At 67.7% G+C, this 41,087-nt stretch carries 40 protein-coding genes; all 40 read left to right on the top strand.

Features of this window, described 5'->3' with window-relative positions; genetic code table 11:
• A partial coding sequence (locus AC5P8Z_RS19525; RefSeq protein WP_495229798.1) for a flagellin occupies positions 1-1,081 on the top strand: 1,081 nt, incomplete at its 5' end.
• Between the two features lie 441 nt (positions 1,082-1,522).
• On the top strand, positions 1,523-2,941 hold the full coding sequence (gene fliD / locus AC5P8Z_RS19520; RefSeq protein WP_286071899.1) for a flagellar filament capping protein FliD: 1,419 nt from the start codon (positions 1,523-1,525) through the stop codon (positions 2,939-2,941).
• Between the two features lie 128 nt (positions 2,942-3,069).
• Positions 3,070-3,486, top strand: coding sequence for a flagellar export chaperone FliS (fliS, locus tag AC5P8Z_RS19515; protein WP_019336597.1), 417 nt, complete (start codon positions 3,070-3,072; stop codon positions 3,484-3,486).
• Positions 3,483-3,776, top strand: a complete 294-nt coding sequence (locus AC5P8Z_RS19510; RefSeq protein ID WP_019336598.1) for a hypothetical protein — start codon at positions 3,483-3,485, stop codon at positions 3,774-3,776. The genes fliS and AC5P8Z_RS19510 overlap by 4 nt, the downstream gene beginning before the upstream one ends.
• On the top strand, positions 3,773-4,351 hold the full coding sequence (locus AC5P8Z_RS19505; RefSeq protein ID WP_286071897.1) for a PilZ domain-containing protein: 579 nt from the start codon (positions 3,773-3,775) through the stop codon (positions 4,349-4,351). Before AC5P8Z_RS19510 ends, AC5P8Z_RS19505 begins: the two co-directional genes overlap by 4 nt.
• Before the next feature lie 92 nt (positions 4,352-4,443).
• Positions 4,444-5,076, top strand: a complete 633-nt coding sequence (locus AC5P8Z_RS19500) for a response regulator (RefSeq protein ID WP_010485918.1) — start codon at positions 4,444-4,446, stop codon at positions 5,074-5,076.
• 402 nt (positions 5,077-5,478) lie between these two features.
• Positions 5,479-6,888, top strand: coding sequence for an RNA polymerase factor sigma-54 (rpoN, locus tag AC5P8Z_RS19495; RefSeq protein WP_495229797.1), 1,410 nt, complete (start codon positions 5,479-5,481; stop codon positions 6,886-6,888).
• 14 nt (positions 6,889-6,902) lie between these two features.
• A complete protein-coding gene (locus tag AC5P8Z_RS19490) occupies positions 6,903-7,280 on the top strand; it encodes a response regulator (RefSeq protein WP_005409556.1) in 378 nt (125 codons plus the stop codon).
• On the top strand, positions 7,277-8,782 hold the full coding sequence (locus tag AC5P8Z_RS19485) for a sigma-54 dependent transcriptional regulator (protein ID WP_286071895.1): 1,506 nt from the start codon (positions 7,277-7,279) through the stop codon (positions 8,780-8,782). The genes AC5P8Z_RS19490 and AC5P8Z_RS19485 overlap by 4 nt, the downstream gene beginning before the upstream one ends.
• Positions 8,783-9,487: 705 nt before the next feature.
• Positions 9,488-9,853: a flagellar hook-basal body complex protein FliE gene (fliE, locus tag AC5P8Z_RS19480; protein ID WP_005409552.1), complete on the top strand. Its 366-nt coding sequence runs from the start codon at positions 9,488-9,490 to the stop codon at positions 9,851-9,853.
• A gap of 13 nt (positions 9,854-9,866) precedes the next feature.
• The gene (fliF, locus tag AC5P8Z_RS19475) at positions 9,867-11,513 is read left to right on the top strand and encodes a flagellar basal-body MS-ring/collar protein FliF (RefSeq protein WP_286071892.1); all 1,647 of its coding nucleotides are present in this window, start codon (positions 9,867-9,869) and stop codon (positions 11,511-11,513) included.
• A gap of 7 nt (positions 11,514-11,520) precedes the next feature.
• Positions 11,521-12,507, top strand: coding sequence for a flagellar motor switch protein FliG (gene fliG / locus AC5P8Z_RS19470; protein WP_024958226.1), 987 nt, complete (start codon positions 11,521-11,523; stop codon positions 12,505-12,507).
• Positions 12,504-13,145, top strand: coding sequence for a FliH/SctL family protein (locus tag AC5P8Z_RS19465; RefSeq protein WP_286071891.1), 642 nt, complete (start codon positions 12,504-12,506; stop codon positions 13,143-13,145). Before fliG ends, AC5P8Z_RS19465 begins: the two co-directional genes overlap by 4 nt.
• Positions 13,142-14,527, top strand: coding sequence for a FliI/YscN family ATPase (locus AC5P8Z_RS19460; RefSeq protein ID WP_197592137.1), 1,386 nt, complete (start codon positions 13,142-13,144; stop codon positions 14,525-14,527). Before AC5P8Z_RS19465 ends, AC5P8Z_RS19460 begins: the two co-directional genes overlap by 4 nt.
• 3 nt (positions 14,528-14,530) lie before the next feature.
• Complete coding sequence (gene fliJ / locus AC5P8Z_RS19455) at positions 14,531-14,998, top strand: flagellar export protein FliJ (protein WP_065198660.1); 468 nt, start codon at positions 14,531-14,533, stop codon at positions 14,996-14,998.
• Positions 14,998-16,149: a flagellar hook-length control protein FliK gene (locus tag AC5P8Z_RS19450; RefSeq protein ID WP_495229796.1), complete on the top strand. Its 1,152-nt coding sequence runs from the start codon at positions 14,998-15,000 to the stop codon at positions 16,147-16,149. Before fliJ ends, AC5P8Z_RS19450 begins: the two co-directional genes overlap by 1 nt.
• 216 nt (positions 16,150-16,365) lie before the next feature.
• Entirely contained in the window at positions 16,366-16,881 is a 516-nt protein-coding gene (locus AC5P8Z_RS19445; RefSeq protein WP_495229795.1) for a flagellar basal body-associated FliL family protein, read from the top strand.
• A gap of 10 nt (positions 16,882-16,891) precedes the next feature.
• On the top strand, positions 16,892-17,896 hold the full coding sequence (gene fliM, locus AC5P8Z_RS19440) for a flagellar motor switch protein FliM (protein WP_049431106.1): 1,005 nt from the start codon (positions 16,892-16,894) through the stop codon (positions 17,894-17,896).
• Complete coding sequence (fliN, locus tag AC5P8Z_RS19435; RefSeq protein ID WP_005409543.1) at positions 17,893-18,228, top strand: flagellar motor switch protein FliN; 336 nt, start codon at positions 17,893-17,895, stop codon at positions 18,226-18,228. The genes fliM and fliN overlap by 4 nt, the downstream gene beginning before the upstream one ends.
• Positions 18,229-18,245: 17 nt before the next feature.
• Positions 18,246-18,644 carry a flagellar biosynthetic protein FliO gene (gene fliO, locus AC5P8Z_RS19430; protein WP_495229799.1) on the top strand — a complete coding sequence of 133 codons (399 nt, stop codon included), beginning with the start codon at positions 18,246-18,248 and terminating at the stop codon, positions 18,642-18,644.
• Between the two features lies 1 nt (position 18,645).
• A complete protein-coding gene (gene fliP, locus AC5P8Z_RS19425; protein ID WP_286071889.1) occupies positions 18,646-19,425 on the top strand; it encodes a flagellar type III secretion system pore protein FliP in 780 nt (259 codons plus the stop codon).
• A gap of 84 nt (positions 19,426-19,509) precedes the next feature.
• Positions 19,510-19,779 (top strand): flagellar biosynthetic protein FliQ, encoded by a 270-nt coding sequence (locus AC5P8Z_RS19420; RefSeq protein ID WP_005413254.1) that lies wholly within the window; start codon positions 19,510-19,512, stop codon positions 19,777-19,779.
• Between the two features lie 13 nt (positions 19,780-19,792).
• A complete protein-coding gene (fliR, locus tag AC5P8Z_RS19415; protein WP_286071888.1) occupies positions 19,793-20,584 on the top strand; it encodes a flagellar biosynthetic protein FliR in 792 nt (263 codons plus the stop codon).
• A 279-nt stretch (positions 20,585-20,863) separates the two neighbouring features.
• Positions 20,864-22,996 carry a putative bifunctional diguanylate cyclase/phosphodiesterase gene (locus AC5P8Z_RS19410; RefSeq protein WP_295569226.1) on the top strand — a complete coding sequence of 711 codons (2,133 nt, stop codon included), beginning with the start codon at positions 20,864-20,866 and terminating at the stop codon, positions 22,994-22,996.
• Positions 22,997-23,203: 207 nt separating this feature from the next.
• Positions 23,204-24,334, top strand: coding sequence for a flagellar biosynthesis protein FlhB (flhB, locus tag AC5P8Z_RS19405; protein WP_286071886.1), 1,131 nt, complete (start codon positions 23,204-23,206; stop codon positions 24,332-24,334).
• Positions 24,335-24,378: 44 nt separating this feature from the next.
• The gene (gene flhA, locus AC5P8Z_RS19400) at positions 24,379-26,439 is read left to right on the top strand and encodes a flagellar biosynthesis protein FlhA (RefSeq protein WP_172412159.1); all 2,061 of its coding nucleotides are present in this window, start codon (positions 24,379-24,381) and stop codon (positions 26,437-26,439) included.
• Between the two features lie 145 nt (positions 26,440-26,584).
• A complete protein-coding gene (gene flhF / locus AC5P8Z_RS19395) occupies positions 26,585-28,207 on the top strand; it encodes a flagellar biosynthesis GTPase FlhF (RefSeq protein WP_495229794.1) in 1,623 nt (540 codons plus the stop codon).
• Positions 28,194-29,081 carry a MinD/ParA family ATP-binding protein gene (locus AC5P8Z_RS19390; RefSeq protein WP_005409532.1) on the top strand — a complete coding sequence of 296 codons (888 nt, stop codon included), beginning with the start codon at positions 28,194-28,196 and terminating at the stop codon, positions 29,079-29,081. Before flhF ends, AC5P8Z_RS19390 begins: the two co-directional genes overlap by 14 nt.
• Complete coding sequence (locus AC5P8Z_RS19385; RefSeq protein WP_075674543.1) at positions 29,078-29,821, top strand: RNA polymerase sigma factor FliA; 744 nt, start codon at positions 29,078-29,080, stop codon at positions 29,819-29,821. Before AC5P8Z_RS19390 ends, AC5P8Z_RS19385 begins: the two co-directional genes overlap by 4 nt.
• A gap of 57 nt (positions 29,822-29,878) precedes the next feature.
• Entirely contained in the window at positions 29,879-30,271 is a 393-nt protein-coding gene (cheY, locus tag AC5P8Z_RS19380; RefSeq protein ID WP_006365466.1) for a chemotaxis response regulator CheY, read from the top strand.
• The gene (locus AC5P8Z_RS19375) at positions 30,271-30,876 is read left to right on the top strand and encodes a protein phosphatase CheZ (protein ID WP_049465790.1); all 606 of its coding nucleotides are present in this window, start codon (positions 30,271-30,273) and stop codon (positions 30,874-30,876) included. Before cheY ends, AC5P8Z_RS19375 begins: the two co-directional genes overlap by 1 nt.
• Positions 30,877-30,878: 2 nt before the next feature.
• On the top strand, positions 30,879-32,690 hold the full coding sequence (locus tag AC5P8Z_RS19370; protein ID WP_495229793.1) for a chemotaxis protein CheA: 1,812 nt from the start codon (positions 30,879-30,881) through the stop codon (positions 32,688-32,690).
• 113 nt (positions 32,691-32,803) lie between these two features.
• Positions 32,804-33,544: a flagellar motor protein gene (locus AC5P8Z_RS19365; protein WP_005409527.1), complete on the top strand. Its 741-nt coding sequence runs from the start codon at positions 32,804-32,806 to the stop codon at positions 33,542-33,544.
• Position 33,545: 1 nt separating this feature from the next.
• Positions 33,546-34,562 carry a flagellar motor protein MotD gene (gene motD, locus AC5P8Z_RS19360; RefSeq protein ID WP_286071883.1) on the top strand — a complete coding sequence of 339 codons (1,017 nt, stop codon included), beginning with the start codon at positions 33,546-33,548 and terminating at the stop codon, positions 34,560-34,562.
• A gap of 4 nt (positions 34,563-34,566) precedes the next feature.
• Entirely contained in the window at positions 34,567-35,349 is a 783-nt protein-coding gene (locus AC5P8Z_RS19355) for a ParA family protein (RefSeq protein ID WP_295569223.1), read from the top strand.
• On the top strand, positions 35,346-36,533 hold the full coding sequence (locus AC5P8Z_RS19350; RefSeq protein WP_495229792.1) for a chemotaxis protein CheW: 1,188 nt from the start codon (positions 35,346-35,348) through the stop codon (positions 36,531-36,533). The genes AC5P8Z_RS19355 and AC5P8Z_RS19350 overlap by 4 nt, the downstream gene beginning before the upstream one ends.
• 81 nt (positions 36,534-36,614) lie before the next feature.
• Complete coding sequence (locus tag AC5P8Z_RS19345) at positions 36,615-36,923, top strand: STAS domain-containing protein (protein ID WP_495229791.1); 309 nt, start codon at positions 36,615-36,617, stop codon at positions 36,921-36,923.
• A complete protein-coding gene (locus AC5P8Z_RS19340) occupies positions 36,920-37,285 on the top strand; it encodes a response regulator (RefSeq protein ID WP_005409521.1) in 366 nt (121 codons plus the stop codon). Before AC5P8Z_RS19345 ends, AC5P8Z_RS19340 begins: the two co-directional genes overlap by 4 nt.
• Before the next feature lie 45 nt (positions 37,286-37,330).
• Positions 37,331-39,322 carry a chemotaxis protein CheA gene (locus AC5P8Z_RS19335; protein ID WP_286071880.1) on the top strand — a complete coding sequence of 664 codons (1,992 nt, stop codon included), beginning with the start codon at positions 37,331-37,333 and terminating at the stop codon, positions 39,320-39,322.
• 331 nt (positions 39,323-39,653) lie between these two features.
• A partial coding sequence (locus AC5P8Z_RS19330) for an MCP four helix bundle domain-containing protein (protein ID WP_495229790.1) occupies positions 39,654-41,087 on the top strand: 1,434 nt, incomplete at its 3' end.

Here is a 41,087-nt window from a genome sequence, read left to right as displayed (position 1 = left end):
TGGCCTGGCGATCTCCGAGCGCTTCGGCACCCAGATCCGCGGTACCGACGTCGCCATCCGCAATGCCAACGACGGCATTTCGCTGGCCCAGGTCGCCGAAGGTTCGCTGACCGAGATCGGCAACAACCTGCAGCGTATCCGTGAGCTGGCTGTACAGTCGTCCAACGCGACCAACTCGGCAAGTGATCGCAAGGCATTGCAGTCGGAAGTGAATCAGCTGGTCAGCGAGATTGATCGTGTGGCCAAGCAGTCCGATTTCAATGGCACCAAGCTGCTGGACGGCTCGTTCTCAAGCCAGCTGTTCCAGGTTGGCGCAAATGCCGGCCAAGCAATCGCAATTGATAAGATTACCAACGCCAAGACTGATTCGCTGGGCGGTACCCTGTTCTCCTCGGCGACCACCACGGCGACCACCACTACCGTTGCAGAAACAGCCGCCGGTTCCGGCGTGTTTGCATTTGCTGCAGGCACCGTCGCCGACTTCTCGATCTCCGCAAATGGAGCGACGGTGAACTTCAGCGGTGTGAAGTTCGACGCAGGCAGCGCATCAACGCAGGCCGCAGGTGAGGCTGCCAGCGTGGTTTCCCAAGGGAACGCCATCGCAAAGGCCATTAATCAGAAGTCGGCCGACCTGGGAGTCTCTGCCGAAGTGGACTCCGCGGGTAAGGTAACTATCAGCTCCTGGAAGGAGGGGAAAGTCGGCGACCAGATCACCGCTACCGGCGTAACCCTCGCAGACGACGCAGCTCTGGTTGCCACCGATGCCAAGCATGCCATTGACCTTGACGTCACCAGTTACGGCAAATCTCAACAGGCGCTGCAGATTGTGGACAAGGCGCTGGAGGGCATCAACAGCACCCGAGCCGACCTCGGTGCGATCCAGAACCGCTTCACCTCGGTCGTTGCCAACCTGCAGACTTCGTCGGAAAACCTGTCGGCCTCGCGTAGCCGCATCAAGGATACCGATTTCGCCAAGGAAACCGCCGAACTGACCCGCACCCAGATCCTGCAGCAGGCCGGTACGGCCATGCTGGCCCAGGCCAACCAGGTGCCGCAGGGCGTGCTCAGCCTGCTGCGCTGATCCACGGCAAAAAGGCGCTGCTACCGTCGGGTCAAACCGACGGTAGCAGCAACCCGGAAGTCACGATTCACGAAGGCGCGGGCCATGCCCGGCCCGGGATCACTCCCGAACCGGCTTGGCATCGCCCGCTCCTGCGGACCTCTCTTTCAGCGCTGTACCTTTGACTGTACGTACCGGGCGGCTTCGTCTCCCCCCGATTGTCAGTAGCCTGATCCCTCCCCTGCATTGGGGGAGGGTCTTTTGCAGACTCCCAGCAGCCCGCGGTGAACCTACCCGCACCCTGCCCCAACCCTCCTGCAACCCGCGTGCCAGAACCCGCGCCGGACCATTGGCACGGCGCATGCATCAACGAAGTCCTCAAGACCCAGCGGCGCAGGCCGCTATTTTCGTTGACGACGGGCCACCGCACGGCGAGCCGGCCCGTATACCAGGAGAAACGACGTGGCAGACTTTGGATACGGTGGCATCGGCTCGGGGCTGGATATCTCCAGCATCGTCAACCAGCTGGTCGCGGCAGACCGCAAGCCGGCCGACAATGCGCTGAACCTGCAGCAGTCCAAGGCCAAGATGCAGCTGTCGTCGATCGGCACCGTCACCGCGGCCTTCGACAAGCTCAAGACCGCCCTGACCGCATTGAAGGCCACCACCGCGTTCGATACGCGCACCGTGACAGCCACCGGCAAGGCCGGCCCCACCAATGCCGACGACGTTCTGACAGCCTCGGTGGCGCTGTACGACCTCGGCACGACCAAGGCAGCCGCCTCCAACGGCACGCACCAGGTGGAGGTCACCTCCCTGGCCACCGCGCACAAGCTGATTGCCGACACCTCATTCCCGAAGACCGACACCTTCGGTGCCGGAACCTTGACACTGACCGTTGGCGTCGGTGACAAGGCCAAGACCATGAATGTGGAGGTGGAGGACGGCGATACGCTGACCACCATCCGCAACAAGATCGATGCCGCCGGTCGCAAGGAAGGCATACAGGCCACGCTGATCACCTCCGGCGACAACCAGTACCTGTCGATCGCCCAGGAGAAGACCGGTGCGGCCAACGCGATCAAGCTGGAATACGGCGGCAGCGACCCGAAGCTGGGCGCACTGGTCGGCAGCCTCAAGCAGAACACCGCTGCCGCCGATGCGGAACTGACCATCGATGGCGTCAAGGTGGTCAGCGCCAGCAACACCGTGGCCGACGCCGTGCCGGGCCTGACCCTGAACCTGAAGGTTCCAGGCAAGAGCACCGTGGTGATCAGTACCGACACCGCCGCCGCGACCAAGGTGATGCAGGAGTTCGTGACCGCGTACAACGCGGCGATCGCGGCGATCAACACCGAAACCAAGTACGACGCCAAGACCAAGGAAGCGGCCACACTGACCGGCGACGCGCAGATGCGTGGTGCTTCCAGCCAGCTGCGCTCGATGATGTCCGGCGTGCTGAAGGAGCTTTCCGCCGATGGCCTGGATCCGAAGGTGCTGGGCCTGCAGACGCGCGGCTATCCCAATGCCGACGGCAGCCTGGTGCTGGATACCACCAAGTTCGCCGCTGCACTGGCCAGCCAGCCGGAGAAGATCCGCGCGGCCATCACCGGTGATACCGGCGGTGCAGGCACGCTGTACACCATGGTTGACGGCTACGTCAGCACCACCGTCGGCAAGGAAGGCGCCTTTGTCGCCCGCACCAAGGGCCTGAACACCACGCTGGACAACATCGACAAGCGCCGCAAGGACCTCGACACGCGCATGAAGAACGTCGAGGAACGCTACAAGAAGCAGTTCCTGGCGCTGGACAGCCTGATGGGCAAGCTGCAGCAGAGCAACACCTCGCTGCAGCAGCAGCTGGCGCAGCTGAACCGCTGAGGGTCTGCGTATAACGCTCAAGTTTGGCGTGCAATGCACCGATAACGGACGCAACAGCAATCAACGCCGCACCGCCGGCCACGGTCCCCGCGACCTGGCGGCGGCACCCCGCGCAAGGAGAATCACGAATGTACGGTTCCAGCCGTCAATATGCCGAGCAGTACCGCCAGGTGGGAGTGACCAGTGCGGTCGCCGATGCCGATCCGCACAAGCTGGTGGCGATGCTGCTGGCGGGCGCGCTGGAGCGCGTGCGGCGCGCCCAGGCCAGCCTCGAGCGTGGCGACCAGGCCGGCAAGGGTAAGGCGATCGGCGAAGTCTGCGCGATCGTCGGCCACCTCAACGGCTCGCTGGACCACGAGGCCGGCGGCGAGATCGCCGGCAATCTGTCGGCACTCTACGACTACGTGCTGCAGCGCCTGACCGAGGCCAACCTGCACAACGACCGCGCCGCCCTCGATGAGTCCCTGCAGCTGCTGGGTGAGATCGACAGCGCCTGGAACGCGATTCCGCACGAACAACGCCGCCCGGCCGCGGTGGCACCATGAGCCTGCATGAACTGCACGCCCAGCTCGACGCCTTCGAGAAGGCCTTGGGCGAAGACGCCTTGGATCAGGCTGACAGCCTGCTCGATGGCCACGACAGCACCCTGCACGCCCTGCTCAGCCAGCCGCTGACCACGGCCGACCACGCGCCGCTCAGCGCACTGTTCGAACGCCAGCAGAATCTGCTCGGCCTGCTGCGCCAGCGCCGCGATGCAGTGGCCGCGCTGATGAACGATGGCCAGCGCTCTCTTCGCGCCGCCCATGCCTACCTGCAGGCAGAATCACTGGCATGACCCAGCTGCCGACCACGTCGCTGCACCACCCCGCCGAAAGCGAGCTGTTCGACGAAACGCTCAGCTGCGAGCTGGCCTTGCCGGCCGAGTTCCAGGCAGGCAGCGGCGCCGGCCGTACCAGCAGTGCCGAAGGCCTGCTGCGCAGCCTGGCCCTGGTGGAGGACAGCCGCGTTGACGAGCATGACGACCGCAATGAAGCCAGCCTTCAGCTGCAGCGTCTGGAAGCCAAGCTGGATCTGGCGATGGTGCTGCTCGGCCGGCTGGTCCGGCAGCAGGGCCAGGAACTGACCCTGCGCCCGGTGCGCTGGTCGCGTCGCGGCATCCGCCTGCAGCTGGGCCCGCGCAGCGGTGCCAGCCCCGGACAGGCCGGCCTGGTGCGCCTGCAGCCCAGCGACTGGCTGCCCGACCACATCGATCTGCCAGTGGAAGTGATCGCCGAAGCAGCGGATGGCGGCGGCGGCCACTATCTCTGGCTGCGCTTCCAGCGCCTTGGCGATGGCCTGGAAATGGCGATGGAGCGCCACCTGTTCCGCCTGCACCGTCGACAGGTGGCCGAAGCGCGCCGAGCGCGCTGAAACCTGCCACCATCACGCTTGGCGGGCAAGCCTTGGCGCGCCCGTTCAGCTAAGTTAAGGTGGACTCCCCTACACGGATCTGTTGCGTGCCTGTGCGAGTTCTCATCGTCGACGATCACACCCTCGTCCGCGCCGGCCTGGCGCGGCTTCTGCAGGGGTTTGCCGACGTGCAGCTGGTGGCCGAAGCCAGCAATGCCGAACAGGCACTGCAGCTGGCCCTGCAGCACGCACCCGACGTGGTGCTGATGGACCTGTCACTGCCGGGCCGTACCGGCCTGGAGGCCCTCAGCGACATCCGCCTGCGCGCGCCCGGCACCCGGGTGGTGATGATGACCATGCACGACGACGCCGCACACGTGCGCGATGCGCTCGATCGCGGCGCGGTCGGGTTTTTGGTCAAGGATGCGGCGCCGCAGGAGCTGGAACTGGCGCTGCGCGCAGCGCATGCCGGCCAGGTGTTCCTGAGCCCGCAGATCTCCGCCAAGATGCTGGCACCGATGCTCGGCCGCGAGAAACCCACCGGCATCGCCGCGCTGTCGCCACGACAACGCGAGATCCTGCGCCGCATCGGCAAGGGTGAGAGCAACAAGGAAATCGCCGCCGACCTCGGCATCAGCGTCAAGACGGTGGAAACCCACCGCGCACGCATGATGGAGTCGCTCGGCTGCCGCCGCGCCAACGATCTGCTGCTGCTGGCTGCGCGCCACCAGCATGAGCTGGAGTAGGCGCCCCCCCCCCCCGCGGCACGCAACGATGGCAGGGTAGAGTCGATTGTCAGTCGACTGCTCTCCCATCAGGCCCAGGAAAAGTCCCGCGCTCCGCGCGCAAGTCGACTAACAGTCGACTCTACCAACGCGCGACACCCTGCATCGGCGACGAATTCCCGTCACCCCGACACTTCCCGACAGAAATCCGTACACAGCACACGGCGGGATCGACGGAGCGAGCACCGCGAATCAATGCCTTAGCTTCACCCATCGTCAATATCCCGCACTTATGTAGGGAAAACCCCTACACCCTGTCGGGACATCCACGAAAGCCCTCAGGAACCCCCCGATTCCGCACTCGCCGGATCAAAAGCAAGATGCGTTCCATAAGGCGCCGGGGAGCGGTGCCGGGGAACCACGATGAAGGCTGCACTCTCGACCCAGCTGGGCCAACAACTTCACCTTACCCCGCAGCTGCTGCAGTCGATCCGGCTGCTGCAGCTCGATGGCCTGCACCTGGAACAGGAAATCCAGCGCCTGCTGGACGCCAACCCGCTGCTGGAGATCGAAGAGGCCGAAGCGCCCGCCGCCGATGCCACCGAGATCAGTGCCACCACGCTGGACACCGCCGCGTTCGACGAACTGCCGGAGCCCTCGATGTGGGACGTGGCCGGCGCCAGCTGGCAGGACGGCGATGACGACCGCATGGCGCGCATTGCCGCCGGTGAGTCGACCGACCCGCAGCTGCGCGTGCTGCAGCGGTTGTCGCTGGACATGGACGACCGCGAGCTTGCGGTGGCTGCCTTCTGGCTCGACCACTGCGACGAGGCCGGCTATCTGCAGGCGCCGCTGGCGCAGCTGCAGCTGCTGGCCAGCGCCCAGTTCGACATCGCTGCCGAGGGCGTCGAGGCCATCCGTCAGCAGCTGCTGCACGGCGAACCGGCCGGCATGGCCGCGCAGGACCTGCGCGAAGGCCTGCAGGCGCAGCTGCGCAGCCTGCACGGCGTGGTGCCCGCCCGCCACCTGGCCGCGCGCATCCTGGATGGCGCGCTCGAAGCGCTGGCCGCACATGATTACCCCGCCCTCGCCCGCCAGCACGACGCCGAGATCGACGACGTGCGCGAAGCCGTGCGCCTGATCCTGTCGCTGCAACCCCGCCCGGGCGACAGCCTGCTGCCGGAACGCAATGCGGTGGTGGTGCCGGACGTGGTGGCCTGGCATGCCGATGGCCAGTGGAAGGTGGCCCTGAACCCGGCTACCAGCCGCCGCGTGTCGATCAACAGCCAGTACGAACAGGCCCTGGCTGACACCAGCGAAGCGGCCCCGGCACTGCGCGAAATGCTGCAGGAAGCGCGCTGGTTCAGCCGCGGCCTGTCGATGCGCTACGATACCCTGCTGCGCACTGCGCGGGTGATCGTCGAGCGCCAGGCCGCGTTCCTGGTTCGCGGCGAAGAAGCCATGGCCCCGTTGACCCTGAAGGAAGTGGCCGAGGAAATCGGCATGCACGAGTCCACCGTCTCGCGCATCACCACCGGCAAGTTCCTGCAGACCCCGCGCGGCACCTTCGAGCTGAAGCACTTCTTCGCGGTCCGCCTGGAGGGCGCCAGTGTCTCCGGCCAGGCGGTCAAGGCCATGGTCCGCCGCCTCATCGACGCCGAACCGGCCGGCCGCCCGCTGGCCGACGAGGCCATTGCCGGGCTGCTGTCGCGCCAGGGGGTGAACATTGCTCGCCGAACCGTCGCAAAATACCGGGAACAACTGGACATCGCCCCGGCCCGAGAACGGCGCCGGCTCGGCGCCAGGCAACCGCAGCTGGCCCGGGTGGGCTGAAAAGGATGTTGGACATGAACAAGCTTACGGTCCTGCTGGTCGATGACCACGAGGGCTTCATCAATGCGGCGATGCGCCATTTCCGCAAGATCGACTGGCTGCAGATCGTCGGCAGCGCCGGCAATGGCCTGGAGGCGATCGAACGCTCGGAGACGCTGCGCCCGCAGGTGGTGCTGATGGATCTGGCCATGCCGGAAATGGGCGGCCTGCAGGCCACCCGCCTGATCAAGTCGCAGGACGACGCACCGTACATCGTGATCGCCAGCCACTTCGACGACGCCGAGCACCGCGAACACGCGCTGCGCGCCGGCGCCGACAACTTTGTCAGCAAGCTGTCCTACATCCAGGAAGTCATGCCGATCCTGGAAGGCCTCAGGGAGGAACAGTCGTGAGTGAATCGCGCATCCTGGTGCTGGACAACGACGCCGTGCGCGCCGAGCGCACCGTTGCCCTGCTGGAATTCATGGACTTCAACCCGCGCTGGGTCTCCGACGCGGCCGACTTCGACCTCGGTCGCCAGCGCCAGAACGACTGGATGGCGGTGATCGTCGGCAGCCTGGACGACACTGCCGCCAGCACCGCACTGTACAACTGGCTCGGTGGCAGCAGCCTGCCGCCGCCGGTGCTGCTGGCCGATGGCGATGCTTCGGCATTTGCGCACCAGCATGGCCTGCACGAAGCCAATATCTGGCCGCTGGAAACCCCGCTGCGCCACGCGCAGATGGAAGCCCTGCTGCGTCGCGCCAGCCTCAAGCGCCTGGATGCCGAACACCAGGCCGGTGCTGCTCAGGACCAGGGCCCGACCGGCAACGGCGCTGCGGTGACCGCACTGCGCACCATGATCGAACAGGTTGCCGCGTTCGATACCACCGTGCTGGTGCTGGGCGAATCCGGTACCGGCAAGGAAGTGGTGTCGCGCGCGATCCACCAGCGCTCGCCGCGCCGCGATGGCCCGTTCGTGGCGATCAACTGCGGCGCCATTCCGGCTGACCTGCTGGAAAGCGAACTGTTCGGCCACGAAAAGGGTGCCTTCACCGGCGCACTGACCGCCCGCAAGGGCCGTTTCGAAATGGCCGAGGGCGGCACGCTGCTGCTGGATGAAATCGGCGACATGAGCCTGCCGATGCAGGTCAAGCTGCTGCGCGTGCTGCAGGAACGCAGCTTCGAACGCGTGGGCGGCAACCAGACCATCCGCTGCAACGTGCGGGTGATTGCCGCGACCCACCGCGACCTGGAAACGCGCATCGCCGAAGGCAAGTTCCGCGAGGATCTGTTCTATCGCCTCAACGTGTTCCCGATCGACGTGCCCGCCCTGCGCGAGCGTCGCGAAGACCTGCCGGCACTGGTGGAAACCATCGCCACCCAGCTGGCCCGCACCGGCCGCGGCGAAGTGCGCTTCTCTGCCGAGGCGCTGCAGGCCCTGGCCGGCTACGAATGGCCGGGCAACGTGCGCGAACTGACCAACCTGGTCGAGCGCTTGGCCGTGCTGCACCCGGGCGGTTCGGTCCGCGTGCAGGATCTGCCGGCCCGCTACCGTGGCGATGCGGCACTGGCCGCCGTCGCTACACCGGCGCCGGCACCGCCCGCCGCCAGCGAAGAGCGACTGGACCTGCGCAGCTTCTCGTTCCACACACCCGGCAGCGGCAACCAGCCGGCGCTGGAGCACGGCATCGCCGTCAATCGCCCGGCGGCACCGGCCGCACTGCCCGACGAGGGCATGGACCTGCGCAACCACATGGCCAGCATCGAACTGGGCCTGATCAACGAAGCACTGGAACGCACCCAGGGCGTGGTCGCCCACGCCGCCCAGCTACTCGGCCTGCGCCGCACCACCCTGGTGGAAAAGCTGCGCAAGTACGGCATTGAACGCGAGCAGGCCGAACTGGCAAGCTGACACGCGTTTCCAGCATGAAGGGGACACCAACGCCTGGGCTTGCCCGGGCGTTGGTGTTTTGGGCGCCTGGGCTCACATCCCCTTGCTGCGGAACGGGATCTGAGCCCATTGCTTTTTCACGTTATCCTAGAGACAACACCGCCGCAGTGCGGAGCATGGCGAGGACACCCCCAAGGAGGTTCCACCATGCCCGGCCGGCCCCGCACGCTACACCCTGCTGCTGACCTGCCTGAGCGACCGCCAGGGCCGCTTCATCTACACCCAGCACGACGGCACCATCGCGCCGCGCCAGCGCCAGAATTCCGGCCACTGGACCCTGCAGCCTCAGGGCGGAAAACCGACGCCGGTTAAATGACGCCTCCATTGGGGTCAGAGCCCGTTGCCTCGCAACGGGATCCGACCCCGAGCTCTGACAGATCGCGGAGGTCTGTCGAAGGCGGGGTGGGTCCGGTTGCGGGGGCGTGAGCGCCACGGATGGCGCGACCGAGGCTACATGGATGTACTTGCGCCGTCCCCCGCAACCGGACCCACCCCGCCAACCCACGGGAAGCCCGTTTTTGACGTTGACGTGGCGTCGGCAGGTGCAGGGCGCAGCCCTGCCAGCACACCCCCACCCTCACTTCACTGAATCGAAAACCGGTTTCGGCACGGCACTTGCACTGGCTCAAGCAGACAACCCCATCCCTGTTTCTGGAACCGTTGCAGATGTCCCACTCCGTCACTTCGATCCTTTCGCAGATCCGCTCCTATCAGACCCAGATGGGACAGCCGGCGCTCAACCCGCTGGGCGAAACGCCGCGCAGCAACGCCCTGCCGGGCACGGTGCTGGATGCACCGCAGGCCCAGCCGGCCAGCTTCACCGAAACCCTGCGTGGTGCGATTGCCGGCGTCAACGACGCGCAACAGAAATCCGGCGCCCTGGCCAAGGCGTTCGAAATGGGCGACCCCAGCGCCGACCTGGCCAAGGTGATGGTCGCCTCGCAGCAGTCCCAGATCGCCTTCCGCGCCACCGTGGAAGTCCGCAACCGTCTCGTCCAGGCTTACCAGGACGTGATGAACATGCCGCTGTAAGGAACATTGACGCATGGCACTGACGCTCTCCAAGGACAGCCTGAACGCCGAGAAGGCCGGGCAATGGTTCGACCGCCTGCAGAGTCTGCAGATCACCCGTCGGCTGGGCCTGATGGCGATGATCGCGGTGGCGGTGGCGGCAGGCCTGTCCGTGTTCTTCTGGTCACAGAAGCCGGGCATGGTCCCGCTGTATACCGGCCTGGACCAGAAGGCGACCGCTGAAGCGACCGATCTGCTGCGCGCCGCGCAGATTCCGTTCGCGCTCGATCCCGCCACCGGTGGCATCACCGTGCCGGAAAAGAACCTGCACGACGCCCGCCTGAAGCTGGCCGGCTCCGGCCTGACCGACAGCGGCAAGCTTGGCTTCGAGCTCATGGAACGCGACCCGGGCTTCGGCGTCAGCCAGTTCGTCGAAAGCGCGCGCTACCAGCACGCGCTGGAAACCGAGCTGTCGCGCACCATCAACACGCTGCGCCCGGTGCGTGATTCGCGCGTGCACCTGGCCATTCCCAAGCCGAGCGCCTTCACCCGCCAGCGGGATGTCGCCAGCGCTTCGGTGACCCTGGAACTGCGTGGCGGCCAGCAGCTGGAACGCAGCCAGGTGGACGCCATCGTGCACATGGTCGCCGCCAGCATCCCGGATCTCGCGCCAGAGCGCGTGACCGTGGTCGACCAGAGCGGTCGCATGCTCAGCATCACCGACCCGAACAGCGAGGCGGCCGTCAACGCTGCCCAGTTCGAGCAGGTACGCCGCCAGGAAACCTCGTTCAACCAACGCATCCGCGAGCTGCTGGAACCGATGACCGGCCCTGGCCGCGTCAATCCGGAAGTGAGCGTGGACATGGATTTCTCGGTGACCGAGGAAGCCCGCGAGCTCTACAACGGTGAACCGCAGAAGCTGCGCAGCGAGCAGATGAGCGAGAACACCACCAGCACGCCGGGCCCGCAGGGTGTACCGGGTGCCACCAGCAACAGTCCGCCGGGCCAGCAGGCCGCGCCGGCCACCGCGCAGACCCCGACCGAAAGCAGCAAGAACGCGACCCGCAACTACGAGCTGGACCGCACCCTGCAGCACACCCGCCAGCCCGCGGGCCGCATCAAGCGCGTGTCGGTGGCAGTGCTGGTGGACAACGTGCCGCGCGCCGGCGCCAACGGCAAGATGAGCCCGCAGCCGCTGTCGGCCGCCGAACTGACCCGCGTCGAGGCCCTGGTGAAGCAGGCGGTCGGCTTCAACGCCGAGCGTGGCGACACCGTGTCGGTGATGAACGCCCCGTTCGTGCGCGAGATCACACCCGAGGAAGGCCCGGCCTGGTGGGAGCTGCCGTGGGTGCATGACGCCGGCCGCATGCTGCTGGGCGCGGTGGTGGTGCTGGCATTGCTGTTCGGCGTGCTGCGCCCGGCACTGCGCGCGATTACCGGGCCGAGCAGGAAGAACGACGAACAGGCACTGGAACCGCATACCGCGGACGTACAACTGGTCGATGACGATGGCATGCCCCTGCCGGCGCTGGGCGCCGACCGGGCCAGCCTGGGTGGGCCGGATGCACTGGCCCTGCCGGTAGATTCATATGAGGAACGACTGCGGATGGCGCGTGAAGCCGTGAAGACCGACTCCAAGCGCGTGGCCCAGGTGGTCAAGGGCTGGGTGGCCAATGACTGAGCCGCAATTGACCGGCGTGCAGCGCGCGGCCGTACTGCTGCTGTCCCTCGGTGAGCTGGACGCTGCCGAAGTGCTGCGCCACATGGAACCCAAGGAAGTGCAGAAGATCGGCATCGCCATGGCCACCATGACCGACATCACCCGCGAGCAGGTGGAACGGGTGATGGACCAGTTCGGCCAGGAGCTGGGCTCGAAGACCTCGCTGGGCGTGGGCTCGGATGACTACATCCGCAACATGCTGGTGCAGGCGCTGGGCAGCGAGAAGGCCGGCAACCTGATCGACCGCATCCTGCTCGGTCGCAACACCACCGGCCTGGATGCGCTGAAGTGGATGGACCCGCGCGCGGTGGCCGACCTGGTGCGCAACGAGCACCCGCAGATCATCGCCATCGTGATGGCGCACCTGGAAACCGACCAGGCCGCCGACGCGCTGAAGCTGCTGCCCGACCGCACCCGCGTGGACGTGCTGCTGCGCATCGCCACCCTCGACGGCATTCCGCCCAACGCACTCAATGAACTCAACGAGATCATGGAGCGCCAGTTCGCCGGTAACCAGAACCTGAAGTCGTCCAACATCGGCGGCGTGCAGTGCGCGGCCAACATCCTGAACTTCATGGACAGCGGCCAGGACCAGGCGATCCTGGGCGAGATCGCCCGCATCGATGCGCCGTTGAGCAACCGCATCCAGGACCTGATGTTCGTGTTCGACGATCTGGTCGACCTGGACGACCGCGAAATGCAGCTGGTGCTGCGCGAAGTGAGCGGCGAGCGCCTGGGCCTGGCCCTGCGCGGTGCCGACATCAAGGTGCGCGACAAGATCACCCGCAACATGTCGCAGCGTGCGGCCGAAATCCTGCTGGAGGACATGGAGGCCCGTGGCCCGGTGCGCCTGTCCGACGTGGAAGGCGCGCAGCGCGAGATCCTGGCCATCGTCAAGCGCATGGCCGATGAAGGCACCGTCACCATCGGTGGGAGCGCGGAGGCCATGCTGTGAGCAACGTCGTGCGCTGGCTTGCCCCGGACCTGCTGGCCCAGCCCGAACCGGCGCTGGCGCAGGAAGATGTCTTCGAGCTCACCGGGCCGGACCCGGAACACGAACCCGAGCCACCACTGCAGCTGCCGACCCTGGAGGAGATCCAGGCGATCCAGGACAGCGCCGAGAAGGAAGGCTTCCAGCACGGCCATGCCGACGGCTACAGCCAGGGCCAGGCCGAGGTGCGGCGCCTCGCCGCGCAGATCGAAGGCATCCTGGACAACTTCAGCCGGCCGCTCGTGCGGCTGGAGAATGAAGTGGTCGGTGCGCTCGGCGAGCTGGCCGTGCGCATCGCCGGTGCACTGGTCGGACGTGCCTACGAGGCCGACCCGGCACTGCTGGCACAGCTGGTCGGTGAGGCCATCGACGCGGTGGGTGGCAGCACCCGCGAAGTCGAGGTGCGCCTGCACCCCGACGACATCGCCGCCCTCGCCCCCCTGCTGAACCTGTCGCCGCAGCAGCGCCTGGTGCCCGATACCAGCCTGAGCCGCGGCGACCTGCGCGTGCATGCCGAAGCGGTACGCATCGACGGCACGCTGGAAGCCCGCCTGCGCGGTGCGCTGGATGCGGTGATCCGCCAGACCGGAGCAGGCGCATGACGCCCGGATCGCAGCCCACGCCACCGCCGGCCGACTGGGCCGTTGCCCGCAACCTGCGCCTGGCCCGCCGCCTCGACGGCCTGCGCGTGGATACCGCGCATGGTCGTGGCCTGATCCGTGAGGGCGTGCTGCGCCGCGCGGTCGGGCTGACGCTCGAAGCGGTCGGTTGCGAGGCACCGCTGGGTGCCAGCTGCAAGGTGGAAGTGGTCGACGGTGGCTGGGTCGATGCCGAAGTGGTCGGCTTTGCCGGTGAGCGCACTTACCTGATGCCCAGCGCTGAACTGCACGGCCTGCTGCCCAACGCCCGCGTGGTGCCGTCGGCGCGCCGCGGTGGCGTGGAAGTGGGCGAAGGCCTGCTCGGCCGCGTCATCGACAGCGACGGCGTGCCGCTGGACGGCAAGGGCCCGATCCGCGCCGAAGGCCATGTCGGCATGGCCGGCGTTTCGATCAATCCGCTGGCACGTGAACCGATCACCCAGCCGCTGGACGTGGGCGTGCGCGCGATCAACGCGCTGCTGCCGATCGGCCGCGGCCAGCGTGTCGGCCTGTTCGCCGGTTCCGGCGTCGGCAAGTCGACGCTGCTGGGCATGATGACCCGCTACACTGCCGCCGACGTGATCGTGGTCGGCCTGATCGGTGAACGTGGCCGCGAAGTCCGTGATTTCGTCGAAACCACGCTGGGCGAGGAAGGCCTGCGCCGCGCCGTGGTGGTGGCCAGCCCGGCCGACCGGCCACCGCTGGCACGCCTGCACGGTGCCTACCGCGCCACCGCCATCGCCGAATGGTTCCGCGACCAGGGCCTGAACGTGCTGCTGCTGATGGACTCGCTGACGCGCTTCGCCCAGGCGCAGCGCGAGATCGGCCTGTCGGTCGGTGAACCGCCGACCACCCGCGGTTACCCGCCGTCGGTGTTCGCCAAACTGCCGGCACTGGTCGAACGCGCCGGCAATGGCGCCAAGGGGCGTGGTTCGATCACGGCGTTCTACACCGTGCTGACCGAGGGCGACGATCCGCAGGATCCGATCGCCGATGCAGCGCGCGCGATCCTCGACGGTCACATCCTGCTCTCGCGGCGCGTGGCCGACAGCGGTCTGTACCCGGCCATCGACGTCGAATCGTCGGTCAGCCGCGTGGTCACGGAAATCGCCGACGAACCGTGGCGGCTGCGCATCCGCAAGCTGAAGCGGCTGGTTTCGGCCTATTCGGCCAACCGCGACCTGATCGCCATCGGTGCCTACCAGCGCGGCAACGATGCGGCCACCGACGAAGCCCTGGAGCGCTGGCCGGAAATCATGGAGTTCCTCGGCCAGGACGTTGCCAAGGCCGCAGATCTCCCGCACAGCCAGGCGGCGCTGCAGCGCCTGGTGGAACAAGAGAGCTAAGCCATGAACCAGTCCAAGCGCATCGATCCCCTGCTCAAGCGGGCCCAGGAACACGAGGACGCGGTCGCCCGCGACCTGGCCGAACGCCAGCGCGTGCTCGACACCCATCTATCGCGACTGGACGAACTGCGCCGTTATGCGGAGGAGTACGCAAACGCGCAGATGGCAGCCACCAGCCCGGCGCAGCTGCTCAACCGGCGCGCGTTCCTGGACCGCCTGGACAGTGCCGTCGAGCAGCAGCAGGCCACGGTCAACGGCAACCGCGAAAAGGTGGAAGCCGAGCGCGCCCGCCTGATCCTGGCCAGCCGTGACAAGGCCGTACTGGAACAGCTGGCCGCCAGCTACCGTGCGCAGGAGAAAGTGGTGACCGACCGCCGCGACCAGCGCGAGATGGACGATATTGGGGCGCGCCGTGCGCGCCTGGCGCAGGCCGAGGATCAGGATGGTGCGGAGCAGGGAGGCCGCTCGTGATGCCCGCCCCGCTCGCCAGCAGCGCCAACGCGCAGACACAGACGACCGGCGGCGCTGCAGCGCGCGCGCCACGCAGCGAGGGCAGCAAGGATTTCAGCCAGCTGCTGCAGGGCGGCGCGCCGGACTCGCCCTCGCCTGCCAGCGCCGCCACATCACCGTCACCGCCCACCTCGGCACCGAAGCCGCAGACGACCGCCGACGGCAAGGGCCAGGCGCCCGAAGAACGCAGCACGGATGCGGCAGCCTCGGGTAAAGACACGTCGCCCTTGCCGCCGCAAGCCCCGGGTGCGGGTGATCCGGCTACGGACAAGGACACGCCTGTTGCCAGCGAAGACGCGCCGTGGCCGCCGCTGGGCCTGGCTGGGCTGGTCCTGGCCATGCCGGCACCTGCCGACCCGGCCGCCACTCCGCCGGCCACCACCAGTACCGGAGCGACGCTGCCCGTCACTGCCGGTCCGGTACTGCCTGCCACGCCCCCGGGGCCGGGCGCTGCCACCGCATCGACGACTGACAGCACACCGTCGGCCGCCGGCACCGACGATGTCACGACCCTTCCACTGCCGGAGATGATCCTGCCCGGCGGCAAGCGTGGCGACCGCGACAGCAGCGACCTGACCGCGATCGGCGACCGTAGCGCCGCCCCACTGCTGCACGCCCCTGCCCCGGCAGCCCTGCAGGATCTCAAGGCCGCGCTCGCTGCTGGCAACGCCGTCTTCAATGGCGAACCAACGCCCAGGCCGGTGCTTGGCGACGATGGCTTCGATCAGGCCATCGGTGCCCGCGTGGGCTGGCTGGCCGACCAGAAGATCGGCCACGCCCACATCCGCCTGAGCCCGGACGACATGGGCCCGGTGGATGTGCGCCTGCAGTTGAACGGCGACAAGGTGCACGCCAGCTTCAGCAGCCCGCATGTGGACGTGCGCCAAGCACTGGAAAACAGCCTGCCACGCCTGCGTGAACTGCTGGGCGAACAGGGCTTCCAGCTGGCTCATGCCGATGTCGGCCACCAGGCCCCCGGCGGTGACGGCAATGCGTCGGGGCGATCCGGCGCCGGCGGCATGGCCGGTGACGGAGAACCGTCGCCGGGCGATGGCAACGTGTCGTCCGCGCAGTTGATCCGCCAGCGCGGTTTGCTGGACGCGTACGCCTGACAGGTGTGCCAACCAAGGTTGGCACCCACCGGAGCAGTGCGGTCAGCACCCACCAGAGCGGAGTGGTTGGCACCTGCCAGTATCGCGTTGGTGGGTGCGGAGCTTGCTCCGCACGGCCCCACCGGCACCCCGACGGAATTCCGTCGCACCCCTCTCCTCCGCCTTCGGCACGGCCCTTGCATATCCCGGTGAAGCAACCCTCAGGAGCTTCACCCCGTGGCCGCAGCCGCTGACAAAACCAAGAAGACCGCCGAGAAGGACAAGGCCGCCAAGCCGCGCAGTCCGATCCTGATCACCGCCCTGGTGGCCGTGCTGGCCGCCGCAGCCGCCGGTGGCGGCGTCTGGTTCTTCACCCAGTCCAAGCCGGAAGAGAAGACCGCGCAGGCCCCGAAGAAGTCCGCCACCCCGGCACCGGCGCAGTACTTCGCGCTGGACCCGGCCTTCGTGGTCAACCTCAACGGCCCCATCGACGGCCCGCGCTACCTGCAGCTGGAAGTGCAGCTGATGACGCGTGACCCGGCCGAGCTGGAAGCGATCAAGACCCACGCGCCGGCCATCCGCGCGCGCCTGCTGATGCTGTTCTCGCAGGTCAGCCCCGACCAGATCGCCGACGTCGCCGGCAAGCAGAAGCTGCAGGCCGCCTCGCTGGCCGAAGTGCAGAAGGTGCTCAAGGCCGAGACCGGCAGCAACGGCGCCGACGATCTGCTGTTCACCAGCTTCGTGACCCAGTAAGGGCCCCCCGATGAATGACCTGCTGTCCCAGGACGAGATCGATGCCCTGCTCCACGGCGTGGACAGTGGCGCGGTCGAGACCGATCCGGAACCGCCGTCCGGCGAAGCACGTTCGTACGACTTCGCCAGTCAGGACCGCATCATCCGCGGTCGCATGCCGACCCTGGAAATGGTCCATGAGCGCTTCGCCCGCCTGTGGCGGATCGGCCTGTTCAACCTGATCCGCCGCTCGGCCGAGCTGTCGGTGCGCGGCATCGAGCTGATCAAGTTCAACGACTACATGCACTCGCTGTATGTGCCGACCAACCTGAACCTGATCCGCTTCAAGCCGCTGCGTGGCACCGGCCTGATCGTGTTCGAGCCGACCCTGGTGTTCGCCATCGTCGACAACTTCTTCGGTGGCGACGGGCGCTACCCGACCCGCATCGAAGGCCGCGAGTTCACCGCCACCGAAATGCGGGTCATCCACCTGCTGCTGAAGCAGACCTTCGCCGACCTGCGCGAGGCCTGGGCACCGGTGATGGATGTCGACTTCGAGTACATCAACTCGGAGATCAACCCGCACTTCGCCAACATCGTGACGCCGCGCGAGTACGTGGTGGTGTGCCGCCTGCACGTCGAGCTCGATGGCGGTGGCGGCGACATCCACGTGACCCTGCCGTACTCGATGCTGGAGCCGATCCGCGAACTGCTCGACGCCGGTATCCAGAGTGATCGCAACGACCGCGACGAGAGCTGGGGCCAGACCCTGCGCGAGCAGCTCAACATCGCCGAGGTGACGCTGTCCAGCGTGCTGGCCAGCAAGCGCATGACGCTGCGTGACCTGACCCAGCTGAAGGTGGGCGACATCCTGCCGATCGAGCTCAGCCCGCAGGTGCCGTTGTGCGTGGAGAACATCCCGGTGTTTACCGGCGAGTTCGGCATCGCCAACGGCATGAACGCCGTGAAGATCACCGCTACCCATCCGCCGGGCACCCGCCCGCGCGTACCCGTCATCCAGGAAGACCCGCAATGAACGATATCGACGCCCTCGAACCCACCCCGGCCCAGTTCAGCAGCCTGCAGGCCGATGAGGCGAACGGCCCGGACCTGAACCTGGACGTGATCCTCGATGTGCCGGTGACACTGTCGCTGGAAGTCGGTCGCGCGCGCCTGCCGATCCGCAACCTGCTGCAGCTCAACCAGGGTTCGGTGGTGGAACTGGAACGGGGTGCCGGCGAGTCGCTGGATGTGTTCGTCAACGGCACGCTGATCGCCCACGGCGAAGTGGTGGTGATCAATGACCGCTTCGGCGTGCGCCTGACCGATGTGGTCAGCCCGAGCGAGCGGATCCGGAGACTGCGTTGAGCCTGCTGGCCTCCACCCTGCTGGCGGTCGGCAAGGCCGCCGCCCCGGTTGGCCCGCAGGTCGGCCAGCATGCAGCCGCCGCACCCAGCCTGTCTGGTGCGGTGCTGGCGCTGCTGGCAGTGCTGGCCCTGGTGATCGGCCTGGGCTGGTTGCTCAAGCGCATGCCCGGCAGCGGCTTCCGCCCTGCCGAAGGCATGAAGCTGGTGGCCAGCCTCAGTGTCGGCGCCAAGGAACGCGTGGTGGTGGTCGAGGTCAACGGCCAGCAACTGCTGCTGGGCGTCACCGCCGGTGGCATCAATACCCTGCATACCCTGCCCGAACCGTTGCCGCCACCGGCGCCGGTACGCGTGCCGGACTTCAAGAACCTGCCGAATTTCGCCCAGCTGCTGCAGCAGCGGCTGCGCAAGGACCCCTGACATGCGTGTCACCCGTACCCGTCTTGCCACCCTGATACCGTGGCTGCTGTTGCTTGCCCTGTGCCTGTTGCCGGCACTGGCGTTCGCTGCGCCCGGCGCACCGACCACGCCGCTGCCGGATATCAACGTCGGCAAGATCGGCGGTGCGCCGGTCAGCCTGCCGCTGCAGACCCTGCTGCTGATGACGGCGATCACCCTGATCCCGTCGATGCTGCTGGTGCTGACCTCGTTCACCCGTATCATCATCGTGCTGGGCCTTCTGCGCCAGGCGCTGGGCACCGGCCAGACGCCGTCCAACCAGGTGCTGCTGGGCCTGGCCCTGTTCCTCACCGCGATGATCATGCTGCCGACCTGGGACAAGGCCTGGAGCACCGGCATGGCGCCGTATCTCAACGGCGACATCGACTTCCAGACCGCCTGGACGCTGACCACCACGCCGCTGCGCGCCTTCATGCTGGCGCAGATCCGCGAGACCGACCTGATGACCTTCGCTGGCATCGCCGGGCACGGCACCTACGCCAGCCCCGACGCGATCCCGTTCCCGGTGCTGGTCGCCTCCTTCGTCACCAGCGAGCTGAAGACCGCCTTCGAGATCGGCTTCCTGATCTTCATCCCGTTCGTGATCATCGATCTGGTGGTGGCCAGCGTGCTGATGTCGATGGGCATGATGATGCTGTCGCCGATGCTGGTGTCGGCCCCGTTCAAGATCCTGCTGTTCGTGCTGGTCGATGGCTGGGTGCTGACGGTGGGAACGCTGGCGGCCAGTTTCAATCCGGCTTGATCCAACCCCGTAACGGCCGTCGAGCATGGCTCGACGCTACATGAGCGTCGCCGGGCACGTCCCGGCGCTACCGATGGAAAAACCATGTCTCCCGAACTTGCCTTGACCGAACTGCGTGGCGGCCTGATCACCGTGTTGTGGGTAGCCGGCCCCCTGCTGCTCACCGTGCTGGTGGTAGGCGTCGTGGTGGGCGTGGTGCAGGCCGCGACCCAGCTCAACGAACCCACCATCGCCTTCGTGGCCAAGGCGGCAGCGCTGACCGCGGTGCTGTTCGCGCTGGGCAGCCTGCTGATCGGCCATCTGGTTGAATTCACCACGCTGCTGTTCCAGCGCATCCCGCACCTGATCGGCTAGGACACGCGCCTCGATGGACGCCGCCACCCAGATGGCTGCCGACGGCCTGCAGGCCTTCGGCATGATCGGCACCGTGTTGTGGACCATGCTGCGCATCGGCGCGGTGGCGATGGCCATGCCCATGGTCGGTACACGTGCAGTGCCGGCGCGGATCCGCGTGATCCTGGCCGGCACCCTGGCCATCGCGCTGGCGCCGCTGCTGCCGCCGGTACCGGAATGGACGGGCTTTGATGCCGCCACCGTGCTCACCATCGCCCGTGAACTGGCCATCGGCGTGTCCATCGGCTTCCTGCTGCGCCTGGTGTTCGAAGCCGGTGCGCTGGCCGGCGAACTGATCGCCCAGGGTACCGGCCTGGCCTTCGCACAGATGAGCGACCCCCTGCGCGGCGGTACCTCGGGCGTGATCGGGCAGTGGTTCTACCTGATGTTCGGCCTGCTGTTCTTCACCGCCAATGGCCACCTGGCGCTGATCTCGCTGGTGGTGGACAGCTACCGGGCGCTGCCGATCGGCGCGCCGCTGCCCGACCCGCACGCCTTCTTCAGCATCGCCCCGACCTTCCTGCTGACCGTACTGCGCGGCGCACTGACCCTGGCCATACCGCTGACGGTGGCGATGCTGGCGGTCAACCTGGCGTTTGGCGTGCTGGCCCGCGCTGCCCCGGCACTGAACCCGATCCAGCTGGGCCTGCCGGTCTCACTGCTGCTGGGCCTGTTCCTGCTGGCCCTGCTGGCAGGGGAAATGGGCCCACCGGTGCAGCGCCTGTTCGATGCGGCCTTCCAGGCGGCCGACGCGGTCACACACTGACCTGATCATCACGTTTTACTGCTTGCCATGCATCCGTTTCTGAAGAGCCGAGCCCATGCTCGGCTGCCATTGGCCTGAGCGCCAGCCGAGCATGGGCTCGGCCCTACAGGGGCGCAATTTCACGTTTTACCGCTTGAAGTCCCCCCGGGCCTGCGCGTTAGAGTGAATGCGCGGCGTCCAGGGGGGACGCCGCACTTGGCCGGCGCGCCTGCGCGACGGCCTGCCTCATGCATGCCCCACCGTAGTTTCCGTCGACAGGCAGGTCCGGGAGACTGACGAATGCTGGTAGGCACGTACAATCCGTGGCTGGTGGCGATCTCGTTGCTGGTCGCCGTAATGGCTTCCTACACCGCACTGGCGATGGCCGGGCGCACGGTCACCGCGCCGGGCAAGAGCGCGGCCTGGTGGTGGCGCCTGGGGGGCGGCTTCGCGATGGGCCTGGGCATCTGGTCGATGCATTTCATCGGCATGCTCGCCTTCGATCTGCCCATTCCGCTCGGCTACGACCTGCCCATCACCCTGCTCTCCCTGGCCCTGGCCATCGCCTCGTCGGTGTTCGCACTGTGGCTGGTGTCACTGCGCACCCTGCCGCATCCACGCCTGGCGGGCGGCGCATTGTTGATGGGCACCGGCATTGCCAGCATGCACTACGTCGGCATGGCCGCCATGCGCATGCGACCCGGCATCGACTACGACCCAGGTTGGCTGCTGTTCTCGCTGCTGGTGGCGGTCGCCGCCTCGTGGACTGCGCTGTATGTGGCCTTCCGCCTGCGCGCTCAGCGCACCCGTGTCGGCGATCGGCTCGCGGCCGCCGGCCTGCTCGGGCTGGCCATCGTCGGCATGCACTACACCGGCATGGCCGCCGCACGCTTCCCCGAGGGCAGCATCTGTGGCGCGGCGGTCGGCGATGGCCTGCAGAGCGAATGGTTGGCGATGCTGGTGGTGGTGCTGACCGTCGCAATCCTGGCCGTGGTGCTGGTGGTCTCGTGGCTGGACCAGCGGGTGGAAGCGCAACTGCTGCGCCTGCGCAACTCGATGTTGAGCACCTCGCTGACCGACGCGCAGCAGGAGCTGACCCAGGCTGCATTGCATGATCCGCTCACCCGCCTGCCCAACCGGCTGCTGCTGCAGCGGCGCATCGTGCAGGCACTGGCCGAGGCCGAACAGGGCGGCAGCCGGTTCGCGGTGATGTTCATGGATCTGGACGGGTTCAAGCAGGTCAACGATGCCTATGGCCACCAGGCCGGCGACGCGCTGCTGGTGGCGGTGGCCGAGCGCACCCGCCAGCTGCTGCGCCCCCACGACATGCTGGCCCGCCTGGGGGGCGATGAGTTCGTGCTGGTGGTACGCATCGAGCATGACGAGGATCTGCCAACCCTCGCCCGGCGCATCCTGCAGGCGGTCGGCAGTGGACCGCTGCTGCCGGACAACGAACTGCAGGTAACCGCCAGCATCGGCGTGGCGATCTGCCCCGACCACGCCGCCAGCGAGCGGCAGCTGATGGCGTTTGCCGACGCGGCGATGTACCAGGCCAAGGAGTCCGGACGCAACGCCTTCGTGTTGTTCGCCGACTGGATGAACGACAGTGCCGAGCAGCAGTTCCGGCTGCTGGCCGACCTGCGCCGGGCGATCGGCAGCGACCAGCTGTTCCTGAACTTCCAGCCCAAGATCCGCGTGGCAACGCAGAAGGTGGCCGGTGCCGAGGCGCTGATCCGCTGGCGTCACCCGGAACATGGCCTGATTCCGCCCGATCGATTCATCCGTCTGGCCGAGCGCAGCGGGGCGATCAACGACATCGGGCGCTGGGCGCTGGACCAGGCCTGCCAGCAGCTGCGGCGCTGGCACGACGCCGGTCACGAAGGCTGGTCGATGTCGGTGAACCTGTCGCCGGTGCAGTTCAGTTCGCCGCACCTGCTGCAGGATGTGCGTGAAGTGATCGAACGCTATGGCATTGCCCCCCGCCACCTGGTGCTGGAGATCACCGAAAGCACGGTCATGCGCGATACCGATACCAGCCTTCGCCTGCTGCTGGCGCTGTCGGCGCTGGGCGTGGGCATCTCCATCGATGATTTCGGAACCGGCTATTCCAGCCTGTTGTACCTGAAGCGGCTGCCGGCCACCGAGATCAAGATCGACCACGCCTTCGTGCGCGACCTGGAACACAGCGCCGAAGACGTGGTGATCGTCTCGGCGATAGTAGCGCTGGGCCACGCGCTGGACATGGACATCGTCGCCGAGGGCGTGGAGACTGCGGCGCAGCGTGCCTACCTGGAGCGGCTGGGCTGCGACTACCTGCAGGGCTACCTGCTGGGCCGCCCGGTCGATGCAGCACGCTTCATGCAGTTGCACGACCTGCCGCGGCCGCGGGTGGAACTGGCGCAGAGCCCGCCGCAACAACACCCGCCCGGATAACGCCGGGCAGCGCGCCCGCCCGCGATCACGGAACGATTCCTGCGGCACCCTCCTGTAGAGCCGAGCCCACGCTCGGCTGCGCTTCGTGCCTGGCCCCAACCGCAGCCAAGCGTGGGCTCGGGCCTAGACGAGGGCCGTCGGTAGATCCACGCCGTGCGTGGAACGGTTCTTGCACGCACCCCGGCATCCCCTGCCGCAGTGCCCGTGATGTCCGAGAACGAATCCGCCGGCGAAAAGACCGAACAACCGACCGAAAAACGCCTGCGCGACGCCCGTGAACAGGGCAACCTGCCGCGCTCGCGCGAGCTCGGCACGGCCGCCGTGTTCGGCGCCGGCGTGCTGGCGGTGATGGCAATGAGCGGCTCGATCGGCCGTGGCGCCACGGCCTGGATGAAGCAGGCGCTGAGCCCGGAACAGAGCCTGCGGCAGAACCCGAAGGAGCTGTTCGGCCACTTCGGCGACCTGCTGCTGCAGTTCATGCTGGTGATCGCGCCGCTGGTGCTGGTCTGCCTGCTGGCCAGCTTTGTCGCCCCGCTGGTGATGGGCGGCCTGCGCTGGTCGCAGAAGGCGATGCTGCCCGACTTCAACCGCATGAACCCGATGAGCGGGCTCAAGCGCCTGTACGGCCCGGAGGCCATCGCCGAGTTCACCAAGTCGCTGCTGCGCGTGGCCTTTGTCGGCGTCGCCGCCGGCCTGGTGGTCTGGACCGGCTTCGACACCCTGCGCGGGCTGATCCACCACCCGCTGGAGACTGCCATCACCGACGGCCTCGGCTTCACCCTGCGCCTGCTGCTGGCCACCGCCGGTGCGATGCTGATGCTGGCCGCCATCGACGCGCCGTACCAGCGCTGGAACTGGATGCGCAAGCTGAAGATGACCCGTGAAGAGCTGCGCCGGGAAATGAAGGAAAGCGAGGGCAGCCCCGAGGTGAAGGGCCGCATCCGCCAGCTGCAGCAGCAGATGGCCAACCGCCGGATGATGGAGGCGGTACCCACCGCCGACGTGGTGGTGGTCAACCCCACCCACTACGCGGTGGCCCTGAAGTACGAAGGCGGCGCCATGAACGCCCCCACCGTGGTCGCGCTGGGCGTGGACGAGACCGCCCTGCGCATCCGTGAAGTGGCCGACGGCAACAAGGTGGCGATTGTCTCCGCCCCGCCTTTGGCACGCGCCTTGTATCGGGAAGGCCAACTCGGAAAGGAAATCCCCGTGAGACTGTATTCGGCCGTTGCCCAGGTCCTGTCCTACGTCTACCAGCTGCGCGCCTGGCGCACTGGCCCGATGCCGGACGCCCCGCACATCCAGGTGGATGAATTCGGCAAGGGAGGCCGCCCGTGAGCGCCCAGCCCTCGACCGGTTTCAACACCCGCCGCGCCCTGGAAATGATCCGCCAGGGCCTTGGCGCACCGCTGATCGTGCTGGCCCTGCTGGCCATGGTCGTGGTGCCGCTGGCCGCGCCGGTGCTCGATGCGCTGTTCACCTTCAACATCGCCATCTCGCTGATGGTGCTGCTGGCGGTGGTCTACGTGAAGCGCCCGCTGGATTTCACCATCTTCCCGATCGTGCTGCTGATCACCACCATGCTGCGGCTGGCGCTGAACGTGGCCTCCACCCGCGTGATCCTGCTGAACGGCCAGAACGGCCACGACGCCGCGGGCAAGGTCATCGCAGCCTTCGGCGAATTCGTGATCGGCGGCAACTACGCGGTCGGCATCGTAGTGTTCGCGATCCTCACCATCATCAACTTCGTGGTGATCACCAAGGGCGCCGGCCGCGTTTCGGAAGTGACCGCGCGCTTCATCCTGGACGCCATGCCCGGCAAGCAGATGGCGATCGACGCCGACCTCAACGCCGGTTTGCTGACGCGTGAAGAAGCCAAGCTGCGCCGTGAAGAAGTCCGCGAGGAAGCCGACTTCTACGGTGCAATGGACGGTGCCAGCAAGTTCATCCGCGGCGACGCCATCGCCGGCATCCTGATCCTGTTCATCAACATGCTCGGCGGCCTGGCCGTGGGCGTGCTGCAGCATGGCATGCCGTTCGGCGATGCCGCTGCCACCTACACCCTGCTCTCCATCGGTGACGGCCTGGTGGCGCAGCTGCCGGCACTGCTGGTGTCCAGCGCGGTGGCGATGCTGGTCACCCGGGCCTCGCGTTCGCAGGACATGGCCCAGGCCATGACCGGCCAGGTGTTCGGCCAGTACCGTGCGCTGGCGATCACCGCCGGCATCATCGGCGTCGTTGGCCTGGTGCCGGGCATGCCCAACGTCGCTTTCCTGACGCTGGCCGCGATCCTCGGCTTCATCGCCTGGAAGGTCTACCGCAAGGGCAAGACCGCCGCCACCGATCCGGCAGCGGGAGGCAATGACGCCGCCGCGCTCAATGCGCTGGGCCGCCCCGCCGCGCCGGCACCGACCGCCGAACTGAGCTGGGACGAGCTGCGCCCGGTCGATCCACTGGGCCTTGAGGTCGGCTACCGGCTGATCCCGCTGGTGGACAGCAACCAGGGCGGTGAACTGATGGCGCGCATCAAGGGCGTGCGCCGCAAGCTGACCCAGGACGTTGGCTTCCTGATTCCCTCGGTACACATCCGCGACAACCTGGAGTTGCCGGCCAATGGTTACCGCGTGCTGGTGCACGGCGTGCCGGTGGCCACCGCCGAAATCCATCCGGATCGCGAGCTGGCGCTGGACCCCGGCAGTGCACTCGGCGCACTGGAAGGCATCGCCGGCAAGGACCCTGCGTTTGGACTGGACGCCACCTGGATCCAGCCGCACCAGCGCGCCCAGGCCGAAACGCTGGGCTACACCGTGGTCGACCCGGCCACCGTGGTCGCCACCCACCTCTCGCACCTGATCCGCGAGCACGCGCCGGAACTGCTCGGACACGAGGAAGTGCAGCACCTGCTGGCCAACCTGGCCAAGAGCGCGCCCAAGCTCGTCGAAGATCTGACGCCGAAGGCGCTGCCGCTGTCGGCGGTGGTGCGCGTGCTGCAGAACCTGCTGGTCGAGCGCATTCCGATCCGCCAGCTGCGCAAGATCGCCGAGGCACTGGTCGAACACGCGCCCAGCAGCCAGGACCCGGCGGTGCTGACCGCCGCCGTGCGCACCGCACTGGGCCGCTTCATCGTGCAGGAGATCGCCGGAATGTCGGCGGAGCTGCCGGTGTTCACCCTCAACCCGCAATTGGAACGTGTCTTGCAGGAGTCCACGCAGGGCAACGGCGCCGCGCTGGAACCCGGACTCGCTGAGCGACTGCACCAGAGCCTGGCCGAATGTGTCAGCAAGCAGGAAGCCCGCAACGAGCCCGCGGTCGTGCTGGTACCTGGCCCGGTGCGCGCCGCGCTGGCCCGCCTGGTCCGCCACAGCGTTCCGTCGCTGTCGGTCCTGGCCTACAGCGAGGTGCCGGAGGACAAGCGCCTGAAGCTGGTCGGAACGATCAGCTGACGCCGCCCTCCGATGCGCCAGAAAACAGACACCACTTTCGAACCAACGCAACAGACAGACACCAAGGGGAACCCGCACCGTGCAGACCACCGACCACCCGAGTTCTCCGACCGCCACCCCGCCGTCTTCGTCCCGTGACCACAGCATGAAAATCAAACGATTCGTCGCCGCCGACATGCGCTCGGCCATGAACCTGGTGCGCAAGGAACATGGTCCTGACGCCGTGATCCTGTCCAACCGCCGGATCGAGGAAGGCATCGAGATCGTCGCCGCCGCCAACTACGACGAGAGCGCCGTGCAGCGTGCGCTGGAAGCCTCGCGCCGTGATGTCGCACCGCCGCCGGCCCCCAAGCCGCGCACCGCCGCCGATGCCGTCATTGCCGCAGTCACCCGCCGTCGCAGCAACACCCCCGCTCCGGAACCGGTTGCCGCGACCACCTCGGCCGTGGCCGCCCTCGCCCGCGCCGCGGTCGGTGCCACCGGCCGCACCCTGGACAGCGCCGACGAGATCGTGCCGACCCGCGGCAGCACCGGCTTCGCCGCGACCCTGGCCCGCGCTGCCGTCAATGAACCGGCGCTGCCCGAACAGATCTTCGCCCCGTTCGCCGAGGCCATCGTTGCACCGGCACCGGCCGCCAGCGCGCCAGCCAACCGTGCCCGCTTCCAGATCGACCCGCCGCACGAGATGCATCACGAAAGCGCGGCCCCCGCCGTGCAGCCGCCGCCGCTGCCGGGCGCGGCTCCAACCGAAGCACAGCCGGAGATCGCCGCCAGCGAACCGGCAGTGGCCGACACCGTCATCGAAACCTCGCCGGAGCCCACCCTCGCCCCGGCCCCGGTGCTGACCGTGGTCGCCCAGGACGACGCCGAGATCCGCCAGCTGCGCCAGGAAGTGGCCGGCATGCGCCAGGTGATCGAGCGCGAGATGAACCGCTTCACCGACGAGCGCCTGCGTGGCTGCCCGGTGCGCGCCACCGCGCTGGACCTGATGGACGAGTACGGTTTCGACGCCGGCCTGGCCCGCGACGTGGCCATGCAGATCCCGCTGGAGACCGAAGCCCACCGTGGCCGTGGCCTGATGCTGGGGCTGATCTCGCGCAAGCTGCCGATCGCCCCGGTCGACCCGCTGGAGGAAGGCGGCGTGATTGCCCTGGTCGGCCCGACCGGCGCCGGCAAGACCACCACCATCGCCAAGCTGGCCTCGCGCTTCGCCGAGAAGCACGCGCCGCGTGACGTGGCCCTGGTGACCACCGACACCACCCGCATCGGCGCCCGCGAACAGCTGTACGGCTACGGCCGCCAGCTCGGCATCGCCGTGCACGAGGCCAACAGCGGCACCGACCTGGACCAGCTGCTGGAACGCCTGAAGGACTACAAGCTGGTGCTGATCGACACCGCCGGGCTGGGCCCGCGCGACCGCGCACTGGCCGCCCAGCTGCAGTGGCTGCGCGCCGCCCGCCAGGTCCGCACCCTGCTGGTGCTGCCGGCCAACACCAGCTTCGGCGACATGGACGAGGTGGTCCGCCGCTTCGGCGCCGCCAACCTGCAGGGCCTGGTACTGAGCAAGCTGGACGAGACCGGCCGCTTCGGCAACGCCCTGTCGGTAGCCGTGGACCATGCCCTGCCGATCACCTGGGTGACCGATGGCCAGGACGTTCCGGACGACCTGCACCGGGCCAGTGCAGCCAATCTTGTACTTCGCCTTGAAGATTTGCGCCGAGCGGCCGATATGCCCTGCAACCCGGAGTTGAACCATGCCGTCGCGTGAGTACGCCAAGCTGACCAAGACCTTCCCGCTGTCGGCCACCCGCAGCGAGCCGCTCGGCCCTGTGCGCACCATCGCCGTGACCGGCGGCAAGGGCGGCGTGGGCAAGACCAATGTCTCGGCCAACCTGGCCGTGGCACTGGCCGGCATGGGCAAGCGCACGCTGCTGCTGGACGCCGACCTTGGCCTGGCCAACATCGACGTGATCCTGGGGCTGAACCCCACCTTCACGCTGGCCGACCTGGTCGCCGGCCGCTGCTCGCTGGACGACGTCATCGTCGAAGGCCCGAATGGCGTGCTGGTGGTCCCGGCCGCGTCCGGCCGCCGGCACATGGCCGAGCTGGCCCCGGCCGAGCATGTCGGCCTGGTCAACGTGTTCTCCGAACTGGAACGCGAGCTGGACATCATGGTGGTCGACACCGCCGCCGGCATCACCGACGGCGTGCTGACCTTCTGCCAGGCCGCGCAGGACACCGTGGTGGTGGTCTGTGACGAACCGGCCTCGATCACCGATGCCTACGCGCTGATCAAGGTGCTGTCACGCGAGCGCGGCGTGGACCGCATCCAGGTGGTGGCCAACATGGTGCGCGATCCCAACGAAGGCCGCGTGCTGTACGAGAAGCTGACCCGCGTCTGCGAGAAGTTCCTTGCCGATGTCTCGCTGAACTACCTGGGCTGCGTGCCGCAGGATGACTGGCTGCGCCTGTCGGTGCAGCGCCAGCAGCCGGTGGTGAAGGCTTATCCGTCCAGCCCGGCCGCGCTGGCGATCACCGAGATTGCCCGCCGCACCGCCCGCTGGCAGGCGCCGACCGAGCCGCGTGGCGGCGTCGAGTTCTTCCTCGAGCGCATCCTCAAGCAGCGCGGGGTGGCCGCATGAAAGGCGCAGCCCAGTACCGGGAGGTCCAGCGCTCGGCAGCCAACGAGGTCATCGCCCAGCACTCGGATCTGGTGCGGCGCATCGCCCACCACCTGGCTGCGCGGTTGCCGGCCAGCGTCGAAGTGGACGACCTGATCCAGGCCGGCATGATGGGCCTGATCGAAGCCTCGCGCAGCTATGACGCCGACCAGGGCGCCTCGTTCGAGACCTATGCCTCGATCCGCATCCGTGGCTCGATGATCGACGAGATCCGCCGCGGCGACTGGGTGCCGCGTTCGGTGCACCGCCGTGCGCGTGACGCCGCCGCCACCATCCGCCGCCTCGAACAGAGCAGCGGCCGTGCCGCCAGCGCCACCGAAGTGGCCGCGGCGATGGAGATGCCGTTGCCAGAGTACCTGCGGTTGATGGAAGACGCCGCACGCGGCCAGGTGCTGAGCCTGGAATCGCGCATCGAGGACCAGGGCGAGCTGGACACCGTCGCCCAGGGCGGCCCGACCCCACAGCAGGTGCTGGAGCGCGGCGAATTCGGCCGCGAGCTGGGCAAGGCCATCGGCCACCTGCCCGAGCGCGAACAGCTGGTGCTCTCGCTGTACTACGAGCAGGAGCTGAACCTGAAGGAGATCGGCGCAGTGCTCGGCGTGAGCGAATCGCGGGTCTGCCAGATCCACGGCCAGGCGGTACTGCGCCTGCGGGGCCGACTGAAGATATTCGAGGCGGTCGACGCCGGCCTTGAAGAATGAACATCCCCGAGGCGGCTGCCCCCGGCCGCCCGGAATGAACAACAAAGGAACTCTGCTTTGAACAAGAACATGCGCATCCTGATCGTCGACGACTTTTCGACCATGCGTCGCATCGTCAAGAACCTGCTGGGCGATCTGGGCTTCACCAACACCGCCGAAGCCGAGGACGGGCATGCCGCGCTGTCGTTGCTGCAGAGCCAGCCGTTCGATTTCGTGGTCACCGACTGGAACATGCCGGTGATGACCGGCATCGAGCTGCTGAAGGCGATCCGCGCCGACGCCAAGCTGAAAACGCTGCCTGTGCTGATGGTCACCGCCGAAGCCAAGCGCGAGCAGATCATCGAAGCGGCACAGAGCGGCGTCAACGGCTACATCATCAAGCCGTTCACCGCGCAGACGCTGGAAGAGAAGCTGGGCAAGATCTTCGAACGCCTGGCGGCCAGCGCCTGATGGATACCACGGTCGACAGGAACGCCCTCGCCCTGCGCCTGCAGGAAGCCCTGGACGCGCTGGAGTCCGGTGACGAAGCCGCTTGGCGGCAACGCATCGACGGACTGGTCGCGCTGCGCACGCAGCCGATGATGAGCGGCCTTTCGCGGCTGGCCCGCGAGCTGGGTCAGGCGCTGGGTGAACTGCCGACCGTGCCGAGCGAAGCCGGTGAACTGGACGACGCCTGCGCACGCCTGGACCACGTGGTGGCGATGACCGAACAGGCCACCCACCGCACCCTGGACCTGGCCGAGGAATGCCGCAGCCTGACCGAACAGCTGCGCGCCGAAGGCCTGCAGCCCGGCCAGGACGCGCAGCTCGAGCGCATCCGCCACAACCTCACCGAAATCGCCCTGACCCAGAGCTACCAGGACCTGACCGGACAGATCATCCGGCGCGTGGTCGGCATCGTGCGCCGCGTACACGAAGGTTTCGGCGCACTCGGCCTGCCGCCGGAACAGCATCGCACCGACCCGGAACTGGCCGGGCCGGCACTGAAGGGACTGGACCGCCACGCGGTCTCGCAGAACGACGCCGACGACCTGTTGTCGGATCTGGGGCTGTAACCATGAGCGCGGTATCCGACGACATCACTGCCGATTTCATCATCGAGGCACAGGAAATCCTGGACCGCCTGGGCGAACAGCTGGTGTCGCTGGAGCAGGCGCCGCAGGACAGCGAGCAGCTCAACGCGGTGTTCCGCGGCTACCACACGCTCAAGGGCGGCGCCGGCTTCCTCGGCGTCACCGCCATGGTCGAGCTGTGCCACGCCGCCGAAGAAGCACTGGGGATCGCGCGCGCCGGGCAGGCCGTGCTGCAGGCCCATCACTTCGACGCCGCCCAGCAATCGCTGGACTACCTGCAGTCAATGCTCGACGCGGTGTCGTCGGGCACCGAACCGGGCTACGCCCCGCCGGAGCTGATCGCCCAGTTCGACATGCACGGTGGCGGTACCGCGGCCCCGAGCGCCGCCGCACCGGCTGCCGCTGGCGGCGACCTGATCACCGAAGACGAATTCGAGGCCCTGCTCGACCAGCTGCACGGCGGCAACCCGCCGACTGCGGTCGCACCGGCGAAGAAGGCGGACGATGGATTGATCAGCGAAGACGAGTTCGAAGCCCTGCTCGACCAGCTGCATGGTGGCGCCGCGCCCGGCAGCAAGCCGGTCGCTGCCCCGCCGGCGCCTCGCCCAGCGGCCGCCGCTCCGGCAGCCAAGCCCGCCGCCAAACCGCTGGCCGAAGCCGAGCACACCGTGCGCGTGGATACCAAGCGCCTGGATGCGATCGTCAACCTGATCGGCGAACTGGTGCTGTCACGCAACCGCCTGAAGACCCTGCGCGCACGCCTGCGCGATGAGGAGCTGGACCGCGCTGTATCGACGCTGGACATTGCCACTGCCCGCCTGCAGTCGGCGGTGATGCGCACCCGCATGCAGCCGGTCGGCAAGGTGTTCTCGCGCTTTCCCAAGGTCGCCCGCGATGTCGCCCGCTCGCTCAAGAAGGAAGTGGACCTGGAGCTGATCGGCGCCGAGACCGAGCTGGACCGCAACCTGGTCGAAGCGCTGGCCGATCCGCTGGTGCACCTGGTCCGCAACGCCATCGACCACGGCGTGGAAATGCCCGAGCTGCGCGAGGCCCAGGGCAAGCCGCGGATGGGCCACGTGCGCCTGTCCGCCCAGCAGGAAGGTGACTACGTCAGTATCGAGGTGCAGGACGATGGCGCCGGCATCGACCCGGAAAAGCTGCGCGCCAAGGCGCGCGAGAAGGGCCTGATCGACCCGGAAGCCGCCGCCCGCCTGAGCAGCGAGGAGTGCCTGCACCTGGTGTTCCTGCCCGGCTTCTCGACCAAGCAGCAGGTCACCGATATTTCCGGCCGTGGCGTCGGCATGGACGTGGTGCAGTCGCGCATCCGCGAACTGAGCGGCCAGATCCAGATCCAGTCGGAACTGGGTCGTGGCAGCCGCTTCCTGATCCGCGTGCCGCTGACCCTGGCGATCCTGCCGACCTTGCTGGTGCAGGCCGGCGAGGACGTCTATGCACTGCCGCTGGCCCGCGTGATGGAGGTGCTGCACGCGCCCCGGACCTCGCTGGGATGGTTCGATGGCCGCGCCGTGCTTGATCGCCGCTCGCACACCCTGCCGCTGGTCGATCTGCGTCAGTGGCTGGATGTGACGCCGGCCGCCTCGACCCTGCTGACCATCGTGGTGCTGCAGGCCGGCGAAGCACGCTTCGGCCTGGTCGTAGACCAGGTGCGCGGGCGCGAGGAAGTGGTCATCAAGCCCCTGCCGAAGGCCCTTCGCGGCCTGCGCGGTTATGCCGGTGCAACCTTGATCGGCGATGGTCGCATGGCGCTGATCCTGGACGTGGACGGGTTGAGATGACCCCCGTCGTGGTTGCGCCGGGCCATGCCCGGCGACGCGGAAAACTGTGAACTCCGTTGCACCAGATTCTCCCGGTGTCTCAAGTCCCATTCATACAAGCCGATACCGGAACCATGGATAGACTCAGCCTCATTGGACTCTTTCTCGCCCTGGCCTCGCTGGTCGGTGGCAGCATCCTCAAGGGCGCCGGCCTGGCGTCGCTGTGGTCGCCTGCGGCGTTTGTGATCGTCATCGTCGGTACCGTGGCCGCGATCCTGCTGCACACCTCCCCGGCCGTGTTCAAGCATGCGTTCAAGATCGTGCGCTGGGTCGTGCGCCCGCCGCACAGCGATCGCCGCGAACTGATCCAGCAGATCGTCGAGTGGAGCAACATCGCCCGCCGCCAGGGCCTGCTGGGCCTGGAATCGCAGGTGGAAGCGCAACAGGACCCGTTCCTGCGCAAGGGCCTGCAGCTGCTGGTGGACGGCGTCGAGCCCGAATCGATGCGGCACATGCTGGAAATCGAACTGGGCAGCCAGGAACACCAGGACCAGGCCGGCGCCAAGGTCTTCGAGGCGATGGGCATCTACGCGCCCACGCTGGGCATCATCGGCGCCGTGCTCGGCCTGATCGCGGTCATGAAGAACCTGGCCGACCCGAGCAAGCTGGGCCACGGCATCGCTGCCGCGTTCACCGCCACCATCTACGGCATCGCCTCGGCCAACCTGCTGTTCCTGCCGATCGCTGCAAAGCTCAAGAGTGTGATCTCGCACAACACCCGCGACCGCGAGATGGTCATCGAAGGCCTGATCTCGATCGCCCAGGGCGAGAACCCGCGCAACATCGAAACCAACCTCTCCGGCTTCCTGCACTGACATGGCCCGCCGCAAGCACCACGAAGAGCACGCCAACCACGAAGCATGGGCGATCCCCTATGCCGACCTGATGACGCTGCTGCTCGCCTTCTTCGTGGTCATGTACGCGATCTCCTCGGTCAACGAGGGCAAGTACCGGATCATGGCCGACGCACTCACCGATGCCTTCGGGGGTGCGCCGCGCACGATCAACCCGGTGCAGGTCGGCAACAAGCAGGTGCAGGGCGGCGGCTGGGACAGCCCCTCGGTGATCAAGTCCGGCACCAAGATCGGCCCGTCCGCGCCGGCGCCCTCGCACGATCCGACCCTGCTGCCGTCGATGGCCTCGCAGATGCGCATGCCCGTGTCGGTGCACAACCAGGAGCAGATCGCCCGCGCCGAGCGCCAGCTCAACAGCATCGCCGACCGCCTCACCGCCGCGCTGGCGCCGCTGATCGACCGCGGCATGATCAGCGTGCGCCGTACCGAGCTGTGGATCGAGGTCGAGATCAACAGCGACATCCTGTTCCCGACCGGCTCGGCCGCGCTGGACGTGCATGCACGTCAGACGCTGGCCAGCCTGGCCGAGGTGCTGCGAGACGTGCCCAACAGCGTGCGCGTGGAAGGCCACACCGACAACGTGCCGATCGCCACCGCCACCTTCCCCTCGAACTGGGAACTGTCGGCCGGGCGCGCGGCCAGCGTGGTCCACCTGTTCGCCGACCAGGGCGTGCAGCCGTCGCGGCTGGCGATGGTCGGCTACGGCCAGTTCCGCCCGCGCGAAGACAACGACAGTGCGCAGGGCCGCAACCGCAACCGCCGGGTGATGGTCATCATCCTGGCCGACACCTCGCATTCGGTGGATCCGCTCGGCCAGCGCCTGAACGCAGCCACCGGCGCCACCGACAGCACCGCAACCGAACAAGCCGCCGCAACTCCGGCCAGCGTCCCCACCTCCCCCATCGCACCGGTGAAGTTGCCACCGGTGCCGGCTGGCAGCCGTGTCGGCGCCGCCGTTCCCCCGGCAATGAAGGAGTAAACCGATGCGCATCTGGGCAGTCGCCAACCAGAAGGGCGGAGTCGGCAAGACCACCACCACCCTCGCCCTCGGCCGCGGCCTGGCCGCCCTCGGCCATCGCGTGCTGCTGATCGATCTCGATCCCCATGCCTCGCTCAGCCGCGCCTTCGGCGTACCGGTGGACCCGCCGCCGGCCGGCGTGCTGGAACTGTTCGGCGCCCCGCCAGCAGATCTCTCCAGCCTGTGCCATGCCAGCAGCATCCAAGGGCTGGACTATGTCTGCGCGCAGTCGGCGCTGGCCACGCTGGAGCGCCGCAGCGCCAACCAGCCCGGCCTCGGCCTGGCCCTGCAGAACGCCTTGGCGCGCCACCAGGGCCAGCACGACTACATCCTGCTCGACTGCGCACCGACGCTGGGCCTGCTGATGATCAATGCACTGGCTGCGGCCGACCGCCTTATCATCCCGACGCAGGCCGAGCCGCTGGCCTTGCATGGCCTGGATGGCATGGTACGCACCGGCGAGATGGTCGAGCGCTCGCGCCGCCGTCCCCTGCCGATCTCGATCCTGCCGACCCTGTTCGACCGCCGCACGCGTGCCGGCAACGAATCGCTGCGCACCATGCAGGACCGTCACGGCGCACGCGTGTGGGAAGACGCGATTCCGATCGACACCCGCATCAGCAATGCCGCCGGCCTGACCCTGCCGAGCGTGGGCGAGGACTACCCGGGCCGTGGCCTGGCCGCCTATCGCCGCGCCCTGAACTGGATCCTCGGCGAGGATGCCCGCGCCCTGGAGCAGGCCGCATGAACAGCACCGGCGTACTGGACGATTACCTGGACGAGCTGCTGGGCGAAGCCATTGTGGCACCCCCGCCTGCCGCGCCGTCACCCGATAGCGCCGGCCCCTGCCCGGCGAGCGCGGTAGCACCCGAGCGTGAGCCGACCTGGGACGACCTGCCCGCCGAAGTCATCTACGAGACGGACGCGGTCGTCGCACAGCCCGCTGCAGACGACGCAGCCCTGGAGGCCGCCTTCGACGCCGCATCGACGCCCGTGACCGTGGCCGCCGTGACCGACACGGAACGCGAGCCCACCTGGGACGAGCTGCCCGCCGAAGTGATCTACGAGACAGGAACCGTCGCCCCAGCCGAGGACACGGCCGCGCTGGAGGCCGCTTTCGAAGCCGTCACCGCCGCTAGCGCCGGGCCGCGCCCGGCGAGCGAAGCGGCCGCCGAACGCGAGCCCACCTGGGACGACCTGCCCGACGAAGTGATCTACGAGACCGACCCGGCCGACAGCCATCAGCTCGCCCACATTGACAGCCCGGGCCTGCAGGCGGCATTTGAAGCCGCGGCCGGTGGCGAGGACGTACCGACGCCACCTCCGGCAGTCATCACGCCCCCGGCGCCGCGCCCCGTGCCGGCCCCCGCCGCACGCAGCGCGGTCGCGCCGCCCCCGCGGGTGGCCGTGGATGCCCCTGCCGGCAACCGCCCCAGCAGCTGGCAGGAGCTGCAGGCCCAGGCCCACCAGCCCGCCAGCAGCCCACACCCCCAGAACCGCCGCGCCGGCGAGCGCACCTCACGCTGGTTGCGCCTGCGCTGCGGCACCCAGGCCTATGCACTGGAGCTGCTGAAAGTGCAGGAAGTGGTGCTGCCGGTGCCGCTGCTGCCGTTGCGCGGCACCGCACCAGCGATGCTCGGCATCATGAACCTGCGCGGCCAGGTGGTACCGGTGATGGACCTCGGCCTGCACCTCGGTGCCGCGGCAGCGGAGGACGACGCCCAGACACGCATCGTGGTACTGGAAGAGGACGGCGAGACCATCGGCCTGCGCGTGTCGGCAGTGGAAGACGTCGCCAACCTCACCGATTCGCAGATCGAACCGCCGGATACCGCCCGCATCTGCCAGATTTCGAACGACCTGTTCCGCGGCGTGGCACGCGTCAGCCAGCGGCCCATGATCCTGCTCGACGCCACCCGGCTGCTGAGCTGACCCGACGCACCGCGTCGATTCCTCTAAAGAACCCCGCCGGGGTGCCGTTATGGATCACGGAACCGTTTGTCCGGAGCAACGATGAGCACTGTCGAACTGGGTGAGGATCTCGGCATCGAGAGCAGCACCGAGCTCAAGAACCGCCTCGCCCCGCTGGTGGCGCAGGCAGGCGAGCTGACGCTGGATGCAAGCCAGGTCGCCCGCATCCACACAGCCGCCTTGCAGGTGCTGTGTGCCTTCGTGCAGGCCCGCCGCGAGGCAGGCCTGGGCACCGGCTTCCACGGTTGCACCGCAACCTTCCGTGACGCCGTGCGCCTGCTGGGCGTCACCCAGGCCCTGGGCCTGGACGTAACCCATGACAACCTGAAATCTGTGGAGAACGCTGCATGAGCGCACGTATCTTGGTGGTGGACGATTCGGCGTCGATGCGCCAGATGGTTTCCTTCGCCCTCACCTCGGCCGGTTTTGCCGTCGAAGAAGCCGAAGACGGCGCGGTCGCGCTCGGTCGCGCCAAGGGCCAGCGCTTCAATGCGGTGGTCACCGACGTCAACATGCCGAACATGGACGGCATCGCGCTGATCCGCGAACTGCGCCAGCTGCCGGACTACAAGTTCACCCCGCTGCTGATGCTGACCACCGAATCGGCCGCCGACAAGAAGTCCGAAGGCAAGGCCGCCGGCGCCACCGGCTGGCTGGTCAAGCCGTTCAATCCGGAACAGCTGGTCGCCACCGTGCAGAAAGTGCTGGGCTGATCGCCCGGCACCGCTCCCCCTCTTCGCTTCCGGACCACCACTGCCATGAGCATGGACCTGCAACGCTTCCACGCCACCTTCTTCGAGGAGAGCCGCGAAGGCCTCGACGCGATGGAGGCTGGCCTGCTGGCCCTGGAATCGGGGCAGCAGGACGCGGAGATCATCAATTCGGTATTCCGCGCCGCCCACTCGATCAAGGGCGGCGCCGGCACCTTCGGCTTCGATACGATCGCCGGCCTGACCCATGTGCTGGAAACGCTGCTCGATGAGCTGCGCGCCGGCAAGCGGGCGCTGGAAGGCCACGCCGTCGACGCCATGCTGTCCTCGGTGGACGTGCTGCGCGCCCTGCTGCGCGAAGCCGAGCACGGCCAGGCCGCAGACCCCGCCGCCGTCGCTGCTGTGAAGGCACGCCTGGAAGCCGTGCTTTCCGGACAGGCCGCGCCGAGCGCCCCGGCCGCTCCCGCAGCCAAGGTGGACGACACGCCGGAAGCCTGGCAGATCGGCTTCACCCCCGCGCCGTCGCTGTTCATGAGCGGCAACGACCCGCTGCGCATCATCCGCGAACTGGAACACCTCGGTTCGCTGCAGGTGGCCGCGCGCATGGAACGCCTGCCCGGCTTTGCCCAGCTCGACCCGCTCGAGGCCCACCTGGCGTGGGACCTGGGTCTGGTCGGCAAAGTGCCGCGCAGCAAGATCGAAGACACCTTCGCCTGGGTGCTGGACGACTGCGAACTGGACATCCGTCCGGCCGCACCGCCGAGCCTGGCTACACAGGCGCCCGTTGCAACCGCCCCTTCCACACCGGCTGCCGTCGTACCGGCGGCGCCTGCTGCGCCCGCCACCGGCGGCGGCGCCAGCCAGGAAGCGGAAACCTCGATCCGCGTCAGCGTCGACAAGGTCGATGCGCTGATCAACCTGGTCGGTGAACTGGTCATCACCCAGGCCATGCTCAAGCAGGTCTCGCACGCGCTGGATCCGGTCCACGCCGAGAGCCTGTTCGCCGGCCTGGACCAGCTGGAACGCAACACCCGCGACCTGCAGGAAGCGGTGATCGGCGTGCGCATGCTGCCGGTCGATGCGGTGTTCCGCCGATTCCCGCGCCTGGTCCGCGACCTGTCCAGCCGCCTCGGCAAGCAGGTGCGCCTGCGCACCGTCGGCGAAGGCACCGAGCTGGACAAGGGCCTGATCGAGAAGATCGCCGATCCGCTGGTGCACCTGGTGCGCAACTCGATCGACCACGGCCTGGAAATGCCCGACGTGCGTCGCGGCGCGGGCAAGGACGAAACCGGTACGATCACCCTGGCCGCATCGCACCAGGGCGGGCACATCGTCATCGAAGTGAGCGACGACGGCCGCGGCCTGGATCGCGCCAAGATCCTGGCCAAGGCCACCGAGCGCGGCCTGGCCGTGCCGGACAACCCGACCGATTCGCAGGTCTGGGACCTGATTTTCCAGCCCGGCTTCTCCACCGCCGATGCGGTCACCGATCTGTCCGGGCGCGGCGTCGGCATGGACGTGGTCCGCCGCAACATCCAGGCGCTGGGTGGCGAGGTGCAGATCGAAAGCAGCCTCGGCGCCGGCACCCGCACGCTGATCCGCCTGCCACTCACCCTGGCCATCCTCGATGGCATGACCGTGGCCGTGGCCGGCGAAACCCTGATCCTGCCGCTGGCCTATGTTCTGGAAGCACTGCAGCCGCAGCCCGAGGACATCCGCAGCATGGCCGGCGAAGGCCGCGTGCTGCGCGTGCGCGGCGAGTATCTGCCGATCCTGTCGCTTAGCGAGTACTACGGCTATGGCAACCGCGCACCGGGCAGCGAATCGCTGGTGGTAGTGGTCGAAGGCGACGGCCAGAAGATCGCACTGGAAGTAGACGAGCTGGTCGGCCAGCAGCAGGTAGTGGTGAAGAACATCGAGAACAACTACCGCCGTATCGGTGGGGTGTCCGGTGCCACCATCCTCGGCGATGGCCGCGTGGCCCTGATCGTCGACATCGGCGGCCTGGTGCGCTCGCTGCGCGTGCCGCAGGCTGCCTGACCTGCCGCGCCGCGTTTTACCCGGAACCGCCGCCCGCAGGGGCGGCGGTTTTCGTTTGCGCGCGCTTCAATCGGGCTGACCACATTGTGTGACATTGGTCGTGCCGGCGGTCACACCTGAATCCCCCTGCGCGGGCCAGGGAAATTGCGCCGCAACGCTTTCCACATGGTCTTGCCGGGTTGGTGACTGTGACATTGATCTTAAAGTCCTCTGGTCTGACGCCGCTATCTGTCTGTGACGGCGGTCACTATCAAGACGCCCAGCCACGCCGTTACGCATTGCCCCTTCCCAGGCCGCCCGCGCGCGGCTCCACTGTCTCCTGGAGCATTTCATGAAGTGGTTCCACGATCTGCCCATCGCCCGAAAGCTGGCGCTGGGTTTCACTTTGACCACCCTTATGACGGTGGTCCTGGGCGTGTTCGCGCTGCTGCGCCTCTCTGAAGCCAATGCACAGCTGGGCTCGATGGCGACCAACGACATGCCCTCTCTCCAACACCTGGGCGAGGCGCGCTCGCTGCTGGGCGAGTTCCGCACTTACGAAATGGCCCTGCTGACGATGCTGGACCAGCCTGACCGGGTTGCCGACTACAACAAGCGCATGGATGACACCGCGCAGACAGTACGCGATGAGTTGGCGGCCTACGCCGTCATTCCTGCGGGTGACGCCGAGCGTGCGCTGTTCACGCCGGTGAAGGCCGACGTAGATGCCTATTTCGCTGCCAATGCCAGGCTGCGTGAAGCAGTGAACAGCGGCGACGCCGCGCTGGCCCAGCAGATTTCCGACGAGCAATCGCGGCCGGCACGGCGCAAGGCGTTCGAGGACCTGAAGGCTCTGAGCGGATTCCTCAGCAAGCAGATGCAGGGCAAGATCGAGGGCGCCAACGCCACCCACCGCAACAGCGTCATCGCCGTAGTCAGCTGCGTGGTACTACTGTCCCTGCTCGCAGCCGCGCTGGCCATCGTCATCTCGCGCGCAGTCACCGGCCCGCTTGGCAAGGCGCTTACCGCCATCCAGGCCGTCGCTCGCGGCGATCTCAGCGTCAACACCCAGGCCACCAGCCAGGATGAAGCCGGTCGCATGCTCGCCGCAACCAGCGAGATGACCACCATGCTGCGCCGCTTCTCCGAGCAGACCCAGCTGATGGCGCAGATGCATGCCGGCCCGGACATCAGCCACCGCATTCCGGAAGATTTCCCGGGCGTCTATGGCCAGCTGGCCAACGGCATCAACACGGTGATCTTCGAACACCTCGATGCGATCGTCGATGCCATTGAAGTACTCAACCAGTATGCCATCGGCAATCTGACCCCGGATGCACGCCGCCTGCCCGGCAGCCGCGCGATCCTGCACGAATCCATGGACGCGGCCAAGGCCAGCCTGCTGGCGATCAATTCACAGATCCAGCACCTGGCCGCGGCGGCCGCCGCCGGTGACTTCAGCCAGCGCGGCGACGCACAGCGCTTCCAGCACGACTTCAAGCTGATGATCGAGCACCTCAACACCATGATGCAGGTGGCTGACGGCAACCTCGGCCAGCTCTCGCAGCTGCTGCAGTCGATCGCCACCGGCGACCTGACCGCGCGCATGGAAGGCCAGTTCAACGGCGTGTTCGCCCGCATGCGCGACGATGCCAACGCCACCGTCGCACAGCTGACCCAGATCGTCGGCCAGATCCAGGCCAGCGCCTCCAGCATCACCCTGGCCGCGGGCGAAATCGCCTCCGGCAACAGCGACCTGTCGCGCCGCACCGAGCAGCAGGCCGCC

It is taken from the genome of Stenotrophomonas sp. YJH_SMC_17 (genome assembly GCF_059371655.1).
This window is presented reverse-complemented; position numbering and strand designations above follow the sequence as displayed.

Coding starts and splice junctions, on each gene's coding strand:
- AC5P8Z_RS19390 (WP_005409532.1), top strand. CDS start 28,194: ATGCCGTCGCGTGAGTACGCCAAGCTGACCAAGACCTTCCCGCTGTCG.
- AC5P8Z_RS19365 (WP_005409527.1), top strand. CDS start 32,804: ATGGATAGACTCAGCCTCATTGGACTCTTTCTCGCCCTGGCCTCGCTG.
- AC5P8Z_RS19355 (WP_295569223.1), top strand. CDS start 34,567: ATGCGCATCTGGGCAGTCGCCAACCAGAAGGGCGGAGTCGGCAAGACC.
- AC5P8Z_RS19490 (WP_005409556.1), top strand. CDS start 6,903: ATGAACAAGCTTACGGTCCTGCTGGTCGATGACCACGAGGGCTTCATC.
- AC5P8Z_RS19510 (WP_019336598.1), top strand. CDS start 3,483: ATGAGCCTGCATGAACTGCACGCCCAGCTCGACGCCTTCGAGAAGGCC.
- AC5P8Z_RS19350 (WP_495229792.1), top strand. CDS start 35,346: ATGAACAGCACCGGCGTACTGGACGATTACCTGGACGAGCTGCTGGGC.
- AC5P8Z_RS19450 (WP_495229796.1), top strand. CDS start 14,998: ATGCCCGCCCCGCTCGCCAGCAGCGCCAACGCGCAGACACAGACGACC.
- motD (WP_286071883.1), top strand. CDS start 33,546: ATGGCCCGCCGCAAGCACCACGAAGAGCACGCCAACCACGAAGCATGG.
- flhF (WP_495229794.1), top strand. CDS start 26,585: ATGAAAATCAAACGATTCGTCGCCGCCGACATGCGCTCGGCCATGAAC.
- fliJ (WP_065198660.1), top strand. CDS start 14,531: ATGAACCAGTCCAAGCGCATCGATCCCCTGCTCAAGCGGGCCCAGGAA.
- AC5P8Z_RS19505 (WP_286071897.1), top strand. CDS start 3,773: ATGACCCAGCTGCCGACCACGTCGCTGCACCACCCCGCCGAAAGCGAG.
- fliP (WP_286071889.1), top strand. CDS start 18,646: ATGCGTGTCACCCGTACCCGTCTTGCCACCCTGATACCGTGGCTGCTG.
- flhB (WP_286071886.1), top strand. CDS start 23,204: ATGTCCGAGAACGAATCCGCCGGCGAAAAGACCGAACAACCGACCGAA.
- AC5P8Z_RS19375 (WP_049465790.1), top strand. CDS start 30,271: ATGGATACCACGGTCGACAGGAACGCCCTCGCCCTGCGCCTGCAGGAA.
- rpoN (WP_495229797.1), top strand. CDS start 5,479: ATGAAGGCTGCACTCTCGACCCAGCTGGGCCAACAACTTCACCTTACC.
- AC5P8Z_RS19410 (WP_295569226.1), top strand. CDS start 20,864: ATGCTGGTAGGCACGTACAATCCGTGGCTGGTGGCGATCTCGTTGCTG.
- AC5P8Z_RS19335 (WP_286071880.1), top strand. CDS start 37,331: ATGAGCATGGACCTGCAACGCTTCCACGCCACCTTCTTCGAGGAGAGC.
- fliF (WP_286071892.1), top strand. CDS start 9,867: ATGGCACTGACGCTCTCCAAGGACAGCCTGAACGCCGAGAAGGCCGGG.
- AC5P8Z_RS19345 (WP_495229791.1), top strand. CDS start 36,615: ATGAGCACTGTCGAACTGGGTGAGGATCTCGGCATCGAGAGCAGCACC.
- AC5P8Z_RS19340 (WP_005409521.1), top strand. CDS start 36,920: ATGAGCGCACGTATCTTGGTGGTGGACGATTCGGCGTCGATGCGCCAG.
- fliN (WP_005409543.1), top strand. CDS start 17,893: ATGAACGATATCGACGCCCTCGAACCCACCCCGGCCCAGTTCAGCAGC.
- fliR (WP_286071888.1), top strand. CDS start 19,793: ATGGACGCCGCCACCCAGATGGCTGCCGACGGCCTGCAGGCCTTCGGC.
- fliM (WP_049431106.1), top strand. CDS start 16,892: ATGAATGACCTGCTGTCCCAGGACGAGATCGATGCCCTGCTCCACGGC.
- AC5P8Z_RS19370 (WP_495229793.1), top strand. CDS start 30,879: ATGAGCGCGGTATCCGACGACATCACTGCCGATTTCATCATCGAGGCA.
- flhA (WP_172412159.1), top strand. CDS start 24,379: ATGATCCGCCAGGGCCTTGGCGCACCGCTGATCGTGCTGGCCCTGCTG.
- AC5P8Z_RS19420 (WP_005413254.1), top strand. CDS start 19,510: ATGTCTCCCGAACTTGCCTTGACCGAACTGCGTGGCGGCCTGATCACC.
- AC5P8Z_RS19385 (WP_075674543.1), top strand. CDS start 29,078: ATGAAAGGCGCAGCCCAGTACCGGGAGGTCCAGCGCTCGGCAGCCAAC.
- fliE (WP_005409552.1), top strand. CDS start 9,488: ATGTCCCACTCCGTCACTTCGATCCTTTCGCAGATCCGCTCCTATCAG.
- fliS (WP_019336597.1), top strand. CDS start 3,070: ATGTACGGTTCCAGCCGTCAATATGCCGAGCAGTACCGCCAGGTGGGA.
- AC5P8Z_RS19460 (WP_197592137.1), top strand. CDS start 13,142: ATGACGCCCGGATCGCAGCCCACGCCACCGCCGGCCGACTGGGCCGTT.